This window comes from Stenotrophomonas sp. LARHCG68 (genome assembly GCF_052871705.1).
This window is the reverse complement of record NZ_JBIXJV010000002.1, coordinates 567,491-625,161: the sequence shown is the minus strand read 5'-3', so window position 1 is coordinate 625,161 and position 57,671 is coordinate 567,491. Positions and strand designations below refer to the sequence as shown.

44 protein-coding genes (2 of these 44 running past the window's edge) are annotated in these 57,671 nt (G+C 66.1%); 29 read left to right on the top strand and 15 right to left on the bottom strand.

Features of this window, described 5'->3' with window-relative positions; genetic code table 11:
- The 8 genes in view from ACIPR8_RS10280 to ACIPR8_RS10245 are tightly spaced (at most 25 nt apart) and all read left to right on the top strand, a layout consistent with a single transcriptional unit that may run on beyond the window.
- Window positions 1–690, top strand: partial view of a proline racemase family protein gene (locus ACIPR8_RS10280; RefSeq protein ID WP_446540963.1) — the 3' portion only. It extends 255 nt beyond the left edge of the window; 690 of the gene's 945 nt are visible here — the last part of the coding sequence; the start codon falls outside the window, past its left edge; the stop codon is at window positions 688–690.
- Window positions 663–1,805: an NAD(P)/FAD-dependent oxidoreductase gene (locus ACIPR8_RS10275; protein WP_446541060.1), complete on the top strand. Its 1,143-nt coding sequence runs from the start codon at window positions 663–665 to the stop codon at window positions 1,803–1,805. The genes ACIPR8_RS10280 and ACIPR8_RS10275 overlap by 28 nt, the downstream gene beginning before the upstream one ends.
- On the top strand, window positions 1,802–2,044 hold the full coding sequence (locus ACIPR8_RS10270) for a (2Fe-2S)-binding protein (RefSeq protein WP_132863943.1): 243 nt from the start codon (window positions 1,802–1,804) through the stop codon (window positions 2,042–2,044). Before ACIPR8_RS10275 ends, ACIPR8_RS10270 begins: the two co-directional genes overlap by 4 nt.
- The gene (locus ACIPR8_RS10265) at window positions 2,041–3,345 is read left to right on the top strand and encodes an FAD-dependent oxidoreductase (protein WP_446540962.1); all 1,305 of its coding nucleotides are present in this window, start codon (window positions 2,041–2,043) and stop codon (window positions 3,343–3,345) included. The genes ACIPR8_RS10270 and ACIPR8_RS10265 overlap by 4 nt, the downstream gene beginning before the upstream one ends.
- A complete protein-coding gene (locus ACIPR8_RS10260) occupies window positions 3,345–4,250 on the top strand; it encodes a dihydrodipicolinate synthase family protein (protein ID WP_446540961.1) in 906 nt (301 codons plus the stop codon). Before ACIPR8_RS10265 ends, ACIPR8_RS10260 begins: the two co-directional genes overlap by 1 nt.
- A 1-nt stretch (window position 4,251) precedes the next feature.
- Window positions 4,252–5,844, top strand: coding sequence for an aldehyde dehydrogenase family protein (locus ACIPR8_RS10255; protein ID WP_446540960.1), 1,593 nt, complete (start codon window positions 4,252–4,254; stop codon window positions 5,842–5,844).
- Complete coding sequence (locus tag ACIPR8_RS10250; RefSeq protein ID WP_446540959.1) at window positions 5,841–7,043, top strand: M24 family metallopeptidase; 1,203 nt, start codon at window positions 5,841–5,843, stop codon at window positions 7,041–7,043. The genes ACIPR8_RS10255 and ACIPR8_RS10250 overlap by 4 nt, the downstream gene beginning before the upstream one ends.
- 25 nt (window positions 7,044–7,068) lie before the next feature.
- Entirely contained in the window at window positions 7,069–9,408 is a 2,340-nt protein-coding gene (locus ACIPR8_RS10245) for a DPP IV N-terminal domain-containing protein (protein WP_446540958.1), read from the top strand.
- A 513-nt stretch (window positions 9,409–9,921) separates the two neighbouring features.
- On the opposite strand, the gene ACIPR8_RS10240 is transcribed toward ACIPR8_RS10245, so the two are convergent.
- Window positions 9,922–12,705 (bottom strand): TonB-dependent receptor plug domain-containing protein, encoded by a 2,784-nt coding sequence (locus ACIPR8_RS10240; protein ID WP_446540957.1) that lies wholly within the window; start codon window positions 12,703–12,705, stop codon window positions 9,922–9,924.
- Window positions 12,706–12,890: 185 nt separating this feature from the next.
- On the opposite strand from ACIPR8_RS10240, the gene ACIPR8_RS10235 reads away from it, so the two are divergent.
- Window positions 12,891–14,306, top strand: coding sequence for a coniferyl aldehyde dehydrogenase (locus ACIPR8_RS10235; RefSeq protein ID WP_446540956.1), 1,416 nt, complete (start codon window positions 12,891–12,893; stop codon window positions 14,304–14,306).
- A gap of 434 nt (window positions 14,307–14,740) precedes the next feature.
- Here ACIPR8_RS10235 and ACIPR8_RS10230 read toward each other — a convergent pair whose 3' ends face one another.
- From ACIPR8_RS10230 to ACIPR8_RS10180, 11 genes are all read right to left on the bottom strand, one after another.
- Complete coding sequence (locus ACIPR8_RS10230; protein ID WP_446540955.1) at window positions 14,741–15,709, bottom strand: transaldolase; 969 nt, start codon at window positions 15,707–15,709, stop codon at window positions 14,741–14,743.
- A 14-nt stretch (window positions 15,710–15,723) separates the two neighbouring features.
- On the bottom strand, window positions 15,724–16,917 hold the full coding sequence (locus ACIPR8_RS10225) for a CaiB/BaiF CoA transferase family protein (RefSeq protein WP_192287118.1): 1,194 nt from the start codon (window positions 16,915–16,917) through the stop codon (window positions 15,724–15,726).
- 188 nt (window positions 16,918–17,105) lie between these two features.
- A complete protein-coding gene (locus tag ACIPR8_RS10220; protein WP_446540954.1) occupies window positions 17,106–18,962 on the bottom strand; it encodes a glycoside hydrolase family 127 protein in 1,857 nt (618 codons plus the stop codon).
- On the bottom strand, window positions 18,959–21,148 hold the full coding sequence (locus ACIPR8_RS10215; RefSeq protein ID WP_446540953.1) for a formylglycine-generating enzyme family protein: 2,190 nt from the start codon (window positions 21,146–21,148) through the stop codon (window positions 18,959–18,961). Before ACIPR8_RS10215 ends, ACIPR8_RS10220 begins: the two co-directional genes overlap by 4 nt.
- Window positions 21,149–21,184: 36 nt before the next feature.
- Window positions 21,185–22,126, bottom strand: coding sequence for a ribokinase (locus ACIPR8_RS10210; protein ID WP_446540952.1), 942 nt, complete (start codon window positions 22,124–22,126; stop codon window positions 21,185–21,187).
- Window positions 22,123–23,379, bottom strand: coding sequence for a serine hydrolase domain-containing protein (locus ACIPR8_RS10205; protein WP_446540951.1), 1,257 nt, complete (start codon window positions 23,377–23,379; stop codon window positions 22,123–22,125). The genes ACIPR8_RS10210 and ACIPR8_RS10205 overlap by 4 nt, the downstream gene beginning before the upstream one ends.
- Before the next feature lie 20 nt (window positions 23,380–23,399).
- Complete coding sequence (locus ACIPR8_RS10200; protein WP_446540950.1) at window positions 23,400–25,664, bottom strand: TonB-dependent receptor; 2,265 nt, start codon at window positions 25,662–25,664, stop codon at window positions 23,400–23,402.
- Between the two features lie 315 nt (window positions 25,665–25,979).
- Window positions 25,980–28,169: a TonB-dependent receptor gene (locus ACIPR8_RS10195; RefSeq protein WP_446540949.1), complete on the bottom strand. Its 2,190-nt coding sequence runs from the start codon at window positions 28,167–28,169 to the stop codon at window positions 25,980–25,982.
- 405 nt (window positions 28,170–28,574) lie between these two features.
- A complete protein-coding gene (locus ACIPR8_RS10190; RefSeq protein ID WP_132863914.1) occupies window positions 28,575–29,447 on the bottom strand; it encodes a LysR family transcriptional regulator in 873 nt (290 codons plus the stop codon).
- A gap of 91 nt (window positions 29,448–29,538) precedes the next feature.
- Window positions 29,539–31,959, bottom strand: a complete 2,421-nt coding sequence (locus ACIPR8_RS10185; protein WP_446540948.1) for a sodium:solute symporter — start codon at window positions 31,957–31,959, stop codon at window positions 29,539–29,541.
- A gap of 60 nt (window positions 31,960–32,019) precedes the next feature.
- Window positions 32,020–32,871 (bottom strand): HpcH/HpaI aldolase/citrate lyase family protein, encoded by an 852-nt coding sequence (locus tag ACIPR8_RS10180; RefSeq protein ID WP_446540947.1) that lies wholly within the window; start codon window positions 32,869–32,871, stop codon window positions 32,020–32,022.
- Between the two features lie 734 nt (window positions 32,872–33,605).
- Between ACIPR8_RS10180 and ACIPR8_RS10175 the strand changes: the two genes are divergently transcribed.
- From ACIPR8_RS10175 to ACIPR8_RS10150, 6 genes are all read left to right on the top strand, one after another.
- The gene (locus tag ACIPR8_RS10175) at window positions 33,606–34,493 is read left to right on the top strand and encodes a restriction endonuclease (protein ID WP_446540946.1); all 888 of its coding nucleotides are present in this window, start codon (window positions 33,606–33,608) and stop codon (window positions 34,491–34,493) included.
- A 67-nt stretch (window positions 34,494–34,560) separates the two neighbouring features.
- Window positions 34,561–36,780, top strand: coding sequence for a type I restriction-modification system subunit M (locus tag ACIPR8_RS10170; RefSeq protein WP_446540945.1), 2,220 nt, complete (start codon window positions 34,561–34,563; stop codon window positions 36,778–36,780).
- The gene (locus ACIPR8_RS10165; RefSeq protein WP_446540944.1) at window positions 36,780–38,165 is read left to right on the top strand and encodes a restriction endonuclease subunit S; all 1,386 of its coding nucleotides are present in this window, start codon (window positions 36,780–36,782) and stop codon (window positions 38,163–38,165) included. Before ACIPR8_RS10170 ends, ACIPR8_RS10165 begins: the two co-directional genes overlap by 1 nt.
- Window positions 38,166–38,181: 16 nt before the next feature.
- Window positions 38,182–38,784, top strand: coding sequence for a hypothetical protein (locus ACIPR8_RS10160; protein WP_446540943.1), 603 nt, complete (start codon window positions 38,182–38,184; stop codon window positions 38,782–38,784).
- Window positions 38,785–38,819: 35 nt separating this feature from the next.
- The gene (locus tag ACIPR8_RS10155) at window positions 38,820–41,897 is read left to right on the top strand and encodes a type I restriction endonuclease subunit R (RefSeq protein ID WP_446540942.1); all 3,078 of its coding nucleotides are present in this window, start codon (window positions 38,820–38,822) and stop codon (window positions 41,895–41,897) included.
- 31 nt (window positions 41,898–41,928) lie between these two features.
- The gene (locus tag ACIPR8_RS10150; protein WP_446540941.1) at window positions 41,929–42,798 is read left to right on the top strand and encodes a GIY-YIG nuclease family protein; all 870 of its coding nucleotides are present in this window, start codon (window positions 41,929–41,931) and stop codon (window positions 42,796–42,798) included.
- A 146-nt stretch (window positions 42,799–42,944) separates the two neighbouring features.
- On the opposite strand, the gene ACIPR8_RS10145 is transcribed toward ACIPR8_RS10150, so the two are convergent.
- Together ACIPR8_RS10145 and ACIPR8_RS10140 are read right to left on the bottom strand one after the other, a co-directional pair.
- On the bottom strand, window positions 42,945–43,817 hold the full coding sequence (locus ACIPR8_RS10145; RefSeq protein WP_132863900.1) for a nucleotidyl transferase AbiEii/AbiGii toxin family protein: 873 nt from the start codon (window positions 43,815–43,817) through the stop codon (window positions 42,945–42,947).
- A complete protein-coding gene (locus ACIPR8_RS10140) occupies window positions 43,802–44,869 on the bottom strand; it encodes a type IV toxin-antitoxin system AbiEi family antitoxin (protein ID WP_446540940.1) in 1,068 nt (355 codons plus the stop codon). The genes ACIPR8_RS10145 and ACIPR8_RS10140 overlap by 16 nt, the downstream gene beginning before the upstream one ends.
- A 221-nt stretch (window positions 44,870–45,090) precedes the next feature.
- On the opposite strand from ACIPR8_RS10140, the gene xth reads away from it, so the two are divergent.
- A complete protein-coding gene (xth, locus tag ACIPR8_RS10135) occupies window positions 45,091–45,864 on the top strand; it encodes an exodeoxyribonuclease III (RefSeq protein WP_446540939.1) in 774 nt (257 codons plus the stop codon).
- Between the two features lie 57 nt (window positions 45,865–45,921).
- Here the strand turns inward: xth and ACIPR8_RS10130 are convergent, their stop codons facing one another.
- Entirely contained in the window at window positions 45,922–46,176 is a 255-nt protein-coding gene (locus ACIPR8_RS10130) for a GlsB/YeaQ/YmgE family stress response membrane protein (RefSeq protein ID WP_192287108.1), read from the bottom strand.
- Between the two features lie 114 nt (window positions 46,177–46,290).
- Between ACIPR8_RS10130 and ACIPR8_RS10125 the strand changes: the two genes are divergently transcribed.
- The 13 genes from ACIPR8_RS10125 to ACIPR8_RS10065 form a co-directional block, all read left to right on the top strand.
- On the top strand, window positions 46,291–46,869 hold the full coding sequence (locus ACIPR8_RS10125; protein WP_446540938.1) for a 4'-phosphopantetheinyl transferase family protein: 579 nt from the start codon (window positions 46,291–46,293) through the stop codon (window positions 46,867–46,869).
- Between the two features lie 360 nt (window positions 46,870–47,229).
- Window positions 47,230–47,868: a 16S rRNA (guanine(527)-N(7))-methyltransferase RsmG gene (rsmG, locus tag ACIPR8_RS10120; RefSeq protein ID WP_446540937.1), complete on the top strand. Its 639-nt coding sequence runs from the start codon at window positions 47,230–47,232 to the stop codon at window positions 47,866–47,868.
- A 195-nt stretch (window positions 47,869–48,063) separates the two neighbouring features.
- Complete coding sequence (locus ACIPR8_RS10115) at window positions 48,064–48,861, top strand: ParA family protein (RefSeq protein ID WP_132863889.1); 798 nt, start codon at window positions 48,064–48,066, stop codon at window positions 48,859–48,861.
- A complete protein-coding gene (locus tag ACIPR8_RS10110; RefSeq protein WP_132863887.1) occupies window positions 48,861–49,775 on the top strand; it encodes a ParB/RepB/Spo0J family partition protein in 915 nt (304 codons plus the stop codon). The genes ACIPR8_RS10115 and ACIPR8_RS10110 overlap by 1 nt, the downstream gene beginning before the upstream one ends.
- Window positions 49,776–49,812: 37 nt before the next feature.
- Entirely contained in the window at window positions 49,813–50,121 is a 309-nt protein-coding gene (locus ACIPR8_RS10105; RefSeq protein WP_132863885.1) for a helix-hairpin-helix domain-containing protein, read from the top strand.
- A gap of 133 nt (window positions 50,122–50,254) precedes the next feature.
- Window positions 50,255–51,220, top strand: coding sequence for an NAD-dependent epimerase/dehydratase family protein (locus ACIPR8_RS10100; RefSeq protein ID WP_446540936.1), 966 nt, complete (start codon window positions 50,255–50,257; stop codon window positions 51,218–51,220).
- A 73-nt stretch (window positions 51,221–51,293) separates the two neighbouring features.
- A complete protein-coding gene (locus ACIPR8_RS10095) occupies window positions 51,294–52,016 on the top strand; it encodes a glycosyltransferase family 2 protein (protein ID WP_446540935.1) in 723 nt (240 codons plus the stop codon).
- 2 nt (window positions 52,017–52,018) lie between these two features.
- Window positions 52,019–52,354 (top strand): lipid-A-disaccharide synthase N-terminal domain-containing protein, encoded by a 336-nt coding sequence (locus tag ACIPR8_RS10090; protein ID WP_425603631.1) that lies wholly within the window; start codon window positions 52,019–52,021, stop codon window positions 52,352–52,354.
- Window positions 52,355–52,460: 106 nt separating this feature from the next.
- Window positions 52,461–54,254, top strand: a complete 1,794-nt coding sequence (locus ACIPR8_RS10085; protein WP_446540934.1) for a DUF885 domain-containing protein — start codon at window positions 52,461–52,463, stop codon at window positions 54,252–54,254.
- Window positions 54,255–54,469: 215 nt separating this feature from the next.
- On the top strand, window positions 54,470–54,853 hold the full coding sequence (locus ACIPR8_RS10080) for a hypothetical protein (RefSeq protein WP_192287102.1): 384 nt from the start codon (window positions 54,470–54,472) through the stop codon (window positions 54,851–54,853).
- 55 nt (window positions 54,854–54,908) lie between these two features.
- A complete protein-coding gene (locus ACIPR8_RS10075; protein ID WP_446540933.1) occupies window positions 54,909–56,189 on the top strand; it encodes a TolC family protein in 1,281 nt (426 codons plus the stop codon).
- Window positions 56,186–57,160: an efflux RND transporter periplasmic adaptor subunit gene (locus ACIPR8_RS10070; protein ID WP_446540932.1), complete on the top strand. Its 975-nt coding sequence runs from the start codon at window positions 56,186–56,188 to the stop codon at window positions 57,158–57,160. The genes ACIPR8_RS10075 and ACIPR8_RS10070 overlap by 4 nt, the downstream gene beginning before the upstream one ends.
- A gap of 32 nt (window positions 57,161–57,192) precedes the next feature.
- Window positions 57,193–57,671: the 5' end (the start) of an efflux RND transporter permease subunit gene (locus ACIPR8_RS10065; RefSeq protein WP_313253664.1), read on the top strand. The gene runs 2,686 nt beyond the window's last position; the window shows 479 of its 3,165 coding nt (coding positions 1–479); its start codon is at window positions 57,193–57,195; the stop codon falls past the right edge of the window.

Below are 57,671 nucleotides of genomic sequence, written 5' to 3'. Positions count from 1 at the left end.
GGCATGTGTGGCCACGGCACCATCGGTGTGGTCCGCACGCTGGCCGAGCTGGGCCGCATCGGCGTGGGCCGGCATCGCATCGAGACGCCGGTGGGCACGGTGGGCGTGGAACTGTTCGCCGATGGCCGGGTCGCGGTCGACAACGTCGAGAGCTGGCGGTACCAGGCCGATGTCGTGGTCGAGGTGGCCGGGCATGGCCCGGTGCGCGGCGACGTCGCCTGGGGCGGCAACTGGTTCTTCATCACCGCGCAGGCGCCGTGCACGGTGGAGCTGGCCAACCAGCGCACGCTTACCGCCTATACCGAGGCCATCCGCGTGGCGCTGGAACAGGCCGGCATCCGCGGCCAGGACGGCGAGATCGACCACATCGAAGTCAACGCCACCGCACCGGACGGCAGCGGGCAGATGCGCAATTTCGTGCTGTGCCCGGGGCTGGCCTACGACCGTTCGCCGTGTGGCACCGGCACCAGCGCCAAACTGGCCTGCCTGGCCGCTGACGGCAAGCTCGGCGCGGGTGAGCACTGGACGCAGCAGGGCGTGCTGGGTACCGCGTTCGAAGCGTCCTACCAGCCCGGTACGCGCGGCATCCTGCCGCGCATCATCGGCCAGGCGTGGATCACCGCGCGTGCCACCGTGCTGATCGACCCGGCCGACCCGTTCGCCTGGGGCATTGGCGGTCCGCGGCCGTGAGTGCAGGCGGTACGTTCGAGCTGATCATCATCGGCGCCGGCATCGTCGGCGCCGCCTGCGCCGAAGCCGCGGTGGCCGCCGGTCTGCGCGTGGCGGTGGTGGAATACGGCGCGGTGGGCGGCGGCGCGAGCGCGGCCGCGATGGGCCACCTGGTGGCGATGGATGGCGATGCGCATGAGCTGGCGCTGTGCAGCTATTCGCTGCGGCTGTGGCAGCGTTGGGCCGATTGGCCACAGGCCGAATACCAACGCTGCGGCACCCTGTGGGTGGCACGCAACGGCGACGAACTGGACACCGTGGCCGCCCGCGTGGATGCGTTGGCGGCGGTCGGCGTGCAGGCCGTGGCGGTGGATGCGGCGGGGCTGTACCAGCGCGAACCGCAGCTTGCCGCGGGCCTGTGCGGTGGCATGCACGTACCGGGCGACGCGGTGGTCTACCCGCCGCGGGTGGCCTGGCGGCTGATCGAAGATGCCTGCCGGCAGGGCATGCAGTTGTTTGCCGGCGCCCGTGCCACGCAACTGGTCGAGGACGGCGTGCTGCTGGCCGATGGCCGCGTGCTGCGTGGGCCGGTGCTGGTGGCCACCGGCAGCGCATTGCCGGAGTTGCTGCCGGAACTGCCGATGCGTGCGCGCAAGGGGCAGCTGGTCATCACCGACCGGCACCGGCCGTTGCTGCGCCACCAGCTGATCGAGATGGGCTATGCCGCCGCCGCGCATGGCGCCGATGCCGCCAGCGTGTCGTTCAACGTGCAGCCGCGGCCGAACGGCCAACTGCTGATCGGGTCCTCGCGCGAATACGACGCCGTGGACAACGGCATCTCGATGGCGCTGCTGCAACGCATGCTGCGCCGCGCGTTCGACTTCGTCCCGGTGCTGCAGGAGCTGCGTGCGCTGCGCAGCTGGTGCGGTTTCCGCCCGGCCACGCCGGACGGGCTGCCGTACCTGGGCGCGGTGCCGGGCCGTCACCGGGTATGGGTGGCGGCCGGCCATGAAGGGCTGGGCATCACCGCCGCACCGGGCAGTGCGCGGCTGCTGGTCGATGCCTTCCTCGGCCGCAGTCCGGCGCTTGCGTTGGACCCCTATCGGCCGGATCGGCTGCAGCAGGAGGTGGCATGAGCCGCGTCGTATTGAGTGTGGACGGCCTGCGCGTGGAAGTGGAGGAGGGCGCCACCGTCGCCGCCGCCATCGCGCAGGTGCGCAGCAGCTTCCGGCGTTCGCCCGGCGGTGAGCCGCGCGCGCCGCTGTGCGGCATGGGCCTGTGCTTCGAATGCCGGGTCCGCATCGATGCGATCGAGCAGCTGCGCGCCTGCATGGTGGTGGCACGCCCGGGCATGCGGGTGGAGACACAGCGATGAAACAGCATCATTACGACCTGCTGGTGGTCGGGGCCGGCCCTGCGGGCCTGGCCGCGGCCCATGCCGGTGCCCGCCGTGGCGCGCGGGTGGGGCTGGTCGATGCACAGCCGCGCGTCGGCGGCCAGGTATGGCGGCACGACCTGCGCTTCGGCGTGCCGGCGATGGCGCGGGCGCAGATCGAAGGCCTGGAGGCCGCGGGCATCGCGCTGCTGGCCGGGCACGAAGTGACCTTGGCCGACCCGCACCGGCTGCTCGCCGTCCATGCGCACGGCGCAGTGGCGCTGCACTGGCGCAAGCTGGTGATCGCCACGGGCGCACGCGAGCTGCTGCTGCCCTTCCCGGGCTGGACCTTGCCCGGCGTCACCGGTGCCGGTGGCCTGCAGGCGTTGGCCAAGCAGGGCCTGCCAGTGGCCGGCAAGCGGGTGGTGGTGGCCGGTACTGGCCCACTGCTGCTGGCGACGGCCGCCACGCTCAAGCGCCATGGCGCGACGCTGGTCGGCATCCACGAACAGGCCAGCACCGCGCAGCTGCATGGCTTCGCCCGCCAGCTGTGGCGTTGGCCGGGCAAGCTGGCGCAGGCGGTGGCACTGCGCGCCGGCCTGGCGCCGGTGCCATGGCACCGGCAAAGCACGGTCGTGGCCGCGCATGGCGACCAGCGCCTGCAGGGCGTGGACATCGTCACTGCCGGTGGCCCGCGCACGCGCGTGGCCTGCGACCTGCTGGCGGTCGGCTGGGGCCTGGTGCCGAACGTGGAGCTGGCGCGGCTGCTGGGCTGTGAACTGGACACCTCCTGCACGCACCCGGTGGTGCGCGTGGACCTGCAACTGCGCAGCAGCCACTCCGACATCCACGTGGCCGGCGAAAGCCTCGGCATCGGCGGCCGCGACTGCGCCCGCATCGAAGGCGCGATGGCGGCGTGCTTCGCCCTGGGCGACGTGCGCGGCGGCGAGGCACTGCGCCACCGGCGCGAACATGAGCGTGCCTATGCCGCGCTGCTGGCTCGGACCTTCCAGCCCGGCGAACAGGCCCGCACGCTGGCCGACCCCGACACCCTGGTCTGCCGCTGCGAAGACGTGCCGATGGCCGACGTGCACGCGCACCCGGACCCGCGCCAGCTGCGGCTGGTCACCCGTTGCGGCATGGGTGCCTGCCAGGGCCGCATCTGCGGTGCCGCGCTGCGCGAACTGCGATTGACCTCCCCTTCCGCCTCCCCCACGGCCGTGCGGCCGCCACTGACCCCGGTCAGCCTGGCTGCATTGGCAGATGCATCCTTCGACCCATACGAACCAGGTAAGCCTTGATGAGCAATGCAGACTTCTGGCGCGGCGTACTGCCGGCCATCACCACTCCCTTCACCGCCAACGGCACGGTGGACCATGCCTTCCTGGCCGAGCACGCACGCCGCCTGGTCGATGCCGGCTGCAGCGGCCTGGTGCCGCTGGGCTCGCTGGGCGAAAGCGCCACCCTGAGCTTCGAGGAAAAGGTGGCCATCGTGCGCACCCTGGTCGATGCGGTGGGGGCCCGCGTGCCGATCGTGGCCGGCATCGCCGCGCTGTCGACGCAGGAAGGCATCGCGCTGGCCGCGGCGGTGAAGCAGGCCGGCGCCGGTGGCCTGATGGTGCTGCCGCCGTACGTGTACTCCAGCGACCGCCACGAGATGGATGCGTACATCCGCGCAGTCATCGCCTCCACCGATCTGCCGGTGCTGCTGTACAACAACCCGATCGCCTACAAGACCGACTTCAGCCCGGAACAGGTGGCCGCGTTCGCCGCCGAGTTCGCGCACGTGCAGGCGATCAAGGAGTCCTCCGGCGACATCCGCCGCCTGGCCGCGATCAAGGCCCTGCTCGGCGATCGCCTGGTGCTGCTGGTCGGCGTGGACGACCTGATCGTGGAAGGCATCGCGATGGGTGCCGAAGGCTGGATCGCCGGTACCGTCAACGCGTTCCCGGAAGAAGCGGTGCAGTTGTTCGAGCAGGCACGGCGCGGTGGTTACGCGGCGGCCCGCGAGTTGTACGAGTGGTCGTTGCCGCTGCTGCGCATGGATACCGTTCCCAAGTTCGTGCAGCTGATCAAGCTGATGCAGGAGCGCGTGGGCCTGGGCAGCGAGCGCGTGCGTGCGCCGCGGCTGGTGGTGGAAGGCGGCGAACGCGCGCAGGCGCTGCAGGTGATCGACCACGCCATCGCCACCCGCGGGAAGCGCTGAGATGGCCACGGTCGCGCTGTTGTTGATTGCCGGCCACTGGCGTCCGGCAGCGGAAGGCACGGACAGCTTCCGCGCGGTGGACCCGTCCACTGCGCAGGCCATCGGGGATGCGTTCCCGCGCAGCGGTGCGGCCGAGGTGGAACAGGCGCTGGCGGCGGCAAGCGCCGCCGCGCCGATGTTGGCGGCGCTCGCCCCGGAACGCATCGCCGCGTTCCTGGAAGGCTACGCCGATGCATTGGAAGCCGATGCCGAAGCGCTGGTGGCGCTGGCGCATGCCGAGACCGGGTTGCCGGCCGCCACCCGCCTGCGCGGCAATGAACTGCCGCGCACCTGCAACCAGTTGCGCCAGGCCGCCAGCGCCGCACGCAGCGCCAGCTGGACCCGGCCGGTGATCGACACCGGCGCCGGCCTGCGTTCGTGCCACGCGCCATTGGGCAAGCCGGTCCTGGTGTTCGGCCCCAATAATTTCCCGTTCGCGTTCAACGCGGTGTCCGGCGGCGACTTCGCCGCCGCCATCGCCGCACGCAACCCGGTGATCGCCAAGGCGCACCCGGCGCACCCGGGCACCAGCCAGCGCCTGGCCGAACACGCGCAACGCGCCGCGGACGCGGCCGGCCTGCCCGCCGGCACGGTGCAGCTGCTGTACGACATGCCCGCGCCACTGGGGCGGGCCCTGGCCGGCGATACGCGTTTGGGCGCGATCGCCTTCACCGGCAGCCGCAGCGCCGGGTTGGCCTTGAAGCAGGCGGCCGATGCCGCGGGCATCCCGTTCTTCGGCGAGCTGTCCAGCCTGAACCCGGTGTTCCTGCTGCCCGGTGCGCTGGCCGAACGCGGGGAAGCGCTGGCCGAGGCGTTCAGCGCGTCGTGCTTGCTCGGCAGTGGCCAGTTCTGCACCAACCCGGGGCTGGTACTGGTGCCGCGCGGTGCCGCTGGCGATGCGTTCGTCGCGGCGGTGGCCGGTCGTTTCGCCGACACCGCGCCGCAGCTGCTGCTGTCGCCGGCGGTGCTGGCCACGCTGCAGCACGCGATCGGAGCGTTGCGCCAGGCCGGTGCGCGCCTGCTGTGCGGCGGTACGCCGGGCAGCGTGGGCATCACCCATGCCGCGACCCTGTTCGAGGTGGATGCCGAGGCGTTCCTCGCCGCGCCCGCGCGGTTCCAGGGCGAGGCGTTCGGCCCGAGCAGCCTGCTGCTGCGGGTCAGCGATGTCGCCCAGATGCAGGCAGTGGCGGCCACGCTGGAGGGCCAGCTCACCGGCACGCTGTACCGCGCCGGCGACGGCAGCGACGATGCCGCGTGGCAGGCCGTGGCCAGCGTGCTGCGGCCGCGCGTGGGGCGGCTGATCTGCGACCGCATGCCCACCGGCGTGGCGGTCAGCCCGGCGCAGCAACATGGCGGGCCATACCCGGCCTCGACGCAACCGGGATTCACCGCCGTCGGCCTGCCGGCCGCGATCCTGCGCTTCAGTGCGCTGCAGGCATACGACAATGTGCCCGATGCGCTGCTCCCGCCGGAGCTGCGCGACCGCAACCCGGGTGGATTGCTGCGCTGGATCGACCAGCGTTGGACCACCGATGACATCGGAGCACAGCCATGAATGCACAGATCGGACACCTCACCCTGGAACAGGCACGCGCACGCCTGGCACCGTGGCCACAGCGCGCACCGGCCATCAGCGCCGAGGAGCATGCGCAACGCCTGCAGCGGGCCCGTGCGCTGATGCGGGCGCAGGGCGTGGACGCATTGCTGGTCACCGCCGGCACCTCGCTGCGCTGGTTCTGCGGCGTCCCGTGGGGTGGCAGCGAACGGCTGGTGGCGATGCTGCTGACCCTGGAAGGGGAGCCGCTGCTGGTGTGCCCGGTGTTCGAGGAAGGCTCGCTCGACGCGGTGCTGCGCATCCCGGCCGGCAAGCGCCTGTGGGAAGAACACCAGGACCCGCACGCGCAGGTGGCCGAGGCCATGGCCGAACGCGGCGCGCGCACGCTGGCGCTGGACCCGGAGGCACCGTTCCGCGTGCAGGTCGGCCTGGCCGCCCACCTGGGCGCCGATGCGATCCAGTCGGCGGCCTCTCTCATCGATGGCTGCCGGATGTGCAAGTCGCCGGCCGAACTGGCGCTGATGCAGCAGGCCTGCGACATGACGCTGTTCGTGCAGCAGCTGGCCGCCGGCATCGCCCACGAGGGCATCGGCACCGACACGCTGGTGCGTTTCATCGACGAGGCACACCGTGCGCTGGGCGCCGACGGCGGCTCGACCTTCTGCATCGTGCAGTTCGGGCATGCCACCGCCTTCCCGCACGGCATTCCCGGCGTGCAGCACCTGCGCCGCGGCGAACTGGTGCTGATCGACACCGGCTGCGCCGTGCAGGGCTACAACTCGGACATCACCCGCACCTGGATCTTCGGCGAGCCGGATGCCGAGCAGCGCCGCATCTGGGAACTGGAGCGCGCCGCGCAGCAGGCCGCCTTCGACGCGGTGCGCCCCGGCGTGCCGTGCGAGGTGGTCGACCAGGCCGCGCGCGACGTGCTCGAAGCGGCCGGGCTGGGTCCGGACTACCGTTTGCCGGGTCTGCCGCACCGCACCGGCCACGGCTGCGGCCTGGCCATCCATGAGGCGCCGTACCTGGTGCGTGGCAACACCCTGCCGCTGGCACCGGGCATGTGCTGCAGCAACGAACCGATGATCGTGGTGCCGGGCCGCTTCGGCGTGCGCCTGGAGGACCACTTCCATGTCACCGCCGACGGCGCGCAATGGTTCACGCCGCCATCGCCGGCCATCGACCGGCCTTTTGCCTGACCTGATACGCAAGGAGACACGCTGCATGCTTCGATCCAGGGGAATCCACCATTACGCCCGCAGCCTGGCGTTGGGCCTGGCCTGCGCCGGTGCACCGCTGCTGGCCCGGGCCGATGCGCCGCCGGCACCGGATGCGGCGGCGTTCAACCGCTCGCTGCAGCTGCGCGAACAGTGGATGTACCTGACCCAGGGCCTGGCCGGGCCGGCGACCTGGACCGATGCACGGCAATACCGCTACCGACGCACCGCGCCGGGCGGCTTCGAGTTCGTCAGCCGCAGCGTGGGCCAGGCCGGCGCGGTGCCGGCGTTCGACCAGGCACGGCTGGCGACGGCGCTGTCGCCGCTGCTGGGCCGCAGCGTCCAGGCCCTGCGCCTGCCGTTCTCCGACTACACGCTGGAAGCGGACGGGCGTGCCCTGCGTGCCTGGGTCGACGGTGGCTGGATGCGGTGCGAGCTGGGCGATGCCTACCGCTGCGCGCGCTGGAGCGCGCCGGAGCGGGAACCGCGCCCGCGTGGCTGGGGCGTGGTGCGTGACCTGTCGATGCCCGCCGACGACACGCCGCAGCGCTCGCCCGACGGGCGCTACGAGGCGCAGGTGCGCGAGGGCAGCGTGGTGCTGCGCCAGCTCGCCGACGGCCAGACCCGGGTGTTGGCGCGCGACGGCGCGGCCACCGATTTCTACGACCCGGAAAGCATCGTCTGGTCGCCGGACTCCTCGCGCTTCGTGGTACTGCGCGTGGTGCCCGGCTTCGCACGCCAGGTGACGCGGGTGGAAACCGCGCCGCGCGACCAGGTGCAGCCGCGGGTGCGCACCCAGCTCTACCCCAAGCCCGGCGACCCGGTGGACATCGATCGCCCGGTGATCTTCGAGGTGGCCGGTGGCCGTCGCATCGACGTGCCGACCGCACTGTTCGACAACGCCTACGAGATCACCCCGCCGCAGTTCCGCGCCGACGGCCGCACCCTGGCATTCCGCTACACCGCGCGTGGCCACCAACGCGTGCGCCTGGTCGAGGTGGACGCGCAAAGCGGCGCGGCGCGCAGCGTGGTCGAGGAAGCCAGCAAGACCTTCGTCAACAGCTGGTGGTACCGCGCCGAGTTCCACGACGTGGGCAATCGCGGCGAGCAGATCGTGTGGATGTCCGAGCGCGATGGCTGGAACCACCTGTACATGGTCGACGGTCGCACTGGCCGGCTGCAGCAGCTGACCCGTGGCCCGTGGGTGGTGCGGCAGATCGTCAAGGTCGACGAGGCGCGCCGCCAGGTCTGGTTCGCCGCCAACGGCCGCGAGCCGGGCGACCCCTACCTGCAGCACTTCTACCGCGTCGATTTCGACGGCCGCAACCTGCAGCACATGACGCCCGGCGACGGCTGGCACGAGATCAGCCTGTCGCCGGACATGAACCATTACGTGGACACCTGGTCACGGCTGGACCAGCCCAACATCACCGAGCTGCGCGACGCACGTGACGGGCACCTGCTGGACACCGTGGAGCGCGGCGACGCCAGCGCGCTGTTCGCCGCCGGTTACCGCGCGCCGGAAACCTTCTCCGCGCCCGGCCGCGATGGCAGCACACCGATCTTCGGGCTGGTGGTGCGGCCCACCCGGCATGACCCGGCGCGGCGTTACCCGGTGATCGAGAGCATCTATGCCGGCCCGCACGATTCCTCGGTGCAGAAGAAGTTCTGGCCGTTCGATTCGCAGTCCAGCAACGAGCGGTTGATCGGCCTGCAGGCGTTGGCCGACCTGGGCTTCATCGTGGTCGAGATCGACGGCATGGGCACCATGAACCGTTCCAAGGCCTTCCACGACGTGGCCTGGAAGAACCTGGGCGATGCCGGCTTCCCGGACCGCATCGCCTGGCACAAGGCCATGGCCGCGCGTGATCCTTCCTATGACATCAGTGGCGGCGTCGGCATCTACGGCGCATCGGCCGGTGGCCAGAACGCGCTCAACGCGCTGCAGTTCCACCCGGAGTTCTACACCGTGGCGGTGGCCTACAACGGCTGTTACGACAACCGCATGGACAAGCTCAGCTGGAACGAGCAATGGCTGGGCTGGCCGGTGGATGCAAGTTACAGCCGCGCCTCGGGCGTGGACAACGCGCACCGGATGCAGGGCAAGCTGCTGCTGATCGTGGGCGAACAGGACGAGAACGTGGACCCGGCCTCGACCTACCAGGTGGCCGATGCGCTGATCCGTGCCGGCAAGGACTTCGACCTGCTCACGGTGCCGGGCACCGGGCATGGCGTGGGCCGTTCGCAGGAGCCGGTGGACTACATCCAGCGACGCAAGTTCGATTTCTTCGTGCGCCACCTGCGCGGGCTGTCCACGCCGGACTGGAACCAGCAGGGCACGCGCTGACGCGCCCCTCGCGACCGCGCGGTCGCGATCGCCTGTCCCGACACATCGCCGCCGGCTGCCCTGGGTGCAGTCCGGCGGCGATCTGCATTGAAGCACCGGATTGCAGGCTTGGCGGCGTGCCCGCCGCTGCGCGGCGATCGACCGCGCGGCGGTCGCTGCCGAGCCGGCACACGCGGCAGTGGAGGATGGCGCAGGTCGGTTGCCTGCACGCCACGCCATGCACCTCACGGGAAACGCCACCGATATGCCGCGCAACGCGGTCCGGTAGCGTCGTGCATCGTACCGGCCGGCCCTGCGCGCAGGCGGGCAATGCTTGTCGTTGCGGTAGCCGGCGCCTTGCACCGCCGGGGAAGATCCCTGCACGCCGGCGCAGAAGACCGGTTGTCCTGCAGGCCGTGCTGCTGCGGCGGCGAGCCAGGCATGTCCGCGTCCTATCTGGGGCGTTCCACGTGCAAAAAAAATCACCGCGGCGAGAACGCACCGCGGTGGCGGAAGGGAAACGCGGACCGCTTGTTACAGCTTGTATTCCACGGTCATGAAGTACTCCGTCCCCACCGGGTTGTACTTGGTGATGTCCGCATATGGCCACCACTTTTCCGAGGCATGCCGGTACGGTGTCTTGTCGAACAGGTTGACCACCGCCAGGTTGAAGGACAGCTGCTCGGTGGCGCGGTAGGCCAGCGACAGGTTCACCGTCATCCACGGCCTGAAGCGCTCGTAGCTGTCGGCCCAGCGCACCGGCGAGGAACCCAGGCGGTTGAAGTGCAGGTAGCTGGAGAAGCGCTTGTAGTCCCAGCCCAGGGTCATGTTCGAGCGGGTGCGGAACTCGCTGTTCCACTGCCGGTCGCGGATGTTCTCCACGGCGTCCTCGGGCAGGTAGCGGCTGAGCGTCTTGAGGATGTGCGTATAGCTGATGCGTGCGGAGAAACGGCCCCAATGGTCGGTGGGCAGGGTGGAACTCCAGCTCGCGTCGATGCCGTTCTGCTGGTACATGCCGGTGTTGAACGGGCTGGTGATCACCGACAACACGCTGTCGTTTCGGCCACCGCGCTGCACGCGCGCCAGCATGGTCTGGCACTTGGGCGAGTTCGGGTCCACGTCCAGGCCCTGTGCATCGAAGCCCAGCGCGCATTCGGCGGCATAGCGCAGCACCGCGTCGGCGCCGATCAGGCCGACCTGCTCCTCCAGCTTGATGCGGTACCAGTCCAGGGTGAAGGAGTGGTTCTGGCCGATCTGCGCGACCATGCCGAGGGTGTCGCTGCTGCCCTTTTCCTCGTGCAGCCCCGGGTCACCCTCGGAGTACTGGCGGATCGAGCCGGTGCCATAGTCGTCACCGCAGCCCTGCCAGCTCTGGCCGCGCTGCAGGCCTTCCTGCTGCACGCAGCTCAGGTAGTCCACGCCGCTGGTATAGGCCGAGCTGCGTTCGGCGAACATCACGTGCATGTCCGGCGCGCGGAACGAGGTCGCGTGCGATGCACGCAGCAACAGCCAGTCGCTGGGGCGCCAGCTCAGCCCGGCCTGCCAGGTGAAGGCGCCGCCGACGTCGGAGGCGTCGTCGTAGTGGTCGTAGCGTGCGGCCAGCTTGGCATCCCACTGGCCGAAGCCCGAGCCGGCCGCCAGCAGCGGCACCGAGAACTCCGTGCCCACCGCGTAGTGGTTGCGCTTGCCGCTGCCACGGATGCCACTCCAGCCGTAGATGTCGCCATCGACGGTGGGTTGGTCGGTGATGAAGCGGTAGCTGTCGCGGGTGGCTTCGGCCACCGCGGCGAACGCCAGCGGGCCGGCCGGCAGGTCGAACAGGTTGCCGGACAGGTCGGCGGTGAACGACTGCGAGGTGGAGCGCCCGTCGCCCACCGAGGTGTGCATGACGTCGCGGAACACTTCCGGCGACAGCTGGCCGAAGAAGTCGATGTTGCCATTGGGCATCAGGTTGGCGTCCAGGCTGCCGGCGCCCACGCGCACCCAACGGCTGCCGGCCCACGGCAGCGACCAGTCGCGGCCTTCCTCGCCGAACAGCAGGCCCATCATCGCCTTGTCGTTGAAGCGCTCGACCGTGTCGCGGTAGCGATAGCGGCCGTAGTTGTAGTTCAGGCTGTAGTCGAAGCGGCCCACCGCACCGCGGATGCCGGCGATGATGACGTCGTTGTTCTCCTTGAACTTCTGGTTGCTGCCCGGGAACTCGTTGTTGCGGAAGGTGCGGTAGGCGTGGCGCCAGGCCACCGCGTTGGGCTGCGCGGCCTGCATGTCGTCCACCACCTCGTAGTCGACCGCGTAGCCGTAGCGGTACATGCCGGCATCGGCGCGCGAGCGCGTGCTCAGCGCGGTGGCGTACAGCTCGTGCTCGCCCAGCGCATGGGTGGCGTTGAGGAAGCCGAACAGGCGCTTGCGGCCGTTGCGCACGGTGTAGCTGTCGAAATCGTTGTCACCGCAGTAGCGCTCCGTGCCGGTGGCGCTGCCGGGCTTGGCCGGCACGTAGCCGAGGGGGTCGCAGCGGCCACTGATGTCCAGCAGGTCCCAGCCGCTCTCGCGGTCCCAGAACGACATGACCTGGGTGGGGTCGCGGTAGTCCGGGTCGGGCGAGCGGTCCGGCGAGGCGAACCAGCGGCGCTGGTTGCCCTGGATCGGCCAGCGCCGGTCCCATTCCAGGCCGGCGGTCACCTGGGTGTCGCCGAACTCGAAGCCGGTGGTCACCGACACCCGCTCGGACCGGCCGCCGCCGTGCACGGTGTCGCCGTGGCGGTAGGACAGCGTGGTGCCCTCGACCTTGTCCTTCAGGATCACGTTGACCACGCCGGCCACCGCATCGGAACCATAGATCGCCGAGGCACCGCTGGTCAGGATCTCGACCCGGTCCACCGCCGAGGTCGGGATCATCGCCAGGTTGGTGACGTTGCCGCTGACCGTGCCGGCCGGCTTGGGCAGCATCGGGATGCGGCGGCCATTGAGCAGCACCAGCGTGTAGCCGGGGCCGAAGCCGCGCAGGTTCAGTGCCTGCGCGTTGGCGTTGAAGTTGTTGGTGTTCTCCTCGCCGACGAACACACCGGTGTTGGCGGTGATGTTGGACAGTGCGTCATAGACGTTGGCGAAGCCCTGGTGCTCCAGGTCCTCGGCAGTGATCATCTGCACCGGATCGATCCCCTCGATCTCGGTGCGCTTGATCCGCGACCCGGTCACTTCCACCTTGTCCAGGGTCCTGGCCCCGGCCTCGTTCGCGGCCTGCTGGGCCAGCGACAGTCCGGGTAACAATGCCAGGCCGATGGCCGTGGCGATGGTGCAGCGTTGTGGCAAACCCCTCATACTCCCTCCCGAGCGTGGTGTCTGGTTGGCGGTCTGATGCCGCCGTGCGGTGGCGCGCAATGCGCCTTTTTTCATGGTGTTGATGGCGGGGCAGGGCCGATAGCACGAAACGCCGGTGACCGATGCGGAACTCCGCACAGCCCGGAACGCGCACTGGCCCCTCCCGTCCCAAGGGAGAGATGCCGATGAATGCAGTGGGGTCGCCGGATCAGGACCTGCAGGTGACGCTGGCGCGGCTGCGCCAGGCGTGGATGGACAAGCGCCCGGACCATGCCCAGCGCCGTGACGACCTGCAGCGCCTGCGCGCCGCGTTCAAGGCGCGCATCGGCCAGATGAGCGATGCCATCGCCGCCGACTTCGGCCATCGCTCCCGGCATGAATCGGTGATCGCCGATGGCATGACCGTCACCGGCGAGATCGACCACCTGCTCGCGCACCTGCGCGGCTGGATGAAACCCGAGCGCGTGGGCGTGGGCTGGCGGTTCTGGCCGGCGCGGGCACAGGTGCGCGCGGTGCCGGTGGGCGTGGTCGGCGTGATCTCGCCGTGGAACTACCCGGTCAACCTCGCGCTGGTGCCGCTGGCCACCGCGATCGCGGCCGGCAACCACGTGCTGCTCAAGCCTTCCGAACACACGCCGCAGACATCGGCCTTCCTGCAGTCATTGCTGGCCGAGGTGTTCCCGCCCGAGCGCGTGCGCGTGGTGCAGGGCGATGCCGGCGTGGCGGCGGCGTTCTCCGCGTTGCCGCTGGACCACCTGGTGTTCACCGGCTCCACCACCGTGGGCCGCAAGGTGATGGCCGCGGCCGCGCAGCACCTGACGCCGCTGACGCTGGAGCTGGGCGGCAAGTCGCCAGCGGTGGTGGCCACCGACTACCCGCTGGAGGCCGCCGCCGCGCGGCTGGCGACGGGCAAGTGGTTCAACGCCGGGCAGACCTGCATCGCCCCGGACTACGTGCTGGTCGACGCCGGCCGCGTGGATGCCCTGGTGCAGGCCCTGCGCGAACAGGTGGGCGCGCGCTATGGCAACTTCGACGATGCCAGCGATTACAGCCGCATCATCAACGACGCACAGTTCGCGCGCCTGAAGGGCTACGTGAGCGATGCGCGCGCGCGCGGCCTGCAGGTGGTCGAGCTGGCGCAGATCGATGCCGAGCGCCAGCGCCGCGAGCGCCTGTTCCCGCCGACGGTGATCCTGCAGCCCGGCGACGACGCCACGGTGATGCAGGAGGAGATCTTCGGCCCGATCCTGCCGGTTCGCGGCTACCGCACGCTGGACGACGCCATCGCCACCATCAACGGGCGCGACCGGCCGTTGGCGCTGTACCCCTTCAGCCACGATGCGGCGACGGTGGAGAAGATCCTGGGCCGTACCGTGTCCGGCGGCGTCACCGTCAACGACACGCTGCTGCATTTCGCGATCAACGGCCTGCCATTCGGCGGCGTCGGTGCCAGTGGCATGGGGGCGTATCACGGCCGCGCCGGGTTCGATGCGATGAGCAAGCGCTTGCCGGTGCTGTGGCAGACCAAGCGTGCGGGCAGTGACCTGCTGCGACCGCCCTACAGCAAGGTCGCGAAGTTCATCGACTTCATTTCGCGCTGACGCTGCCCAAGCGCCCTCATCCGCCCCTCCGGGGCACCTTCTCCCATTGCATGGGAGAAGGGAGGAGCTGCGGCATTGCGTGCCCGGACGGGGCTTGGCTGCATTCCCGCTGCTGCTGAAAAGGAAAAGCCGTAACCGGACCGGGGACCGGCCGGTTACGGATGACCCGGCACAAAGGGAGAGGGAGCCGGTGTCGAAAAGTGGTGTCCAAAGCCCCTCTCCCGCAAGGCGGGGGAAGGAAGGTTCTGGGGCATTGCGTGCCCTGGCTTCCCGCTCAAGCCCCTCTCCCGTGTACGGGAGAGGGGTTGGGGTGAGGGCGCCTTGAAAGCGCGCAAGCGCCACGGCAACGCAGAAACGCCCTCATCCGCCCCTTCGGGGCCCCTTCTCCCGCAGGCGGGAGAAGGGAGATTCTCGGGCACTGCGTGTGGGTCTGCTTACTTCGCCAGTTCGTCGGCAATGCGCTGGCGCAGCGTCTGCAGGTCCTTGGCGAACGCGTCGATGCCGGTGGCCAGCTTCTCGGTGGCCATCGGGTCGGTGGCCAGGTCGGCGTCGAACCTGGCTTCATCGATGACGGCCACGTTGACGGCTTCGGCCGCACCGGCCACCAGCTTGCGCGGCAGCTCGCCGAAGTCGGCGTCGAGCTTCTCCAGCAGGTCCGGCGAGATGGTCAGGCGGTCGCAGCCGGCCAGCGCTTCGATCTGCGCGGTCGAGCGGAACGAGGCGCCCATCACCACCGTCGGCGAGCCACGGCGCTTGAACTCGGCATACACGCCGCGCACGAACTGCACGCCCGGGTCTTCGTCGATGCTGGCCGGCGCCTGGCCGTTGGCCACGTACCAGTCCAGGATGCGGCCGACGAACGGCGAGATCAGGAACGCACCGGCTTCCGAGCAGGCCAGCGCCTGGGTCGGGTTGAAGATCAGGGTCAGGTTGCAGTCGATGCCTTCGGCCTGCAACACGCGTGCTGCCTCCACGCCGGCCCAGGTGGCGGCGATCTTGATCAGCACCTTGCTACGCGGCACGCCGGCAGCTTCGTACATGGCGATGAACTCGCGCGCCTTGGCGATGGTGGCGGCGGTGTCATGCGCCTGGTCGGCGTCCACTTCGGTGGAGACGCGGCCGGGCACCAGCTCGGCCAGCATCGTGCCCACGCCCACGCCCACGGTCAGGCGGTCGACCACGGCCTTGGCCACGTCCTGCACGTCGCCGGGCTGGTTGCGGCCCCACTGCAGCTCGCGCTCGATCAACGCGGCATAGACCGGCAGGTCGAGGGCTTTCTTCACCAGGGTCGGGTTGGTGGTGCAGTCCACCGGACGCAGGCGCTTTATGGCCTCGTAGTCACCGGTGTCGGCGACGACGACGGACAGTTCACGCAGCTGGGCGAGCTTGGATGCAGCGGTCATGCGGGTACTCCAGGTCAGTCGGTGGCGCCGTCATCATCGATGCGCGCGATGACAGCCGCGGTGTCCTGGTCGAACACCGGCGCGGCAAACGGCTGCGGGCCCGGGGTGCGCCCGAACACGATGGGACGGGTGATGCCACGGTAGCTGCCCAACAGCGGGTGCGGCAGGGTGGTGATCATTTCCTCGGCCAGCACCTGCGGGTGCTCGAACATGTCCTCGACCTTGCGCGCGGCCGCGCACGGCACTTCCTCGCCGAACAGGGCTTCCCACTCCAGTGCACTGCGCGTGGCCAGCGCGGCATGCAGCTTGGCCAGCAGTTCATCGGAATGCTCGGCGCGCTTGCGCACGCTGTCGTAGCGCGGGTCGGTGGCCAGTTCCGGCAGGCCGGTCTTCTCGCACAAGGCCTGCCAGAAGCGCGGCGTGTTGGCCGAGATGTACAGGTGGCCGTGCGCGGTTGGATGGATGCCGGTGACGCCGCCCGAACGCATGTCACGGCCCACGCCCTCGGGCTCACCCTCGGCCCAGATCATGCGTGCCGACTGCATGGTCAGCGCACTGCGCAGCAGCGACACGCCGACGTACTGGCCTTCGCCACTGCGCTCGCGCTCATACAGTGCCGAGGACACGCCGGCAGCGACCAGCGCGGCGGCGTAGTAGTCCACCACCGAGCCATACAGGATCTCCGGTGCGCCGCCGGGCTTGCCCTGCATCGCGCACATGCCGGTCATGGTCTGCAGCACCTGGTCGTAGCCGGCCTTGTCCTTCAGCGGGCCACCTTCGCCGTACCCGGTGACCGCGCAGTACACCAGGCGCGGGTTGATCCGGTTCAGGCTCTCGAAGTCGATGCCCAGCCGCGCCGGCACGCTCGGGCGGAAGTTGTGCACCAGCACGTCGGCCTCGCGCACCAGCCGCATCAGCACCGCGCGCTGGTCCGGTTCCTTCAGGTCCAGCACCACGCCGCGCTTGGAGCGGTTCACGCCAAGGAACGCCCGGCTTTCCGCTTCCAGCGTGGAGGGGTACTTGCGCAGGTTGTCGCCCACCGGCGGTTCAACCTTGATCACTTCCGCGCCCTGGTCGGCCAGCAGCGTGCAGCCGTAGGGGCCGGCGATGTAGGCGCTCAGGTCGAGCACGCGGATGCCGCTGAGCGGACCGGTGGCACCTTCGCGCGTGGCGACATCAAAGGGAGAAGGGGTGTGGCTTGCAGACATGGGGTTACTCGATTCCTTGCTTGCAGTTTCCTCCCGTGCCACCGGAAGAAACAGATCGTGCGGGTATTTTCAGCGAGGACAAAAACCTTCCACAGCCCATCGAGCGCCCCTGACACCGTGATGGAACGGGACGCATCGTCCTGCCGATGCCGGCAACGCACCTGGCGTGGCCGGCACCGGCGGGTGGATCACGAAGGCGCCAGCGACAGCCAGCTCAGGCGCCATGCACCGTGCTCACGGCCACCGCAGCGGTAGTAGGGCTCGAACACCAGCGGCGCGCGGCAGTCCAGCTGCATCGTCACCGTGGCGCCTTCGCCCCGGTCCTCACCGACCTGCAGCCACTTCGACGGGTCGCCGTGCGGCAGCCGCACCGTCTCGTCGGTCTTGAAGCCGTCGATCAGCCCGGTGGCATAGACCAGTGGGCCATAGGTCAGGCCGACGTACTCCCAGCGCAGCACTTCCTGCGCCACCGGCGAGCCGTCGGGTGCGCGCGATTCCTGCACGTTGATGTTGGCCGCGCGCTGCAGCTGCGGCTGCATCGGCAGGCGCAGGTTGACCAGGTCACCGGCCTTCCATTCGCGCAGGATCTGCACGAAGCCGTCATCGCCGGGCTGCACCGGCACGGTGATGCCATTGACCTGGATGCGTGCGTCCTCGGCCCAAGCCGGGATGCGCAGGCCGACGCTGAAGGTGGCGTTGCGCTCGGGCGAGACGCGCAGCGTGACCTGGCCGTCGAACGGGTAGCGGGTCTGCTGCTGCAGCGTCACCGCGCCGGCCTCGGCCTGCGGCAGCGTGGCCTGGCCGGGTCCGTACAGGTTCACCCGCAGGCCGCCATCGGCGGCGACGCCATAGGCCACCTGCGGCAGTTCCTCCACCGCCATCGCGCCGGAGGACTTGCAGCAGCGCCAATACGTGGTGTGCACGCGCTTGCCGTTGGGGAAGGTGTAGTAGCACCAGTCCTCGCCGTTGGGCGCCATCGCCGCGAGCAGGTCGTTGTAGGCGGTACGCTCCAGTTCCTCGGCGTAGCGCGCATGGCCGGTGATGGCCAGCAGCTCGCGGTTGAGCTGCATCCAGGCCAGCACCGAGCAGGTTTCCACGTAGGCCTGCGGGAAGAACGTGCGCGGCGCATTGAACACTTCGCGCGAGCGGTGCGCCACGCCCCCCCACGGGCCACCGCCGAGGGTGAGGTGCTGCGCGCGGATGTTGTGCCACAGGTTGTCGATGGCGATGCGGTAATCGTGCTTGCCGGTGGCCTTGTACAGCTTGGCCAGGCCGACCAGGTTCCACGACAGCTGGTAGGCCTTGCCGGTGGCGATGAACGCCGCGTCTTCGCCGGCGATGCCCTTGTCGAGCAGGGCCAGGCGCGGGTTGGCGTTGGCCTGCTGCAGGATCCTCTCGGCCAGCGCGAGGTAGCGCGGTTCACCGGTGACCAGGTACAGGTCGGCGGCCGGGTCCAGCAGCACCGTGGCCGACATGCCGTGGTGATTGCCCAGCGTGGTGATGTCGATGCCCGATTCCAGCGCCTGCCAGCACAGGTCGGCGATGCGACGCGCGGCCTGCAGGTAGCTTTCATCGCCCAATGCACGCCAGGTTTCCAGGAAACCCAGGATCAGGTAGCTATGGGTCCAGATGTCCCAGGTGCGCAGCGCCGGCTCGCCGTTCCAGCTTTCCGGCTTGGGCGGCTGCGGCACGGTGAAGCGGCGGTCGGCGGCATAGTTGCCGAGGTAGCCGTCGGCATCCTGCTGGCTGATCAACCAGTCGGCGACGCGGCGCAGGTTCGCTTCCAGCTGCGGTTGGCCGCCCTGCGCCACCGCGCGGGCGGTGGCCGAGAGCCACTTGCCGGCATGCTCGCCGTACCAGTCGCCTTCCTGGTTCTGCTGTTTGTGGGCCTGGCCGAAGATGCTGATCGACGGGCTGTCCTCGTCGACGATGAAGTGGCTCAGCCGGCCGCTGCGGTTGGCGGCCAGCATCTGCCCGAACAGGCCATCGAGCTGCACCGCCGCCGGTGTCACCAGCTGCTGGCCGTTGTGGATGGCCGCACTCATGCCGCGTCCACCACGCAACGGAAGCCGAGCATGCCGCTGCGGTCCTTGGCCGGTGCCATCAGCAGGTACTTGCCATGCTGGTCCAGGCGGTAGGCCTGCGGGAAGTACCAATGCGAGGTCTGCGGCTGGTAGCTGGAACCGCCACGCAGGATTGCTGCGCGGGTGTGCTCGTCGATGAACTCGTCGGTCCACTGCCACACGTTGCCGACCAGGTCCTGCACGCCGAACGGGCTGGCACCCTGCGGATGGGCATCGACGTCGGCCGGTGCCAGCACGCGGCGGCCGCGGTTCACGCGCGGCACGCGCGCGGCGTCCCAGTCGTTGCCCCACGGATAGGCACGACCATCGCCGCCCTGCGCGGCGTACTGCCACTCCCATTCGTGCGGCAGGCGCTTGCCGGCCCACGCGGCATAGGCACGCGCATCTTCCAGCGAGACCCAGATCACCGGCTTGTTGTCCCAGCCGGCGCGCGGCGCGCCGTCCACCCAATGGGCGAGGAAGTTGATGTCATCGGCCGGGTGGTAGCCGGTGGCATCGATGAACGCCTTGAACTGCGCATTGGTGACGGGGAAGCGGTCGATGTGGAAGGACGCCATCTGCATGTGTTTGCGATGGTGGCGGCGCGGGCAGTCTTCCCAGGGGAATTGCACGTCCTGGCCCGCCCAGTTGAAGCCTTCGATCTCCACGCCGCCAACGGCGAACACAAACTCGCCCGCCGGAATGGTGACCATGCCGGCCGGTGCACTGGACTGTGCCGGCGTGGCCGGGATCTCACGCAGCTGCTGGCCGAGCGCCTTCCATGCGCCGGAATGGCTGTTGAGCGGCTGCTCTGCACGCGTGGCGGCATCAGCCATGAATGCATCGAAGCCTTCGAGCACGACGCCCGGCTGCACGCTCAGTACCGCGCCAAAGCCACGTGCTTCCATCGGCAGTTCGATCACCGCCACGCCATCGCGGATCGACGGCGACAGTTCCGTCCCGTGCCAAACGTCGTAGTAGCGCGTGCCGTCCACGTGCGGCAGGCCGATCTGCTCGCCGTTGACCGCGTATTCGTTGCGGTTGATGAAGGTGTGCAGGCTCAGCCCATCGACCGGGAACTTGCTGGCGAAGATGCCGCCCTGGTAGCAGACCTGGTACGGCTCCCAGTCCTGCGATACCACCAGCTGCGGGAACTGGCGGTAGATCGCGGCGATGCGGCGCAGGGTTTCGCCATCGCGCGCTGTGAACTGGTTCCAGATGCCCCAGATGTTTTCCCAGGCGTTGTAGCCGATGCCGTTGAAGAAGCAGTACTGAAGATCGTGGTTGCGGTTGCGGCCCCAGCGGTTCTCGTAGTTGACCATGTGGCGCGGCTCCAGCCACTTCCACTTGGACACCGGCGGCACCGGGCCATCGGGGGCCTTCTTGCCCCAGCTCTGCACGTTCCAGATCAGCTGTTCTTCCGAGCTGATGGTGGATTCGGGCTGCACCACCACTGGGTTGCCGTTGGCGTCGCAGGCATCGAAGAACGCGCGCGGCACGCCGTTGAAGGTATCGCCGTTGATGCCATCGGCGCCGGTGGCCTTGATGATCTCGGCCATGCCGTCCCAATGGGTCACGCCCGGGTCGCGGGTACCGTGGTCCCACGGCTTGGCCGGCAGGAACACGCGCACGCCGCGCTTCTGGAAGGCCTTCACGGCAGCGGTCAGCCCCTCCAGGCCACCGGGCAGCGTGTGCGCCAGATCGAACTGGTTGCGGTCGTCGATGCCGATGTTCGGGTAGATGTACCAGATCAATACCGAGTCCAGCCCGCCGAAGCGTGCGATCAGGTCATCCAGGTACTTGTCCACGGTGTACTGCGCGGTGTCCACGTCGAAGAAGTAGCGGTCCTCGACCATCATCTGCGCGTGCACGAAGTTGCGCTGCGCCCACTGCAGCTCGGGGCGGCGGTAGTTCACGTCGGTGTAGCCGATCCGCACCAGGTGCTCGCGGCGCCAGTCCTTCAGCTCGGTCAGCCAGTCGCCGGCACTGGCGTTGGCATCGATCATCCAGCTGCCGATGTCGGCGAACGGCCAGGCCGGTGCCTTGCCCGGGGTGGGCAGGTAGCGGCCGGTGGTGACGTGCGAGAACTTGTACTCGGTGGTGATCGCCTCGCGCCCGTGGTCGGGGCTGTCGTTGTCGTAGTCAGGCGTGGGGTACGGCGTGGTCATGGCATTCATCCAACGAAAAACAGGGGGAGCAAGCGGTCAAAGCGCGCACCAGGCCGCGAGCGCGGCATGGGCGTCGGTGCCGGGGACACGGCGGGCATCGGCCAGCAGCGCGGTGACTTCGGCATGGTCGGGAATACTGGATTGTGCGCCCAGCCGTGTGCAGGCCAGGGCAGAGGCCGCGCTGGCGGCGAGCAGCGCCTGCTGCAGGGCTTCACCATGGGCCAGCGATGCCACCAGCGTGCCGCAGAACGTATCGCCGGCGGCGGTGGTATCCACCGGCGAAATGGCGAACGCCGGCTGCAGCAGGGTACGGCCTTCGTGCCGCGCCAGGCAGCCGCGCGCACCGAGGGTGACGATCACGCAGGGCACGTCCAGCCGCGCCAGGCCGCTGGCCAGGTCCGGCGGGTTGCCGGCGACCACGTCCAGTTCGCCCTCGTTGACGATCAGCATGTCCAGTTGCGCCAGCAGCTCGGCCGGCAGCACCTGCGCCGGTGCGGCGTTGAGCGCGACCTTGACCCCGGCCGCACGTGCGGCCAGTGCATAGGCCAGCACGGTGTCGAGCGGGGTTTCCAGCTGCAGCAGCAGCCATTGCACCCCATCCAGCGCAGGCAGGTGTTGGGGGCGCAATGCCATGTTGGCGCCGGGCGCGACGGTGATGGCGTTCTCGGCATCGTCGGACAGGCAGATGAAGGCGGTGCCGGTCGGCAGCTGCGCATCGCGCACCGCGTGCAGCTGCACGTCGGCATCGCGCAGCGAGGTTTCGATCGGCGTGGCGAAATCATCCTGGCCCAATGCGAGCAGCATCCGGGTGCGGGCGCCACCGGCACGCGCGCAGGCCACGGCCTGGTTGGCACCCTTGCCACCGGGGAAGGTGCGGAACTCGCGGCCCAGCACGGTTTCGCCGGGCGCCGGCACGTGCGCGGCGCGGACCACGAAGTCGAGGTTGGCCGAGCCGGCGACAAGTACGGTGGAACTCATGGAATGGCCTGGTAAACGAGGTTGTAGAAACGGGTGGAAGGTGAGGCGAGCGCCTTGTCACCGCTGGGCAGGTATTGCATCAGCAGGATGGCCACCAGCTTTTCCTTGCGGTCGATGGTGAAATAGGTGGACGCCGCGCCCGACCAGCCGAACTGGCCGACGCTGCCGAGCTTGCCGCGGTAAGCCGGGTTGGTGATGACATAGCCGCCCAGGCCGAAGCCCTCGCCCGCGCCATAGCTGCTGATGGCCGGCTCGAAGCCAGCGAGCTGGTCGCTCATCATCAGCTCGACGGTCTTGCGCGAGAGCAGCTGTTGCTTCCCGCTGCGGCCATCGTCGAGCAGCATGTGGGCAAACTTCAGGTAGTCGGCAGCGGTGGAATACAGACCGCCGGCGCCGCTGTCATAGCCTTTCAGGCGCACGCCCGGATTGCGCGCGCTGAGCGTGTCGGCCACGCGCAGGCTGCCATCGTCGTTGCTGGTGGGCAGTTCGACCACGCGACCACGCTGCGCCAGCGGCACTTCAAAACCGGTGTCGTGCATCGCCAGCGGGCTGAAGATGCGTTGGTGCAGGAACTGCGCGAACGGTTGCCCGCTGACCACCTCGACCACGCGCGCCAGCAGTTCGGTATTGCTGCCTTCGTAATGGAAGTGTGTGCCGGGCGCATCGGCCAACGGCAGCGTGGACAAGCGGCGTGCAACGTCCTGCAGCGAGGTCGCGCTGTCGACATCGGCCGCGGTCAACAGCTTGGTCGCCACCCGGTGCGTATCCGACGCCGCCGCGAAGCCGCTGGTATGGGTGAGCAGATGGCGCAGGGTAATCGCGCGCGGTGCATCTTCGGTCTGCGGATGTTGCAGGTCGCCACCGGTCACCACGGTGCGGTCGGCGAACTCGGGAAGGTAGCGCGCCAGCGGATCGTCCAACGACAGCTTGCCTTCTTCCAGCAGCATCAGCACGGCGACCGAGGTCACCGGCTTGGTCATCGAATAGATGCGGAAGATGCTGTCGGACTGCAGTGGCCGGTGGCCAGCGCTGTCGGCGTGGCCGTAGTGCTGCTGGAACACGATGCGGCCATCGTGCTCGACCAGCGCCACCGCGCCCGGGAACTGGCCCGGTGCGGTGCTCGCCTGCAGGAAACCATCCAGCCGCTGCCAGCGGTCTCCAGCGTGCAGCAGCGGCGCGGGCAGGCACAACAGGAGTGCGGCGCCACGGCGCAGCCAGCGACGGCTGCGCGGTGTTGCGATGGTTTGATGCATGGCGTGCACTCCTGCGCTCATCAGCGGAACGTGTACGAATAGCTCAACGAGACTACCCGGCCACGACCGGCCCAGTAGTTCTGCCAGCCATCGCCCTGCGAGCCGCTGAGGATGTAGTACTTGTTGAACAGGTTGTCCACGCCCAGCGAGAACGTCCCGAAGCGGCCACTATCGTAGTTCACGCCCAGATCCCACAGCGTGTAGCCGTTGATCTTCTCGTCGTAATCGAAGGTCTCCCCGTCGTACTCGCGCACCGCCGAGCTGGTCAGGTGGCGGTCGCGCAGCATGCTCGCCCCCAGCGTGGCGTCCAGGTTGGGCAACGCCTTCCATACCAGCGCGACGTTGATCTTGTCCGGGGTGGCGTCGAAGATGCCCAGCGGCTTCTTCAACGGGCCGGCGTCGTAGCGGCCCTGCGGGTCCGGGCCCCAGAACGAGGTCCAGCCACGCAGGTGCGTGTACAGGCCGGTGATCTTGAACGTGTCGGTGAAGCGGAACTCACCGGTGAACTCGATGCCTTTGATGTCGGTGGGCGCGCGGGTCATGATGAAGTCGCTGGTCAGCGGGTCCACTTCCAGCGACGCGCCGAAGTCGGAGGTGGAGTGGTACCAGCTGCCACTGAGCGCGCCCCGCGAACCGCGCCAGTTGAAGCCGATGTCGATGTTGTCGACGATGATCGCCTGCAGGTCGAGGATGCCCTTCACCGACTGCCCGGTGTAGTTCACGTTGCGCAGCGGGATGCCGATGTCCGGCAGGGTGAAGCCCTTGCTGTAGGCGCTGAACAGCGAGAACTGGTCGGTCACGCGCCAGATCGCGCCGATGTTGGGCAGGTTGGCGGTGTAGTCCAGGGTGCCGCCTTCGACGAACACGCTGTTGCGGTAGGCCACGGTGGTGTAGCTGTCCACGTCCAGCTCGCCGTTCTCGCGGCGCAGGCCACCGCTGACCGTCACCGGGCCGATGTCCCAGCTCAGCTGCGCGTAGGGGGCCACGCTCTTGTAGTCCATCGGCGGCACCCACACGCGGTCGGTCATCACCAGCCGCTGCTGCGCCACGTCCTGCACGAAGTCCACGCCGGTGTGCAGCTCCAGGCCATCCACGCCGAACAGCGTCGGACGCGTCCACGAGGTGCGCAGGCCCTTCTTCTTCGATTGGATCTCGGATTGGTCGAAGATGCGGTCGGCGTCGTCGGCCGGCGCCGGCTTGACCAGCTGGCGGTCGGCGCCGTTCTCCGGCAGGAAACGCATGCCCTGGTCGGCCTGGTAGCCGACCAGGTCCAGCGTGCCGCCGAAGAAGTCGTTGTGGGTGTACTGCAGGCTGTACTGGATGAACTTGTTGAGCGCATCGCGCTGGCCGTCGATGTGGCCCTTCACCGAGGTGTTCGGGTACGGCGTGTCGCACGGCGGCCAGTCATGCGGGCCCTTGCAGCCGACCACCTGGATGTAGTCGCCGTTGCCGCCGATGTTGAAGTTGCTGTAGGTGGCCTGCAGGCGCTGCTCGCCGTCCTGGCCGAAGTTGAAGCCGCCCTTCATGTACAGGTTGCGCGACTGCGAGTCGGCCAGCGAGCCGCTGGAATTCATGCCGATGCTGCGGCCCTTCGCGTCATAGGCCATGCCGCGCTCCAGCTGCGAGACGCTGGCCAGGAAGTCGTAGTTGTCCTGCTTGATCGCGTGGCTCAGGCCCAGCTTCCAGCCCACGCTGTCGTCGTGGAACTGGGTCTGGTAGCGCGCGCTGATCGTGGTCTCGCTGCCGTCGTGCTCGGGCACCTTGGAGATGTAGTTGATCACCCCGCCGGTGGCACCGATGCCCTCGGCCGCCGAGGGACCATTGATGACCTCGATGCGGCCGATCACGCCCATGTCGGTGAAGGTGCCGTTGCGGGTGCCTTCGCGCAGCGGCGAGCCCTGCGGGATGCTGTCGAACAGGCGCAGCGGGATGCGCCCGCGCAGCGACTCGCCGGAGTTGGTCATCGCCTGCGAGGATTCGGCGTAGCCGGGGATGGTGCGCGCCAGCACCGCGGTGTTGTCCTCGGTGATGACCAGCGACTGCCGGATCTCTTCCGGGGTGATGATCGAGATCGCGCCGGGGATCTTGTCCACGGCCTTGGGCGCGCGCACGCCGGTGACGATCACCCGGTCCAGGTCGGTGGCCTGGGCAGGCTTCCTGCCGCTGCTGCTGGCGGCGCGTTCGTCCTCGCGCGCCTGCGCCGCGTCCACCTGTTGTGCGCGCACACTGTCGCTGACCGCAGCGGCCAGCAGGAAAACCCCCAACGTCACAGGCAAGTTCTTCATGTTCGTTCTTATCTCGATGGATGTATGAGAAGACGCGCTTGAACTGCTTTGCCGCATGCGTGCGGCGACTGCTGCAGGTAATGACCGCTGGCCACGTCCCTCCCGACGCGCCGTGCCCCCGTGGATGCAGCCTAGGCGTGCGCAGGGGCAGGGAAGAAGGACGGGCGGCTAGCTTCAGACGTGAGCTTTTGTTGGTTGAAGAAAGGCGATGTTTTTTCTTGCGGTGCAACAAGAAACATCCGCTTGTGACGCATCCGGCAGGCAAAGAAAACGGCGCCACGATTGCCCGTGGCGCCGTTGTCCATCAGCCCGTTATCAGAACTTGATGGTGTGCGACAGCGACACCATCCGGCCGCGGCCGGAGAAGTAGTTCTGCCAGCCCGGCAGCTGCGACCAGGTCAACACGTACTGCTTGTCGAACAGGTTCTCGATGCCCAGCGACAGCTGGCCGAAGCGGCCGGTGTCGTAGTTCACGCTCAGGTCCCACAGCGCGTAGCCATAGGTGTTCTCTTCGTTGGCGTAGACGTCGCCATTGGCCGGGTTGGTGAAGGTCTCGCGCAGGTCGCGGTCGAAGGTCTTGCTCACGCCCAGGGTGGCGTTGAGGTTGTCGTTCTGCGTCCAGGTCAGCGAGGCATTCACCTTGTCCGGCGAGATGTCCAGGATGCCCATTTCCTTCTTCAGGCCCGAACCCGGGTAGTACTGGGTCTGGCCACGGATGCGCGAGTACAGGAAGGTGGCCTTCCAGTGCTCGTTGAAGGTCCAGGCGCTGTTGAGCTCAAAGCCTTCGATCTCGACCGGTGCGCGGGTCAGGATGAAGTCGTCGGTGGCCTTGTCGATGGTCAGGGTCGAGCCGAAGTCCGAGGTCGAGCGGTACACCGACGCACCCACCTGGCCCTTGGCGCCGCGCCAGTTGAAGCCGACTTCCTTGTTCTTGGTGATCAGCGGCTGCAGGTCGGTGATGCAGGCCACGGCCTTGCACGGGCTGCTGGCCTGGATGTTGCGCAGCGGGATGCCGACGTTGGCGATGCCGAAGCCTTCGGAGTACGAGCCGAACACCGACCACGCATCGTTGATGCGCCAGATCGCGCCGAAGTTCGGCATGGTGGCCTTGTAGTCCAGCTTGCCGCCCTGCACCGGGGTGTGGTCGCGGAAGGCGACGGTGGTGTAGCTGTCGATCTCCAGCTCGCCGTCCTCGCGGCGGACGCCGGCATCCAGCGTGACCGGGCCGATGTCCCAGCTCAGCTGCGCGTACGGTGCCACGCTGGTGTACTTCATCGGCGGCACCCACAGGCGGTTGGTCAGGGCCAGGCGCTGCTCGGCGGTGTCTTCCACCATGTCCAGGCCGGCGCGCAGGCGCAGGCCTTCGACCGTGAACAGGTCACCGTAGGCATAACCGAAGCGCAGGCCCTTCTTCTCGCTGTTGATCTCCGACTGGTCCCAGATGCGCTGGTCTTCCGGCGGTGCCGGCTTGGTCAGCTGGCGGTCGTCGCCGTTCTCCGGCACGTAGCGCATGGCCTGCTCGGCCCAGTACGCATCGATGCTCAGGTCGCCGCCGAAGAAGTCGGCGTTGGTGTACTTCACCGCGAACTGCTCGAAGTCGTTGAACTCGGCCAGCGAGCCGGCGATGGAGCCCTTCTCGGCGGTGTTGGTGGTGGGCTTGGTGCAGCCATCGTCACCGGCGCGGCAGCCTTCCACCGGGATGTAGTTGTGCTTGCCGCCAATGTGGAAGTTGCTGTAGCTGGCCTGGATGCGCTGCATCTGACCTTCGCCGAAGTTGTAGCCGCCCTTCACGAACAGGTTCTTGCTGTACGAGTCCGACAGCGAGCCGGAGGTGTTCAGGCCGACGCGGCGGCCGTCGCCGTCATAGGCGATGCCACGGTCGATGTAGGCGCCGCTGATCAGGAAGTCGGCCGCATCATCCTTGTAGGTATGCATCACGCCGATCTTGGTCTGGTCGCTGTCGCCCTTGAACTGGGTGCCGTAGCGGGTGGAGATGGTGGTCTGGTGGCCATCCACTTCCGGGTTCTTGGACAGGTAGTTGATCACACCACCGGCACCGCCGATGCCTTCGGCGGCGGACGGGCCGTTGATGACCTCGATGCGGCCGATCACGCCCATGTCGGTGAAGGTGCCGTTGCGGTTGCCTTCGCGCAGCGGCGAACCCTGCGGCACGCCGTCGAACAGGCGCAGCGCGATGCGGCCGCGCAGGGTCTCACCGGAGTTGCTCATCGCCTGCGAGGATTCGGAGTAGCCCGGCACCATGCGTGCGAGCACGGCGGTGGCGTCTTCGGTCAGGTTCAAGGTGCGCTGCACCTGCTCCGGGGTCACCAGGGTGACCGCGCCGGGGACCTTCTCGATCGCGACCGGGGTACGGGTACCGGTGACGATGACCTGGTCCAGGCTGACCGCATCGTCATGGGCTTTGCTTGCATCCTGCGCCATCGCCGGCGCAATGGCGCTGGCAAGCAGAACAGTGCTGATGGCAGCAGTAAGTGGCTTGATCATTGCTTCCTCTCCCCCTGATGTGGAAACGGTGTACAGACAGCTGGGGGGCGGCCTGCACCGGTAATCGAGACGGGGACTTGTGCCCCTTTCATGCTGCCGTTTGATGCACCGGTGTCCGCGTGGGAACGTCAGGCGCACCTTCGACGATGGGCAGAGACTAGGGGCGGCTTTCTGGCGAAGGAAGCGCGACTGGGTATGTTCATTGCCTAGTGTTTGTTGCGATTGGACGGCGCTGGAATCGCCCCGAGACGGGGGCGCGGCGCCATGCTCGGCCGGGGCGTTCCCGGCAAGGCCAGCTGCCGGGCATGGCCCGGCACTGCGCCAACCCCGCACCGCATCGCGGTGGGGCGCAGCCATGTTCGGCGGGGGTTTTCCGGGGGATGCCCACGCCGGGCATCCCCGGCATTACCGGATCAACGCGGCGCGGGCTTCTTCCAGCAGGGCGTTGACCTGGCGCAGGCGCACCGAGGCGCGCGACCAGACCAGCCCGATCCGGCGCGGTTCGCTGGGCTGCGGCAGCGGCAGGCTGACCACCGAAATGCCTTCGGGCCAGGGCTTGGCCCAGTCCGGCACCAGCGAGACGCCCAGGCCACGGTCCACCATCACGGCGATCGCGTTGAGCGCATTCAGCTCGAACCGCTCACGCGGCACGATGCCCACCTTGCGCAGGTATTCGTCGGCCTGGCGGCCACCCCATTCGTGCCGGTCGTAGCGGATCAGCGGCTCCTCGCGCAGCAGCTGGTGCGGGTCGCAGCCGGCCAGCCGCGCCGGGGCCAGCACCACCAGCGGCTCCTCGCGCAACAGCTGCCAGTCGCAGGTCTTGGGCAGCGGGAACGGGGCCTGCAGCACCATCGCCGCGTCCAGGTCGCCCGATTCCACCGCACCGTACAGGTCGGCCGAATAGCCCGGCTTGATGAAGACGTTGATCTCCGGGAACTTGGCCACCATCCGCGCCAGCATGTCCGGCACCAGCCCGCCCAGCGCGGTCGGGCAGGCGCCCAGGCGCAGTTCGCCGGCCATGCCGCTTTCATTGGCCACGCTGCGCAGGTCGGCCACGTCACGCAGCAGGTCGCGCGCCCGCTGCAGGATGCGCGCGCCTTCCTCGGTGACGCTGACGGTGCGCCCGGCGCGGGCGATCAGCGGCGCCCCGAGCTCACGCTCCAGGGTGCGGATCTGTTGGGCCACCGCCGCCGGGGTGATGTGCAGCAGGCGCGCGGCCGCGGCCATCGAGCCACGGTCCACGACGGTGACGAAGGTATTGAGGAACTGGGTTTCCACGGTATGACCTCTCAGCTGGCCGCAACGCTACACCAGCCGGCCGGCGCTGGCGATGCGACCAACGTCATGGTCCTGGCGTCGTGGCCGGCCTTCACACCGCGTCCTGCTTGTAGATCGTCAGGCCCTTGAGCGAGCGGGTGGGGGCGGGGAAGCACAGGCTGGCCAGGTAGCCGATCACGATGCACAGCATGATCGAGATGGCCAGGTAGAAGTACGGGTGCACCAGCTTGAACCACCAGGCCACGAAGGTCAGCACGATCGAGGCGGCCACGCCGATCGCCACGCCCTGCGAGTTCGCGCGGCGGGTGAACATGCCCAGCGTGTAGGCACCGGCGAAACCACCGCCGAGCAGGCCGGCCAGTTCGATGGACACGTCGAACAGCGAGTGGATGTCGTAGCGCGACATGATCAGCGCCAGGCCGATCGCCACCAGGCCCACCATGACGGTGGAGATCTCGGCGAACAACACGCTCTTGCGCGGGTTCGGGTTCTTGGCCAGGCGCTCGTAGAAGTCCACCGAGATCAACGTGGCCACGCTGTTCATGATGCTCGACAGCGTCGCCATCGCCGCGGCGAACACGCCGGCGATGATCAGCCCGGTGACGCCCGGCGGCAGTTCGGCGGCGATGAACAGCGGGAAGGTGGCATCGATCGGCAGCAGCGGGTCCAGGCGCTGCGGGTTGTTCTTGTAGAACACCCACAATGCAGTGCCGATGCCGTAGAAGATGAAGCCGCCCGGGATCATGATCGCGGCGAACGCCCAGATCGAGCGGCCCGCTTCCTTGTCCGACTTGGTGGCCAGGGTGCGCTGCATCAGCACCTGGTCCTTCGGGAAGGTCAGCACCACGTCGAACACCACCAGGAAGATGAAGCCCCACACGGTGGCCTTGGTCAGGTCGAAGCTGAAATCGAACAGCTTGGTCTTGTCTTCCATCGCCGCGGTGGCGACGAATTCGCCGAAGCCGCCCTTCAGCGTCCACACGATGAAACCGATGGCGAAGATCGCGCCGCCCATCTTGACGATGACCTGCACGAAGTCGGTCCAGATCACCGCCTTCATGCCACCCATCGCGGTGTAGATGATGGTGAACACGCCCATCATCATGATGCTCCACACCACGCTGATGCCGGTGATGGTGGCAATCGCCAGCGCCGGCAGGAACAGCACCACGCTCATGCGCGCGCCGATCTGCATGACGATGCACAGCGCGCTGGCGAGCATGCGGATGGCCGGGTGGAAGCGGGTTTCCAGGTAGGAGAACACGCTCATCAGGTCCAGCCGGCGCAGCAGCGGCACGATCCACACCGCCACGAACATCAGGCCCAGCACCGCGATCAGGTTGTTGGTCAGGTACTGCCAGTTGGTCTCGAACGCCTTGGCCGGGATGGCGATGAAGCTGATCGAACTGGTGTTGGTGGCATACAGGCTCACGCCGGCCGCCCAGAACGGGATGCTGCGGCCACCGACGAAGAAGTCGGCGGTATTGCCGCGCTTCTCGCGGAAGTAGAACCAGGCGCCCATGCCCAGCATCGCGGCCAGGTAGACGATGATCACCGTCCAGTCCATCCAGCCCAGCAGGTGCTTGCCGGTCTGCATCTCGAAGGTGTGCAGGCTGCCGTCGGCGCTGGCCCAGGCCAGGCCGTTGCCCCAGCTGGCGGTGGCGGTCGGGGCGTCGGCGCCGCTGCCGGCCACGGTCGCCCAGGCGCTGGTGATGGTGTGGAAGGTGCGCGCGTTGACCGCGCCCTGGCGGTCACGCACCTGCATCAACAGGTGGGCCTGGCCGAGCGCGCGCAGCGAGCCGGGGACCAGCGAGCCGTCAATGCCCGGCAGCGACACCCAGCCCTTGTCGGTGGTCCAGCGCCACAGCTGCTGTGCGTTGCCGGCAACCGGTGCATCGACCACATACAACGCGCCCTTCTGGGCCTGCATCGCCGCGGCGGCGGCGTCGCCCGGCCACATCGGGGCCGGCACCCAGGCGCCGTTGCCGGCGGGCCGACGCAGCAGCTGGCGCTTGCCGGCACCATCGATGCCGGCCACGTACAGGTCACCGTCCAGCGTGGTGGCCACCGCCTGTGCCAGCGGCGAGGGCAGGGGTAGCGATTGTCCGGCCACCAGCGCATCACCCTTGCGGGTGACCTGGTCCAGGCGGTTGGCCTGGCCGGCGCCCTCGCCGACCAGCAGCCAGTTGGCATCGCCGTAACGGACCATGCCGTGGAGCGCATTGGCGGGGGTCTTGCCCAGCTGCAGCGGCTTCCAGGCCTGCTCGCCCTTGCCCAGGTACCAGGCGCGCTCGCCTTCCACGGCCAGCAGCTGGTCCTGCAGGGCCAGCATCTGCTGCGGCGCACGGCCATCGGGCAGCGTCGGCAGCAGGCCGGTGGCCACGGCATTGAGGCTTTCCCCGGCCGAGGCGATGCCACCGGTCACCAGCAGGGTGAGCGCCAGCAGCAGGCGCAGGCCGAGGGAGAGGGGGCGCTTCAGGAAGGCCGGTGCATTGGCCGCGTGCTTGGACATGGGATGGACCCCGGAAAGTAAAGCGGAGGCGCCGGCCCAGGCCGTCACCTTGAGGAAGGATCAGGCGTGGCCGGCCCCGGCGACGATGGCTTCGGCGCGGCGCAGGAACGGCAGGTCGACCATGCGCCCCTCGAACAGGAACGCGCCGCGGCCCTGCGCATCGGCCTGCTTGGCGGCGGCGAGGATACGCCGTGCCTCGGCGACCAGTGCCTCGGGCACGCTGAAGAGGGTGTTGGCCAGCGCCACCTGGCGCGGGTGGATGCAGCTCTTGCCGATGAAGCCCAGCCTCTGCGCCATGGTTGCCTCGACCGTGAAGCCCTCGGCGTCGGCCACGTCCGGCCATGCGCCGTCGCAGGCGAACACCCCGGCTTCGGCGGCGGCCATCTTCACCGCGAACAACGTGGCCTGCACGTTGGCCGGGTCACGCGCGATGCCGTTGGGCGCGAACAGGTCGCCCAGGCCCAGCTGCAGCCCGGCCACGCGCGGATGCGCGGCGGCCAGTTCGGCGGCATGGCGCAGCCCGCGCGGGGTCTCGATGTTGATCAGCAGGCCGATCGGCTGGGCCACGCCGTTGGCGGCCTCGGCCTGTTCCAGCGCCGTGGCAACCTCGCGCACCTGCGCGGCCGATTCGATCTTGGGAATGTTGAGCAGCCACACGCCGGGCACGGCCACGGCCCGGAGGTCGGCGGCGAAGTGCGGGCTGTCGGTGGCATTGGTGCGCACGATCAGCAGCTTGCCGCCGGCCACCATCTCCGGGCGCGCCAGGAACGCGGCCACGGCCGCCCGTGCAGCCGTCTTGCCGGCTTCCGGCACGGAATCTTCCAGATCGAAAGACAGGGCATCGGCCGGTCCGGCCATGGCCTTGTCGAACAGCTCCGGACGTGCGCCGGGCACAAACAGCTTGCTACGCATGGGGTTCCCTCTAACCTTGAGGGCAGTCTGCGCAAATCGGAACCGGGAAAAAGTGTATTCCCGAACATTCATGCAATAGCGTTTGTTGCGCTTTGCCGGATCAGGCCGCCCACACCCTGCCGCCCCGGATGATGCCGGGCCATGCGCGGCGGGGGCTCTACCGGGAGTCCCTCGCGCCGGACATGGCACGGCGAATCCCATTCAGTTTCGCTGCCATGACGGCGAGCCTGGCCGACATCGCCCGCAACCCCGGACCCCTTCCTTCCCCCGCAAGCGGGGAAGGTGCCCGAAGGGCGGATGGGGGGCGCTTCCCGATCCTGCCCTGTGCTTCTGGCCGCAAACCCCCAGTCACAGCTCCTGACCCCCTCCCTTTGCCGCAAGGCAAGGGGAGGGTTCCAGCGGTACCCGCAGACGGAATCAACCAAAACCGTCCGCGCTGCCCCCTCAAACAGATCCTCAATACACCTCCCGTCCCGATCCGAAGACAAAGAAGGTCCCAGATCGACCGCAGAGACCCACAAAGTCAGCGGCCCAGCATTCCGATCCCCCTCAATTCCTACCGAACCAGGATTCAAGAGAGGGCCAATAAAGCAGTTTCCCCCAGCAAAAGACCCGTTCAGCCTGATATACCAAGGCGCGCCCAGCTATCATTCGCCTTCACATCACGAGACCTGATTTTCCCGCCCCGATCGCCGCGCAGGCGGGCTGGAACAGGCCACCAGAACAGGGGACACATGGCAGAAGTAACCAAGGCCCGGACCGGCCATCTGATACGCACCTTGTTTGGCATCCTGCAGGCCCGACCCGACGGCCTGAAGGCCGCCGAAGCCCTGGCCGCCCTGGCCGCACAGGTCGAATTGACCCCCTACGAGGCCGGCGACTACCCCACCGGTGGGCGCCGTTTCGAGAAGATCGTGCGTTTCGCCACCGTCGATACCGTCAAGGCCGGTTGGCTGGTCAAGGACAAGGGCATCTGGAACATCACCGCCGAAGGCGCGCAGGCCTACCGGCAGTACCCGGACGGCGAGCAGTTCTACCGCGAGGCGGTGCGCCTGTACCACAAGTGGAAAAAGGCGCAGCCGGTAATCGAAGTCGACGAGGGCGACGACGAAGCGGTGGAAAAGTCCGCCAGCATCACCCTGGAGCAGGCCGAGGAAATGGCCTGGGCCGAGATCGAGGCGCACCTGGCCGACATGCCGCCCTACGAGTTCCAGGAGCTGGTAGGCGCCCTGCTCACCGCCATGGGCTACCACGTGGCCTGGATTGCCCCGCCCGGCAAGGACGGCGGTATCGACGTCATCGCCTACAACGACCCATTGGGCACCCGCCCGCCGCGCATCAAGGTGCAGGTCAAGCGCAACGCCAACTCACCCAAGATCGACGTGATGGGCCTGCGCAGCTTCATGGCGGTGCTTGGCGAAGGCGACGTCGGCCTGTTCGTGGCCCTGTCCGGCTTCACCAAGGACGCCGACCTGGAAGCCCGCCAGAGCCACCGCCGCATCACCCTGATCGACGCCACCCAGCTGGTGGAACTGTGGACTCGGCACTACGGGCAGCTGGATGACAGCGCTCGCCGGCGCTTGCCGCTCAAGCCGGTGTGGTTTTTGGCGGGCGAAGGCTGACCACGAAGAACTATCCTTCGCTCATATCAGCGAACAAGCACTGATTAACTAGATTTTTGGAAAGCAAATGTCAAACGCCCAGCATCAGAATTTGGTTGGTTTCATCTGGAATATCGCCAACAAATTACGTGGTCCTTACCGTCCTCCGCAATACCGCCGCGTGATGCTGCCGCTAATTGTGTTGCGTCGCTTCGATCTGGTTCTGGCAGAAAACAAGCAAAAGGTGCTAGACGAAAAGAAACGCCTGGAAGACAAAGGAATCAAAGGCCCCGCGCTAGACAAAGCGTTGTCCCGCATTGCCGCTACCGACCGCAAGCAGGAACTATTCAACACCAGCGGCTTCACGTTTGAGAAGCTGTTGGGCGACGCGCCCAACATCGCTGGCAACTTGATTTCCTACATCCAGGGTTTCTCGCCACGTGCTCTCGACATTTTCGATAAGTTCGAATTTGAAACCGAGATCGCCAAGTTGGACGAGGCAAATCGACTGTATCTGATCATTCAGGAGTTCTGCTCCGCAGACATCAACCTCTCACCCAAAGCCATCAGTAATTTACAGATGGGCTACCTGTTCGAAGAGCTGGTGCGCAAGTTCAACGAGCAGGCGAACGAAGAGGCCGGCGATCATTTCACCCCACGTGAAGTCATCCGTTTAATGGTCGAATTGGTTTTTACGGGAGAAGACGGCATCTTCGAGCCGGGCATTTACCGCAGTGTATATGACCCGACGGCGGGTACCGGTGGCATGCTTTCTGAGTCGGAGAAAGCTGCAATGGCAAAGAACCCTCAAGCCAATATCGAATTGTTTGGGCAAGAGTACAATCCAGAGTCTTACGCCATCTGTTGCTCCGACCTTTTGATCAAGGATGAGCCGATCAACAACCTGATCTATGGCGACACCTTGGGCATAAAGGACGCCAAGAACAAGACCAATGGCTTTGTGCCGCAAGACGGCCACCCGGACAAGAAATTCCACTACATGCTGGCCAACCCGCCCTTTGGGGTGGAGTGGAAGCCGGAAGAAGACTTCGTGCGGGAGGAGTACGAAGACCAAGGCTTTTCCGGCCGCTTCGGCGCGGGCCTGCCACGCATCAACGATGGCTCGCTGCTCTTCCTGCAGCACATGATATCGAAGATGCACCAGCCGCCCAAGCTGGTCGATGGCAAGAACGTCGGTGGTGACGGCTCCAAGATCGCCATCGTTTTCAATGGCTCGCCCCTGTTCACGGGTGACGCCGGATCGGGTGAGTCCAACATCCGCCGCTGGATCATTGAGCGCGACATGCTGGACGCCATCGTCGCCCTGCCTGACCAGATGTTCTACAACACGGGCATCTACACCTATGTCTGGATCGTTACCAATAAGAAGCCCACTCATCGCCAAGGCCTGGTGCAGTTGATCGACGGCACCCGTCATTTCAAGAAGATGGACAAGAGCTTGGGCAACAAGCGCAACGAGCTCTCGGACGACCACATCAGAGAGCTGGTGCGCCTGTACGCCGAGCACGACCACGATGCGGAAAGTGAGGTGCTGGTGGACGGGAAACCCAAACGCCGGGTTTGCAGCAAGCTCTTCGAGAACCGCGAATTTGGCTTCTTGAAGATCACCGTTGAGCGCCCGCTGCGGCTGAACTTCCAAGCCAGCGCGGACCGGATCGCCAAGCTGGATGGGCAGAGCGCTTTCGCCAATCTGGCGAGCAGCAAGAAGCGTAAGGACGATGCCGCCTATCGCGCGGAAGTCGCGGTAGGCCAAGAAACACAGGCAGCCATCAAGGCCGCCCTGCAAGGCATGGATATTGAAACGCTGTACCGCAATCGTCCCGCTTTCGAAGCCGTGCTCGAAGCCGCCCTGAAAAGGCTACCCAACAAGGTTTCTGCGCCAGTGAAGAAAGCGATTTTGGCGGCGCTCTCGGAGCGCGACCCCAAGGCAGACATCTGTCTGGACTCTAAGGGCAACCCGGAACCTGATGCCGATCTGCGCGATACCGAAATCGTGGCCCTGCCGGAGGACGTTGCACTGCCGCTGCCACTGGGCTACGACAACGAAACCGGCCACGACCAGCTGTTGGCGCTCGTGAAAGACCACTGCGAGGACTACCTCAAGGCTGAAGTACTGCCGCACGTGCCCGATGCCTGGATCGACCACAGCAAGACCAAGGTGGGCTACGAAATCCCGCTGACCCGGCACTTCTACGTCTACCAGCCCCCGCGTCCGCTGGATGTAATTGCAGGCGAAATCAGCCAACTCGAAAAAGACATCGTGGCCATGCTGAGCGAGGTGGTGTGATGAAGCAATACCCTGCCTATCCGACATACAAAACTACTGGGTGCGATTGGTTTCCTGAGATCCCCTCACATTGGGGAATTGACCGTGCCAAATGGTCTATCTCGTCCTGCCAAAACGGTGTCTGGGGGGCTGAGCCTGATGGCGACGACGATCTGGTCTGTATCCGTGTTGCGGACTTTGATCGCCAGTCTTTGCGTGTGTCCACGGAAAAACTGACGATGCGTAGCATCGCCGAAAAAGACCGTCGCAACCGCTTGCTAAACAAAGGTGATTTGCTTCTAGAGAAATCCGGAGGAGGCGAGCAGCAACTCGTTGGTGCTGTCGTTGAATTCAATCAGAATTTTCCCGCTGTGACCTCAAATTTCATTGCAAGAATGGTCGCAAGTGATGGAATTAACTCTCGATTCCTGACCTACCTGCATTCACACCTCTACTCAGGACGGGTCAACTTCAGGTCAATTAAGCAAACGACGGGCATTCAGAATCTGGATAGTCAAGCCTATCTCAACGAGTCAATTACCTATCCCCCTCTAGATGAGCAACAAGCCATCGCCCGTTTTCTTGACTTCAAAACTGCGCAAATCGATGCACTGATCACGAAGAAAAAATCGCTGCTCGACAAGCTGGCCGAAAAGCGCACGGCGCTGATCAGCCATGCTGTCACAAAGGGACTTGATTCATCCGTTGCGATGAAGGATTCGGGGGTAGCGTGGCTTGGGAAGATTCCTGCTCATTGGGAGGCCAAAAGAACCAAATTTACTGTTTCCTACATTGGTAGCGGGAAAACCCCGAAAGGTGGTTCAGAGGTGTATGTGCAGGAGGGAGTCATGATCCTGCGAAGCCAAAATGTTCATGACAAAGGGCTGCGACTCGAAGACGTAGCCTACATCACCGATGAGGCCGATTCGGCACAGGCGGCAAGTAGGGTTCTCGCAGGGGATGTTCTGCTTAACATTACCGGCGCATCAATTGGTCGAACGAGCATTGTTCCAACACCATTTCCACAGGCGAATGTAAATCAGCATGTTTGTATTCTGAGGCCAGTTCGGGATTTGGTAACTTCAGAGTACCTTCACTTGTTGCTGTGCTCTCGCCAAGCGAAAGATCAAATATCGTCGCTTGAGAATGGTACTTCCCGAGAGGGGCTTAACTTCACTCAGGTTGGTGGATTGCTGTTCGCGTTTCCGCCTGTTCAAGAGCAAGTAGCAATAGTTTTGACCTTGGCTGCCAAGGTGGAGGCTATTGATCGGCAAAGCGAAAAAGTACTTTCTGTTATTGAACGGGTAGTTGAGTACAGATCTGCTGTCATCACCAACGCCGTGACCGGAAAAATCGACGTGCGTGGCTCTCCGATTCCACAGACCGCCGAAGGAACTGCCTTATGAATGGAGGCAGATCCAAATGGCGTTGAATGCGCAGGGCTACTTCAACTGCCTGAAGTCCTACCTGAATACCAATCACTACGGCGAACCGCAGGCTGGTAGCAGTGAGGTGGTGCTGAAGGAAAAGGTGTTCGGCCAAAGTGGTACCAAGCCCATTGAGTACAAGGTGAGCTTGCAGACCACCGGCGAGACCTTGGTGATCAAGCTGGACACCAAGAAGAATGGCTCATCATCGCCGCTGTTTCACTTTCTGGACGATACCGCCAAGCCCTGGTCAAAGCGCTGTGACTTTGTGGTGTTCAACTTGCGCAAAGGCAAGCTGTATGTGTACTGCCTTGAGTTCAAGTCGGAGAGCATTCCGCACGACGTACCAGATCAGTTGAAAGCCAGTGTGGATTGGCTCAAGGCGCTGCATGCCACCATCAATGCGTACACAACCAAGCGTAGCGTCATTCACGCGACCAAGTATGTGCTGAGCAACCATCCCGACCCGACGCCGTATTTGGACGCAGATGGAAAGTACCTGCAGCGCGATCACACGATACGCCATTACCGCTATGCCGATCTCAATAGCATGGCGCTGGCGGATTTGGACAATAGCAATATTGAGGTGATTCGCTAGCAGGCCGAAGCTGACGCATTTAAAGGGAGAGAAAGATGCACAAAGAAGTCGACTTTGAAAACGACATCGAGCACGCACTGATCTACAGTGGTGGCTACGAAAAAGGTGATCCCAACACCTACGACCCGGAAGCGGCGCTGTTTCCGGCAGATGTCGTTGCCTTTGTGCAAAGGACGCAGCCCAAGATATGGACGCGCCTGACCCAGCTGGACGCCGCCAAAGCGCCCGCAATGCTGCTGGACAGCTTGGTGAAGGAGCTTGCCGCCAAAGGCGCCCTGTCGGTCTTGCGCGAGGGTTTTAAGTGCGTGGGCAAGACGGTGCGGCTGGCCTACTTTGCACCCAACACCGGGCTGGACCCCGCGAGCACCGAGCGCTTTGAGGACAACCGCTTGACCATCGTGCGGCAGGTCAACACCAAGAGCGGGGCCATCCCCGATGTGGTGTTGGCGGTGAATGGCTTGCCCGTGGCCACGCTGGAGCTGAAGAACCCGATGTCCGCCACGCGATGGAACGTGGAGAACGCGAAGTACCAGTATCGCTTTGAGCGCGACCCCAAGGAATTACTGTTTGCCTTCAAGCAGCGGTGCCTGGTGCATTTCGCCGTGGATACTGAGCTGGTGTTCATGACCACCAAGCTTGAGGGTAAGGACACGTTCTTCCTGCCCTTCAATCTGGGGCATGACCACGGCGCGGGCAACCCGCCTGCAGCGGGTGATGTGCGCACCACCTACCTGTGGCACAAGGTGCTTGCCCGTGACAGCCTGATGGACATACTCGCTCGTTTCATCCATTTAGATGTCGAGGAAAAGACGGTCGTCACAGAAAAGGGCATCAAGCGCCACCGCAAAGAGTCGATGATCTTCCCGCGCTACCACCAGCTGGATGTGGTACGGGCACTAACCGACCACGCTCAGGCGCATGGTTCGGGGCACAACTACTTGATCCAGCATTCCGCAGGTTCAGGCAAATCGAACTCGATTGCGTGGCTGGCGCACCGCCTCTCCAGCCTGCACGATGCCAAGAACGAGAAGATCTTTCATTCGGTGGTGGTGATCACCGACCGGCGCGTGCTTGATCAACAGTTGCAGGACACCATCTTCCAGTTTGAGCACAAGCTGGGTGTGGTGCAAAAGATCGACGAAAACACACAGCAGTTGGCCAAGGCGCTGGCCGATGGCGTGCCGATCATCATTTCCACTATCCAGAAGTTCCCGTTCATCACCCAGGCCATTCGCACGATGGAGGCTAACGGCAAAGGGGTGGCCATCTCGACAGCTGGCAAGCGCTTCGCGGTGATCGTGGACGAGGCGCACAGCTCGCAAAGCGGTGAAACCGCAATGGAGTTGCGCAAGATCCTGAACAAGGACGGCATTGAATCCGCGATTGCCGAGCAGTTGCTGGACATGGATGACGATGCCTTGAGCGAAGAGGCGAAAAAGGAGTTGCTGCGCGAACAGCTCAAGCGCGCCAAACAACCCAACTTGAGTTTCTTTGCTTTCACCGCTACGCCCAAGTTCAAGACACTGGCTGTTTTCAATGAACCTGGTCCAAACGGCAAAGCGCCTTTCCACCACTACAGCATGCGGCAGGCCATCGAGGAAGGCTTCATTCACGACGTGCTGGCCCACTACACCTGCTACAAGCGCTACTACAAGCTGATCCAGAAGGTGGAGGCTGATCCAGAGGTGCCGCGCCGCAAGGCCGCCCGTGCACTGGCGCGGTTCGTCGAGTTTCACGACTACGAGATCGCACAGAAAGTCGAAGTGATCGTGGAGCACTTTCGCACCCATACCCGCCACAAGATTGGCGGCCGAGCCAAAGCGATGGTGGTGACCGGCTCGCGTGAGCACGCTGTGCGCTACAAGCTGGGGTTCGACAAGTACATCAAGGACAAGGGCTACACCGACGTGAAATCGCTGGTGGCGTTCTCCGGAGAAATCACGCTCAAGGAGTTCGCCGATGAAAAATTCACCGAAGTCAGCATGAACAACGGCATCAAGGAATCCGAGTTGCCGGAGAAGTTCAACGCCGAGGAATACCAAGTCTTGCTGGTGGCCGAGAAGTATCAGACGGGCTTTGACCAGCCGCTGTTGCACAGCATGTACGTCGACAAGCGCTTGTCCGGCATCCAGGCGGTACAGACACTCTCGCGCCTGAATCGAACGACACGAGGCAAGACGGACACCTTTGTACTCGATTTTGTCAACGAGCCTGCGGACATTTACACCGCCTTCAGGCCCTATTACGAAGCGACAGACAAGGGCGACGATACCGATCCACAACAGCTCAACACTCTGGCTCACACGCTTGCCAACTGGAAAATTTATGCCGAAGCCGAGGTTAGTGCTTGGTGTGAAATCTGGTTCCGCAATCGCCTGAACCCCACGGGCGGCGAGCACAAGAAATTGAATGGCCTGCTTGATCTGGCGATTGATCGATTCAAAAAGCTTGGGGAAGAGGACCAGAACTTGTTCAAGAGCCAGTTGGTGGGCTTTCGCAATCTGTATGGCTTTGTTTCTCAGATCGTGCCTTACCAAGACTCCGACCATGAGAAGTTGTATACGTACGCCCGTTTCCTGCTGACCAAGTTGCCACGCACGACGGATAACCGGATTGTGCAGGTTGACGATGAAGTTGAACTCAAGTACTACCGCCTGCAGAAAATTAGTGAAGGCGCAATTGATCTTATGGTCGGCGAGCCGGAGGCACTCTATGGTCCAACTGACGTTGGCACCGGGCAGGCCGACGAAGATGTGCAGCTTTCGACCTTGGTTGGCAAGCTCAATGAGCGTTTCGGCACAGAGTTCATGCCAGCAGATCAGCTCTTCTTCGATCAAGTTCGTGAAACCGCAGTGGCCAATGAACAACTACGTCAGGCGGTATTGGCTAACAGCATTGAGAACTTCGAACCCGTTTTTAATAAGCAGCTTGAGAATCTCTTCATCGAGCGCATGGAAGGCAACGAGGAAATTTTTGTCCGGCTGATGAATGACGAAGCCTTCAGAAGCATTGCCGCAAGCCACCTGATGCGGGCGGTATATCAAAAGGTTCGAAACACCGAAGCACAAATCACAAGGCAGAACGAGGCTGTGGAAAAGCAGGGTCTGGAATGATGGAGTCCAATACTTGCGGCCATCGCCGACGATGATCGAACTCAATGACTTGCTCACCAGGTCCGGACTCGACCCGACGACGGTGATGGTGATGCGCCACCGCCCGGCCGAGAAGGACTTGCGGGCCGTGCTGCCATGGTTGGCGGCCGAGCGGCCTGCCGTCTATAACGCGTTTCAGTGCAATCACAGTGAAGTGGTGGAGAAAGCGCTATCCAAGGCGCGCCATCTGGTGTCCTTCATCGGGCATGAGGCAGGACGTGCGGTGTTCGTGGGTGTGTATGAAGTGGCCAGTTATGAGGTTGTATCCGTTGATCGATTCTGGGCTCTACCTGGTAACGCGGAGTTGCGCGTAATGGGGATCAGCGGCCCCAAGGATAAGCGCGATTCTTTCTGGTTCGATTTGCAGCCGACAACGCATCTGTCCGATTGGAAAGGGAAGCTGGTGATCGATTGGACGGGCATCGAGCGCTCATGGTGGCGTTGGGCCGCGCGCAATCGGCTGCCGGTCCGCGCCATCCATGACGAGAGCCTGCTGGTGAAGGCGATGCCGGATTGGCAGACACTGACCTTTGAGTGGAGTCAGTTGAATCTGCTGCCGACCAGCTGGCGGCAGGCGTTGGCGCAATGGCGCGGCATCTATTACATCTTCGACCGGACGTCGCGATTGGGGTACGTGGGGTCGGCCAGTGGCGCAGAGAACTTGCTGGGGCGCTGGCAGAACTATGCTGCCAGCGGCGACGGTGGCAACCGTCTGCTGCGGGGACGAGATCCACAGGGGTTTGTGTTCAGCATCCTGCAGCGCTTGTCGCCGGATATGCAGGTTGAAGACGTTGTGCAGATTGAGAGCACCTGGAAAGAGCGGCTGCAGACCCGCTCTCCGAATGGGTTGAACGACAATTAGGCGGCGATGAAGCTCGGGATGATGCATCGGTGGCCTCATCATATCCTTGCGCGACGACCAGACTTGGCTGGGTTGATGAGCAGAATAGCCAGGCTATTCGGCTCATCAAGCGAGAGCAGTGGATCGCTCCCGGTGCCGTTAACGCGTCAGGCTTTCAAGCCCAGCGCTCGCAACCATGCGTCCACTTGGCCGAATGCATCCTGCTGCCATTGTTCCGGGGTACGATCTCCCAACACAGCCGTTTCTTCGACAAACAAGCGGACACTGGTGGGCCCATAGCTTTCCAGAGTGTCGAACTTCCCGGCGATCATGCGGTATCCCGTAATACCACTGTCTCGGTCCAGCACCGGCCGGCAGGCTTCCGCCAAGGCGTCGATGCCACCGGGATAGTTACGGATGCAGTAGTAGATGTCATAAGCGTCCTTCTGCTTGTGACGGCCTTCGATGGCATAGCCCTTCATCGCCAGCAATGCGGGAATCGAACATACCGCGATCTCCACGCGGTTGGTGCCGCCGGTTGGCATGGAGCCTGTAACCGCCACCATCTCGTAGAAGTGGTTCGCCAGGTCCGCCCCGTCTGCTCGCTGGACGGCGAAGTTGTCGATCAGCGGTGGTTTGTTCCTTGCGATGTCGGCATCACGCGGCATCAGGAAATCGACGATGACATCAATCGGTCCACCGCCATCTGTGGCGGGTACCTGCCGCACCAGTTGGAATCGGCGAAGCCCATCACGTTGCTGGTAGCCATGTCCCATAAGCGACTCGACCAGCGTCGCGTACTCGCCGTCACCAAGGGCTTCGGCATCGAGGCCAAGGTCCAGGTCGAGCGTACCGACGTGGGGCATGTCCGCATTTGCCAGCAGTAACCACGGCACGGCGCCGCCGATCACGGCGAACTTTCCTTTGAAGCTGCCGAGGATCTGTCCGATCTCGACCAAAACAGTCTTGACCGCGGCTGTCGTGCGGTCGTCGTAGTCGGTGGCGGATTGCGGTTCCTGTGGGATCAGATTCTCTGCCACGTCAGCATTTCCTTGCGTAGATGGTCAGCGGCTTCCATGCCGCGTTCGCCGGACACGATCAGGTCCAGGTAGGTCTGTACCGGGCTGGTGCAGACCACGCCTGGTGTCGGTTCGATTGCATCGAGGAACAGGCCATCATCCTTGGGTATCGTCACTACAACGTTCTGACCTTTCCCGACTGCGGACAGTCCAAGGGCCGCGTGTAGCCGCTCAAGGCCCTGTGCATCCGCGTAGAAATAGTGGGTGCCGGTGCGCGCATAGGGCGCCAACCATTGTGCAGCAGAGTAGGAGGCAAGCACGGCTTGCCCGTTGTCATCGCTACCCGCGCGCAGCACCTTTCTGGTTGCTTCATCCAATGCGCTACCGTGAATCGTTGTATAGAAGCTCAGGCGCTTTCCGACGGGCGAGCGGTAACCCGCCGCCCATTCGTCAAGCAGGGCATCGGGCTTGGAGAGAAGTAGCCCTTCATCCACGACTTCGGCCCACTCCCGGTCCAGCAGATTGCTGCGCACGTTGCTGACATGACCCACGCTGACGGCACTGGCGTCGGCAAGCTCGATCACTCGCCATGTCCGGCTTGGGTCGCGGAGCAGGACGCGCAATACCTGTGCCGACTTCGGAGTGAACAGCGACTTGAGTTCGCGGCGCTCGCTGTCTGGCTTGGTGGCGACTTGGCGTTCGATATAGATGCCATCGAAGGACAAGTAGGCATTGCCCTCCAGGTCGATGAATCCCACGCCTTCTTCGCGGCACATGGCTTGCGCATTTGGCGACAAGTAGGGGGCGATGAAGACCGGAATGGCACCTTCCGCGTTTCGTTCCACGTAGTGCTTCAGCCGAAAAAGCGCTGCCCGCACATACCGTGGCTGCCCACTGGACTTCACTTCACAAACCAGCAGTCGGTCCTGGCCGCCTGCTTTGAGGCGCACCAGGATATCGGCTCCCCCATCGGGGGCGTGAAGTTGAGGTTCGACCCTCAGCCGCGTGATGGCGGGCACCTGCCCAAGCACGCTTTGCAGCGCTTCAGCGGCTCGTGTTTCGACTACTTTCACTGATTCTATATGTTTCAGCATTTGCTGAAATTATCAATATTGGTGAAAAAGTCAACGTGATTTCAGTAAATTTGAGCATTTCAGCATATGCTGAAAGAGGTGTTGGAGCTGAAAAAGAGTCCGATCGCAGGGGTCAGTGAACCGGGAGTCTGAGAGATTTCAATGGGGATACTGCAAGAAATGATGATAAAATTTAAGAAATTCAGTGGGTTGCGCAAACAATGAAAATCGCCAGCTGGAACGTCAACTCCCTCAACGTCCGCCTGCCGCACCTGGAACAGTGGCTGGCCGACTTTGCCCCCGATGTGGTCGGCATCCAGGAAACCAAGCTGGAGGACCACAAATTCCCGGACACGCGCCTGCTCGAACTGGGCTACCGCAACGTGTTCGCCGGGCAGAAGACCTATAACGGCGTGGCGCTGCTGTCGCGGCACCCGATCGAGGACGTGCAGATCGGCATCCCCGGCTTCGAGGACGAGCAGAAGCGGGTGATCGCCGGCACCGTCAACGGCGTGCGCATCATCAACCTGTACGTGGTCAACGGCCAGGACGTGGGCACGGACAAATATGAGTACAAGCTGCGCTGGCTGGAGGCGGTGCGTGGCTGGATCGCCGACGAGCTGCACAAGCACCCGCAGCTGGTGGTGCTGGGCGATTTCAACATCGCCCCGGACGAGCGCGACGTGCCCGACCCGATGGTGTGGAACGAGAACCACATCCTGACTTCCACCGCCGAGCGTGCGGGCCTGCGCAAGATCCTGGAGCTGGGTCTGCACGACGGCTTCCGCCTGCACAACGACGAAGGCGGCATCTTCAGCTGGTGGGATTACCGCGCCGCCGGGTTCCGCCGCAACCTGGGCCTGCGCATCGACCTGACCCTTGTCTCCGACGCGCTCAAGCCGCGCGCGCAGGCCTCGGGCATCGACCGCGAGCCCCGCACCTGGGACCGCCCCAGCGACCATGCCCCGGCCTGGGTGCAGTTGGCGCAGGGTTGAAACGGCAAGGCCCGGCCATTGCTGGCCGGGCCCGGTCGAATGGCGCCATGCTGCGTTTCAGCGGATGCTCTTGCGCGTGAACAGGTTGACGATGGCCAGCAGGATCACCGCGCCCAGCAGCGACAGCACGAACGAGCGCAGGGTGATGGCGGCATTGATGCTGCCACCGCCAAACAGGAAGCCGGCGATCATGGCGCCGATGATGCCGACCACGATGTTCAGGATGATGCCCTGCTGTGCATCACGGCGCATGATGAGGCTGGCAAGCCAGCCGACGATGCCACCGATGACCAGCCAGACGATGATGCCCATGCGTGTATCTCCCAGCGTGAATGCACCCGGGGACGGTGCGGTGCGGACAGTCAACGCGCACCGCGGTGAACGTCCTGTTGAAGCGGCGGTGGTCTGTTCAGCATGAGGGGTTACGTGGAACGTTGGGATTTCGACCCGGTGCGGCTCTGGCTGCTGCCGCATGTCCCGGGCACGCGCGGCGAGCCGCAGGCACGCGTGCTGCTGGCCGATGTGCTGGGCAGCACCCCGCAGGACCTGCCGTTGACGCGGGATGAGCGCAATCGCCCGTGGTTGATCGGGGAGCTGGCCCACTACGGCACCGGCTGGAGCCACAGCGGCCCGCATCTGCTGGTGGCGCTGGGGCAGGGCGCACGCCTGGGGGTGGACCTGGAACAGCAGCGGCCGCGCCGGCAGATGCGCGAGGTGATCCGGCGTTTCTTCCACCCACAGGAGATCCAGTGGCTGGACGGGCTGGACGACGCGGCATGCCAGCAGTGGTTCTTCCGGGTGTGGTGCGCCAAGGAAGCCTTGTTGAAGGCGCACGGGCACGGCATCTCGTTCGGGCTGGAGAAGCTGCAGTTCGCGCCGGACGCGGCGGGGGCGTTGCGGCTGGTGTGGTGCGACCCGGGCCTGGGCGAGGCCGGCCGCTGGCACCTGCACGAGTGGCAGGCCACGGCCGATTTCCGCGCGGCGCTGGCGTGGTATCCGCTGTGATGGTTGTGGTGATATCGACTGTGATGAGCGAAACGAAGAAAGGCCGCGACAGCGGCCTTTCTTATGCTTCTGCTCCAAGCCCCCTCCCTTGCGCCAAAGGCGTAGGGGAGGGCGGGGGAGGGGTAGCTGTTGCTGTTGTTGTTGCATTTGCCCCGACCGATACCGTCCCGGTCCTTTCAGTAGGCAAAGCCAGAGCCAGAGCGACCCCTCCCCCACCCTCCCCTACGCCTTCGGCGCAAGGGAGGGGGCAGAAGCAGCGCCAAAGCCAAAAACCAAAAGCCAAAAGCCAAAAGCCAAAAGCCAAAGCCAAAGCCAAAGCCAAAGCCAAAGCCTCCCCCCGCTCCTGCGATAATCCCCGCCATGAACGACACCTCCCTCCCGCCCGACGTCAGCACCGACCTGCAGCAGGGCCTGCAGGCCATGGGCCTGGACGCCGCGCTCGCCACCCCGCTGCTGGCCTACCTGGCCCTGCTGGTGCGCTGGAACCGTACCTACAACCTCACCGCCATCCGCGATCCGCGCGAAATGGTCACCCGCCACCTGCTCGACTCGCTGGCCATGGCCAGCCACGTCACCGCCGGCACCCTGGCCGACCTCGGCACCGGCCCCGGGCTGCCCGGCATCCCGCTGGCCATCACCCATCCGCAGCTGCAGGTCACCCTGGTCGAGAGCAATGGCAAGAAGGCCCGCTTCCTGCGCGAGGCCGTGCGCCAGCTGGGCCTGAAGAACGCCCGCGTCGCCGAGTCGCGGGCCGAGGCGCTGGATGAGCCCGGTGCCTACGACAACCTCACCGCCCGCGCCATGGACACCCTGGCCGGCATCGTCGAGGTCGGCGGTCACCTGTTGCGCCCCGGCGGCCAGCTGCTGGCCATGAAGGGCGTCTACCCGCACGAGGAGATCGCCCAGCTGCCGGCCGACTGGCAGGTACTGGAAGTGCGCCCGCTGCAGGTCCCCGGCCTGGTCGGCGACCGCCACCTGGTCGTGGCCGAGCGGAAGTAGGCCACGACCGGCCGCTGCCCGGACCCTGTCCGGCAGGGTGCCCCGCCGTCATCCATGACGTCCCCCCTCCCGTTGCCGCCGGCAAGGGGAGGCCGGGGAGGGGCAGCCATTGCCCCCGAAAGGCACGCCGATTTCCGCCTGCGCGCCGCTACCCCCATAATGACCAGTCCAACCCCGCCCACGAGGCTCTCCTGCATGGCTCGCATCATCGCCATCGCCAACCAGAAAGGCGGCGTCGGCAAGACCACCACGGCCGTCAATCTGGCTGCTTCCCTTGCCGCCGCACCCAAGCGTGTGCTGCTGGTCGACCTGGATTCGCAGGGCAACGCGACCATGGGCAGTGGCGTGGACAAGCGTGAAGTCGCAGCTTCCACCTGCGACCTCCTGCTCGGCGAGAACAGCGCCGTCGAAGTGCGCGTGCAGACCGCCGAGGGCTATGACCTGCTGCCCGGCAACATCGACCTGACCGCCGCCGAGATCCAGCTGATGGAGCAGGGCGAGCGCGAGCAGCGGCTCAAGCGCGCGCTGGCGCCGATCCGCGATGAATACGACTTCATCCTGATCGATTGCCCGCCGGCGCTGTCGCTGCTGACCCTCAACGCCTTGGCCGCCGCCGACTCGGTGATCGTGCCGATGCAGTGCGAGTACTACGCCCTGGAAGGCCTCAGCGCGCTGGTGCAGACCATCGATGCGCTCAAGGTCAACCTGAACCCGGCACTGGAAATCGAGGGCGTGCTGCGCACCATGTTCGACGTGCGCAACAACCTGGCCAACGCGGTGTCCGCGCAGCTCACCGAGTACTTCGGCGACCGCGTGTTCCGCACCATCGTGCCGCGCAACGTGCGCCTGGCCGAGGCGCCCAGCCATGGCCAGAGCATCGTCGGCTACGACCGCAGCTCGCGTGGCGGGGTGGCCTACCTGGGCCTGGCCGGTGAGATCATCCGTCGCAACAACGAACGCAAGCAGGCCGCCCCGGCCGTGGAGACCGTCTGATGGCCGGTGCCAAGAAACGTGGCCTCGGCCGTGGACTGGATGCCCTGCTGGGCCCGAAGGGCGCCGTCACCCCGGTGACCGTGGCCGCGGTGGCCGAACCGCAACCGGGCGAGGTGCTGCGCAAGCTGCCCATCGACCAGCTGCAGCCGGGCAAGTACCAGCCGCGCCGCGACATGGACGAAGGCAAGCTGGCCGAGCTGTCCGAGTCGATCAAGGCGCAGGGCATCATCCAGCCCATCCTGGTGCGCCAGATTGAGGGCGGCAAGTACGAAATCATCGCCGGTGAACGCCGTTGGCGCGCCTCGCGCCTGGCCGGGCTGGACGATGTGCCGGTGGTGGTGCGCGAGCTGGAAGACCGCACCGTCATCGCGATGGCGCTGATCGAGAACATCCAGCGCGAAGACCTCAACCCTCTGGAAGAGGCCGAGGCGCTGGCCCGGTTGGTCAGCGAGTTCTCGCTGACCCACGCCGAAGCCGCGCAGGCCGTCGGCCGCTCGCGCGCCTCGGTGTCCAACCTGCTGCGCCTGATCGACCTGCCCATCGGCGTGCGCGTGCTGCTGGAAACCCGTCGCCTGGAAATGGGCCATGCCCGCGCGCTGCTCACGCTGGCGCCGGAACTGGCCACCAAGCTGGCCGAGGAAGCCGCCGAGCAGGGCTGGTCGGTGCGCGAGGTCGAGCACCGCGCCCAGCAGTTCGCCGCCGGCAAGGTGCCGGGCGCACGCAAGGCCAAGCCGTCGCCGACCGCGCCGCAGGCCGACATCGCCTCGCTGGAAACCGAGCTGTCCGAATCGCTGGGCACCAAGGTGGCGATCGCCCACGGCCGTGGTGGCAAGGGCAAGCTGGTCATCCATTACACCGACCTGGACACGCTGGAAGGCGTGCTCGAGCGGTTGCGTCGCCGTCAGCAGGGCTGACGGCCACCCTTCATCCCCCTGAGGTGAACGCAAGGCAATGAACCCCACCAAGGTCGACCGCAATCATCTGTTGCGTCTGACCGACCTGCCGAATGTCGGGCCGGCCTGTGAGAAAGATCTCCGTCTGATTGGAATCCGTGTCCCGGCGCACCTGCGCGGGCGTGATCCCTACGACATGTATGCCCAGCTGTGCCTGAAGACCGGCGTGGTGCACGACCCCTGCGTGATCGATGTGTTCCTGTCCATCGTGCGCTTCATGGCGGGGGATTCCCCGCAGCCCTGGTGGGCCTACAGCAAGGAACGCAAGGAAACCCTGGCCAGGGAAGCACCGCTGACCCTGTGGTGAGGTGACCGCCGGCCCCCGCGTGGGACCGGGCCGATGACAGCGCGGCACGGCGTGATGCTCCCCGGACAGGGCAGACCGGTGAAATCTGTATCGTTGGCGGCGAAAATGCCGTCATTACGTCTGGATAGTTCTGATGACCCTTCTCGTGACCGGCGCGGCCGGCTTCATTGGTGCCTACACCTGCCAGGCGCTGTCCGCCCGTGGCGAGCGGGTGGTGGGGCTGGACAACTACAACGACTACTACGACCCGCAGATCAAGCGGGACAGGGTGGCCGCGCTGTGCCCGCAGGTGGACATCCGCGCGCTGGACATCACCGACCGCGACGGCCTGGCCGCATTGTTCGATGAAGTGCAGCCGACCCGGGTGATCCACCTGGCCGCGCAGGCCGGCGTGCGGTATTCGCTGGAAAACCCGCACGCCTACGTGCAGAGCAACCTGGTCGGCTTCGTCAACCTGCTGGAGCTGTGCCGCCACCGCGGCGTGCAGCACCTGGTGTACGCCTCCAGCAGCTCGGTCTATGGCGATTCGGCCACGCCGCCGTTCTCCGAGGACCAGCGCGTGGACCAGCCGCGCTCGCTGTACGCCGCCACCAAGGCCGCCAACGAGCTGATGGCCTACACCTACGCCCAGCTGTATGGCCTGCGCGCCACCGGGCTGCGCTTCTTCACCGTGTATGGCCCGTGGGGCCGGCCGGACATGGCGCCGTTGCTGTTCTCGCGCGCGGTGCTGGCCGGGCGCAGCATCGAGGTGTTCAATGAGGGCCACATGCGCCGCGACTTCACACATGTTTCCGACATCGTCACCGGTATCCTCGGGGCGCTGTCGCATCCCAGTGCCGAGGCCACGCCGCATCAGGTGTTCAACCTCGGCAACCACACACCGGTGGAGCTGGAGCACTTCATCGACGTGATCGCCTCGGCCGCCGGCCGGCCGGCCAACAAGGTCTACAAGCCCATGCAGCCCGGCGACATGGTCCAGACCATGGCCGATACCGCGCGGGCCAGGGCGGCCTTCGGCTACGAGCCGGCCACCCCGATTGAAGTGGGCCTGCCACCGGTGGTGGAGTGGTGCCGCACCTACTTCGGACCGCGCGCCTGATTTCATCTCCCGCTAATACGGAAGCGGGAAAATGCGCGGTCTTCCTGAATACGCATTGCCAACGGATCGCGTCATGAACCAGCCTGCCCTCTCGGTGGTCGTCCCCGTCTTCAACGAGCGCGACAACGTCGCCCCGCTGGTCAACGAAATCACCGCCGCACTGCGCGGCAAGGTGCCCTTCGAGATCGTCTACGTGGACGACAACTCCAGGGACGACAGCCTGCAGGTGCTGCAGGCGCTGAAGGCCACCAACCCCGAGCTGCGGGTGCTGCACCACGTGCAGCAGAGCGGCCAGAGCACCGCGGTGCGGACCGGGGTCAAGGCGGCGCGCGCGCCGTGGATCGCCACCCTCGACGGCGACGGCCAGAACGACCCGGCCGACATCCCCAGGCTGCTGGCCGCGCGCGATACCGCCGAGGGCGGGGTCAAGCTGTTCGCCGGCTGGCGGGTCAACCGCCAGGACAGCGGCTCCAAGCGCTGGGCCAGCAAGTGGGCCAATGCCATCCGCGCGCGCATGCTGCGCGACGACACCCCCGACACCGGCTGCGGCATCAAGCTGTTCGACCGCGATGCCTTCCTCGACCTGCCGTACTTCGACCACATGCACCGCTACCTGCCGGCGCTGATGCAGCGCGCCGGCTGGAAGACCGTGAGCGTGCCGGTCAACCACCGCCATCGCACCGCGGGCGTGTCCAAGTACAACAACTTCGGCCGTGCCATGGTCGGCATCCGTGACCTGCGCGGCGTGGCATGGCTGATCACCCGCTCCAAACGCACGGCGGTGGAGGAGCTCTGAGCATGGACTTCATGAACCAGCCGCTGGTCTGGCTGGAGTGGACCGGCGTGCACATGTCGCCGTGGAAGCTCATCGGCCTGACCGGTGCGTTGATGTTCGGCGGGCGCTGGCTGGTGCAGTTCGTCGCCTCGCGGCGCGCCGGCAAGCCGGTGATCCCGCGCCTGTTCTGGTACATGAGCGTGCTGGGCAGCCTGATGACGCTGAGCTACTTCGTGTTCTCGGCCAAGCAGGACGCGGTCGGCGTCATCCAGAACCTGTTCCCGGCCTTCACCGCGCTGTACAGCCTGCGCCTGGACATCAAGCACCGCGGCTGGAAACGGGACAAGGCAGGGCACTGACGGCGGCGCGATTCCGGCGCTTTTGCCGCCTGAATCGGTCTAGGTCGGGCAGCGGCTTCAATGCGATGATCGGGGGTGAACTGTCTTCATCCGGGGAATCCTGATCGTGAAATCACCGCTGACCGCCGCCCTCCTGCTTGCCCTCGGCCTGAGCGCCGTGCCTGCCCTTGCCGCCCAGCCTGCCGCGCCGTCCACGCAGGCGACGCAGGCGACGCAGGCGGCCGATGCCCGGTTCCAGGCGATCTACGAGAAGGAATGGGCCTGGCGGCAGACCGGCGGCGGCGAGGCCAGCGAGGACGGTGACGCCCCGGCCGACGCCACCACCCTGCCCGATGTCGGCGCGCAGGCCCAGCAGGCCCGGCTCAAGGTGTGGGACGAGGTACTCAAGCAGCTGGAGGGCATCGACCCGGCCACGCTCTCGGCCGAGAACCAGGTCAACTACGCCATCTACAGGTACCAGGTGGAGAACCTGGCCGACGAAGTGCGCCAGGGCACCTACGAGATGCCGTTCAACTCGGACTCCTCGTTCTGGTCGAACCTGAGCTTCATGGCCCGGCGCGAGATGAAGACCGCTGCCGAGTACCGTGCCTACATCGCGCGCCTGAACGACGTGCCGCGCTACTTCGACCAGCAGATGGTCAACATGCGCGCCGGCCTGGCGCGCGGCTTCAGCGTGCCGCGCGCGGTGCTCGAAGGCCGCGACGTGTCGATCTCGACCGTGGCCGGGCTGAAGGACCCGACCCAGTCGCCGCTGTACGAACCGTTGCAGAAGATGCCGTCCAGCATCCCCGCCGCCGAGCAGGCCAGCCTGCAGGCCGATGCCCGGCAGGCCATCAGCGGCAGCGTGGTACCGGCGTTCGGCAAGCTGCTGACCTTCTTCCGCGAAGAGTACGTGCCGCAGTCGCGCACCACCCTTGCCGCCGAGAAGATGCCCGGCGGCAAGGAGTTCTACCGCCAGCAGATCCGCGAGTACACCACGCTGGACATGAGCCCGCAGGAGATCCATGCGCAGGGCCTGGCCGAGGTGAAGCGCATCCAGGGCGAGATGAACGCCATCATCGACAAGGTCGGCTTCACCGGCAAAAGCCCGGACACCCGCTTCGCCGATTTCCTCCAGTTCCTGCGTACCGACCCGCAGTTCTACGCCAAGACCCCGGACGAACTGCTGTGGCGCGCGGCGTGGATCTCCAAGCGCGTGGACGGTGTGATCGGCCGCTACATGACGCTGCCGCGCGCGCGCTTCACCATCGTGCCGGTGCCGCCGGACATCGCCCCGTTCTGGACCGCCGGCCGCGGCGGCATGGGCACCTACTGGCTCAACACCTACAACCTGCCGGCACGCCCGCTGTACAACCTGCCGGCGTTGACCCTGCATGAGTCCGACCCGGGCCACGCGCTGCAGGGCGCATTGGCCGCCGAGCAGACCGACCTGCCGGAGTTCCGCCGCAACAACTACATCTCGGCCTACGGCGAGGGCTGGGGCCTGTACACCGAGAAGCTCGGCGTGGAGATGGGCATCTACCAGACCCCGTACGAGGACTTCGGTCGGCTGACCTACGAGATGTGGCGTGCCTGCCGGTTGGTGATCGACACCGGCGTGCATCACTACGGCTGGACCCGCGAGCATGCCATCGCCTACCTGCGTGACCACACCGCGCTGAGCGAGCATGAGGTGACCACCGAGGTCGACCGCTACATCTCCTGGCCGGCGCAGGCATTGAGCTACAAGCTGGGCGAGATCACCATCGTGCGCCTGCGTGCCGAGGCCGAGCAGGCGCTGGGCAGCCGCTTCGACGTCAAGGGCTTCCACGACACCATCCTGCGCCTGGGTTCGGTGCCGCTGCCGGTGCTGGAGCAGCAGGTGCGTGCCTATATTGAGCAACGCAAGAACGCCAAGTAAGGCCGAAGCAAAGGCGCCCTCATCCGGCGCTGCGCGCCACCTTCCCCCGCTTGCGGGAGAAGGGAGGGGGTGGTCGCCCGCTGGAGCAATACCTGCAATTGCAGTACCCAAGCCCTTCTCCCGCGTGCGGGAGAAGGTGGCGCGCAGCGCCGGATGAGGGCAGCTTTTGCCCCCTGCGATTGTGTAACGGCCCCCACCACCGGTAGGCTGCGCCGATGCTGCAGTCCCTGCGCCACCGCCGCCTGTTCCTGCTGCGCCTGCTGATGCTGGCGCTGGTGGGTTTTGGCGTGTTCGGTACCTCGCTGGCCTCGGCATTGACCGACATCCACATGCTGTCGCATGCCGATATCGGCGCCGACGTGCATGAACACGACGACGCGGCGCTGGCCAAGGCGCCCGATGCCGAGGATGCCGCCAACGCGCTGTTGCATGCCCTGGTGCACTGCGTGGACTGCCACGGCCATGGCGGCGTGCTGCCGACCCTGGCGCCGGCGTGGTCGCTGTCGTTCCCGCCGGTGCAGTCCGCACCGCTGGCGCAGGTGCCGCAGTGCGCCTCGCAGCCGACCGAGAGCCTGTTCCGTCCCCCGATAGCCGCCTGACGTCCCGGCCCATTGGCCGGCTCCCACGTCTGCAACTGCTATCTGGAGATTCCCCATGTGGATGCGCCTGGCGGCGATAGCCGCCTTTGCGCTGGTGCCGCGCGTGTACGCGCAGGCACCGGCGTCTGCTGTTCCGTTGAGCCTGGACGCGGCCATCGCCCGCGTCGCCGTTGACCACCCCGACCTGCAACAGGTCGATGCACAACGTCCCGTGCTGGAAGCACGCCGGGACGCCGCTTCGCTGCGCCCGCCGCTGCAGTTCGGCGTCGATGTCGAGAACCTGCTCGGCAGCGGCGACAACCGCGGCCTGAAGGGGCTGGAAACCACCGTCAGCCTGTCCGGCGTGCTGGAGCGCGGCGGCAAGCTCGACGCGCGCCGCCTGCTGGCGCAGTCCAACCTCGACGCCCTGGCCCCGCAGCGTGCCACCGCGCGGCTGGACCTGCTGGCAGAAACCGCCCGTCGCTACCTCGACGTGGCGCGCGCGCAGTCCGCGCTGGACATCGCCCTGACCGACATCGAGCAGCGCCGTCGTGCGGTGAATGCCGCGCGCGTGCGGTTGCAGGCCGGTGCATCACCGGAATCGGTGCTGTTCACCGCGCAGGCGATGCTGGCGCAGGCCGAGCTGGACCGCGACCGCGCCACCCAGGAAGCCGCCTCGGCGCGCCTGGCCCTGGCCGCCCTGTGGGGCGCACGCCAGGCGGGTTTCGCGTCGGTCAGTGGCAATGCCCTGCGCCTGCCGGCGGCACGTGACTTCGACGTGCTGGCCGACGAACTGCAGCGTGCACCGGAGCTGGCCGAGTTGCTGGGCGAGGAGCGCGTCCGCGATGCCCAGCTGCAGCTGGCACGTACTGCCGCGCGCCCGGACTGGAACTGGCAGGTCGGGGTGCGCAACAGCCGCGCCGACAGCGCCACGTCGCTGGTCGGGGGGTTCAGCATCCCGCTCGGCAGCGCCCGCCGCGCCGCGCCGGAAATCCGCGAAGCCGAGGCCAACCTCGCGTTGCTGCCCTATGAGCGCAAGGCGCGCCTGCAACAGCTGTACGCCACGCTGGCCGAAGCACATGGCCGCTATGCCGGTGCACGGCTGGAGGTGGAACGCCTGCAGCGCGACGTGCTGCCGCAGCTGCAGAAGGCCGAACGTGCCGCCGAACAGGCCTGGCGTGCCGGCGCGGCCAGCTACATGGAATGGGCGCAGCTGCAGGCCATGCGCATCGAGGCGCGCCAGCGCCAGCTCGATTCGGCCATCGCCGCACAGACTGCTCTGATTGAAATCCAGCGTCTCACCGGCCAGTCGATGCTCGCCGATGACGCCACCGTTGCCCCGGAGAACGCACGATGAGCCGCACCCCGTTGATTTCCACCGCCGCACTGGTGCTGTTGGTGCTGTCGTTGAGTGCCTGCGGCGGCAAGCCCGAGGCAGCGGCGTCCGCGCCCACGCAAGAGGCTGGCCACGACGAAGCCGGCCACGCCCATGAGGAAGGCGAGGAAGAAGCCGAACGCACCACCATCAAGGCGGCGATGGCACAGCAGGCCGGCATCGTCAGCGCACCGGCGCAGTCCGGCACCATCGCCGACGAGCATGAGGTGCAGGGCCTGCTCACGCCGGTCGATGGCCGCGTGGCGCAGGTGATGGCGCGCTTTCCCGGCCCGATCCGCGCGCTGCGGGCCAACGTGGGTGACCGCGTCAGCGCCGGCCAGGCGCTGGCCAGCATCGACAGCAACCTGAGCCTGACCACCTACGGCGTCAGTGCGCCGATCAGCGGCGTGGTGCTGTCGCGGCAGGCGCAGGTCGGTGCGGTGGCGGGCGAGGGCACGCCGCTGTTCGAGATCGGCGACCTGTCCGAGTTGTGGGTGGACCTGCACATCTTCGGTGCCGACACCCAGCACATCACCGCCGGGGTGCCGGTCACCGTCACCCGCATGACCGATGGCGTCAGCCAGGCCACCACGCTCGAACGCGTGCTGCCGGGCACCGCCACCGCCAGCCAGAGCACGGTGGCACGCGCGGTCGTGCGCAACGAGGACGGCTTGTGGCGCCCGGGCGCGGCGGTGAAGGCGCGCATCGTGGTGGCGATGCAGCCGGCCGCCGTGGTGGTGCCGCTGTCGGCGCTGCAGAGCATGGATGGGCACGACGTGGTGTTCGTGCGCGAGGGCGAGACCTACACCGCGCGCGAGGTGACGCTGGGCGCGCGGGATGCCGCCAAGGTCGAGGTCAAGGATGGCCTGCGCGCCGGCGAGCAGGTCGTGGTCGAGCAGAGTTACGTGGTCAAGGCCGATATCGGCAAGGCGGGGGCGTCGCATGAACATTGATTGCCGCCAGCGCATCCACGGAGGGCCGCGCCATGCTTGAGCGCATCATCCGCGCGGCCATCGCGCACCGCTGGTTGATGATGGTGCTGACGCTGGCCCTGATCGCCATCGGCAGCTGGAGCTTCACCCGCCTGCCAATCGACGCCACGCCCGATATCACCAACGTCCAGGTGCAGATCAACACCGCAGCCGAAGGCTACTCACCGCTGGAGGCCGAACAGCGCATCACCTATCCGGTGGAAACGGTGATGGCCGGCCTGCCGAAACTCGAGCAGGTGCGTTCACTGTCGCGTTACGGTCTGTCGCAGGTGACGGTGGTGTTCAAGGATGGCACCGACCTGTACTTCGCCCGCCAGCAGGTGGCCGAACGCCTGCAGCAGGTGAAATCACAGCTGCCTGAAGGGCTGGATCCGCAACTGGGGCCGATCGCCACCGGCCTGGGCGAGATCTTCATGTACACCATCGACGCCGATCCCGAGGCGCGCAAGCCGGACGGCACCGCGTACACCGC

Bases quoted from the DNA above. Each gene is read 5' to 3' on its own strand.
- ACIPR8_RS10270 (WP_132863943.1), top strand. From the start codon at position 1,802: ATGAGCCGCGTCGTATTGAGTGTGGACGGCCTGCGCGTGGAAGTGGAG.
- ACIPR8_RS10265 (WP_446540962.1), top strand. From the start codon at position 2,041: ATGAAACAGCATCATTACGACCTGCTGGTGGTCGGGGCCGGCCCTGCG.
- ACIPR8_RS10260 (WP_446540961.1), top strand. From the start codon at position 3,345: ATGAGCAATGCAGACTTCTGGCGCGGCGTACTGCCGGCCATCACCACT.
- ACIPR8_RS10255 (WP_446540960.1), top strand. From the start codon at position 4,252: ATGGCCACGGTCGCGCTGTTGTTGATTGCCGGCCACTGGCGTCCGGCA.
- ACIPR8_RS10250 (WP_446540959.1), top strand. From the start codon at position 5,841: ATGAATGCACAGATCGGACACCTCACCCTGGAACAGGCACGCGCACGC.
- ACIPR8_RS10245 (WP_446540958.1), top strand. From the start codon at position 7,069: ATGCTTCGATCCAGGGGAATCCACCATTACGCCCGCAGCCTGGCGTTG.
- ACIPR8_RS10240 (WP_446540957.1), bottom strand. From the start codon at position 12,705: ATGAGGGGTTTGCCACAACGCTGCACCATCGCCACGGCCATCGGCCTG.
- ACIPR8_RS10235 (WP_446540956.1), top strand. From the start codon at position 12,891: ATGAATGCAGTGGGGTCGCCGGATCAGGACCTGCAGGTGACGCTGGCG.
- ACIPR8_RS10230 (WP_446540955.1), bottom strand. From the start codon at position 15,709: ATGACCGCTGCATCCAAGCTCGCCCAGCTGCGTGAACTGTCCGTCGTC.
- ACIPR8_RS10225 (WP_192287118.1), bottom strand. From the start codon at position 16,917: ATGTCTGCAAGCCACACCCCTTCTCCCTTTGATGTCGCCACGCGCGAA.
- ACIPR8_RS10220 (WP_446540954.1), bottom strand. From the start codon at position 18,962: ATGAGTGCGGCCATCCACAACGGCCAGCAGCTGGTGACACCGGCGGCG.
- ACIPR8_RS10215 (WP_446540953.1), bottom strand. From the start codon at position 21,148: ATGACCACGCCGTACCCCACGCCTGACTACGACAACGACAGCCCCGAC.
- ACIPR8_RS10210 (WP_446540952.1), bottom strand. From the start codon at position 22,126: ATGAGTTCCACCGTACTTGTCGCCGGCTCGGCCAACCTCGACTTCGTG.
- ACIPR8_RS10205 (WP_446540951.1), bottom strand. From the start codon at position 23,379: ATGCATCAAACCATCGCAACACCGCGCAGCCGTCGCTGGCTGCGCCGT.
- ACIPR8_RS10200 (WP_446540950.1), bottom strand. From the start codon at position 25,664: ATGAAGAACTTGCCTGTGACGTTGGGGGTTTTCCTGCTGGCCGCTGCG.
- ACIPR8_RS10195 (WP_446540949.1), bottom strand. From the start codon at position 28,169: ATGATCAAGCCACTTACTGCTGCCATCAGCACTGTTCTGCTTGCCAGC.
- ACIPR8_RS10185 (WP_446540948.1), bottom strand. From the start codon at position 31,959: ATGTCCAAGCACGCGGCCAATGCACCGGCCTTCCTGAAGCGCCCCCTC.
- ACIPR8_RS10180 (WP_446540947.1), bottom strand. From the start codon at position 32,871: ATGCGTAGCAAGCTGTTTGTGCCCGGCGCACGTCCGGAGCTGTTCGAC.
- ACIPR8_RS10175 (WP_446540946.1), top strand. From the start codon at position 33,606: ATGGCAGAAGTAACCAAGGCCCGGACCGGCCATCTGATACGCACCTTG.
- ACIPR8_RS10170 (WP_446540945.1), top strand. From the start codon at position 34,561: ATGTCAAACGCCCAGCATCAGAATTTGGTTGGTTTCATCTGGAATATC.
- ACIPR8_RS10165 (WP_446540944.1), top strand. From the start codon at position 36,780: ATGAAGCAATACCCTGCCTATCCGACATACAAAACTACTGGGTGCGAT.
- ACIPR8_RS10160 (WP_446540943.1), top strand. From the start codon at position 38,182: ATGGCGTTGAATGCGCAGGGCTACTTCAACTGCCTGAAGTCCTACCTG.
- ACIPR8_RS10155 (WP_446540942.1), top strand. From the start codon at position 38,820: ATGCACAAAGAAGTCGACTTTGAAAACGACATCGAGCACGCACTGATC.
- ACIPR8_RS10150 (WP_446540941.1), top strand. From the start codon at position 41,929: ATGATCGAACTCAATGACTTGCTCACCAGGTCCGGACTCGACCCGACG.
- xth (WP_446540939.1), top strand. From the start codon at position 45,091: ATGAAAATCGCCAGCTGGAACGTCAACTCCCTCAACGTCCGCCTGCCG.
- ACIPR8_RS10130 (WP_192287108.1), bottom strand. From the start codon at position 46,176: ATGGGCATCATCGTCTGGCTGGTCATCGGTGGCATCGTCGGCTGGCTT.
- rsmG (WP_446540937.1), top strand. From the start codon at position 47,230: ATGAACGACACCTCCCTCCCGCCCGACGTCAGCACCGACCTGCAGCAG.
- ACIPR8_RS10115 (WP_132863889.1), top strand. From the start codon at position 48,064: ATGGCTCGCATCATCGCCATCGCCAACCAGAAAGGCGGCGTCGGCAAG.
- ACIPR8_RS10110 (WP_132863887.1), top strand. From the start codon at position 48,861: ATGGCCGGTGCCAAGAAACGTGGCCTCGGCCGTGGACTGGATGCCCTG.
- ACIPR8_RS10105 (WP_132863885.1), top strand. From the start codon at position 49,813: ATGAACCCCACCAAGGTCGACCGCAATCATCTGTTGCGTCTGACCGAC.
- ACIPR8_RS10100 (WP_446540936.1), top strand. From the start codon at position 50,255: ATGACCCTTCTCGTGACCGGCGCGGCCGGCTTCATTGGTGCCTACACC.
- ACIPR8_RS10095 (WP_446540935.1), top strand. From the start codon at position 51,294: ATGAACCAGCCTGCCCTCTCGGTGGTCGTCCCCGTCTTCAACGAGCGC.
- ACIPR8_RS10090 (WP_425603631.1), top strand. From the start codon at position 52,019: ATGGACTTCATGAACCAGCCGCTGGTCTGGCTGGAGTGGACCGGCGTG.
- ACIPR8_RS10080 (WP_192287102.1), top strand. From the start codon at position 54,470: ATGCTGCAGTCCCTGCGCCACCGCCGCCTGTTCCTGCTGCGCCTGCTG.
- ACIPR8_RS10075 (WP_446540933.1), top strand. From the start codon at position 54,909: ATGTGGATGCGCCTGGCGGCGATAGCCGCCTTTGCGCTGGTGCCGCGC.
- ACIPR8_RS10070 (WP_446540932.1), top strand. From the start codon at position 56,186: ATGAGCCGCACCCCGTTGATTTCCACCGCCGCACTGGTGCTGTTGGTG.